A 57,671-nucleotide genomic window follows, 5' to 3' on the forward strand; every position below is an offset into this window, starting at 1 on the left:
GTGGCATTGCGGTGACGTCGGCGTGTCCGCCGCGCAGCCCCCGTGTTTAGCGGAGCGGCGGACACATGACGGTGCTCAGGCGGCCAAGGCCCTCAGGCTCTCCAGCTGGGAACCGCCCTACTCTCACCTTTTGGGCGGTTTCCTAAATTGATTTGATCTCGATCACGGAGATCTGCCGACCGATACCAGGTGACGAGCGCGCAGATGCCTACGAATTGTCCACAGCTAATTGGTTGGGCAGTGAAACTGTGGAGGGGCCCGCAGCCAGAGGTTAACGTCATTTTGAATTTCTGTACGAAAGTTGACGTCTAACGCATTAAAATCTATAAATGTATAGCCATTATAAAAATATCGAGGAACTTCAAAAACTACAGCGCCTTCAAAATAAAGTCGCAATTCTGGCATCATTCTGACATCAGAAGACAATAAGCATCTTGTCCTAAGTCGCTGCTGTCAAAATAAGTCACAATCCGTGCAGCATTCCTACAAACGGTCAATGATTCTATCGACGGGTGTCTGTATGTGATTTGGCGCTAATATACGCCGTCTGTAGGTAGACGCCGGGCGCTATCGAAATCAGAAAAAGGAATATTGGATGGCAACTCTGCATTATACGTCGGGTGGATCCGCCACCGAAATCGCAACTGCCGGCTTCAATCTGGCTGACGTTCAGTACGCTTCGCAAGTCGACGCGTTGCCGGACGGCATGAAGGGTCTGGTGTACCTCAACGAGCACGAGGGCGTAACTTCATCCTTCATCGAGAAAATGACCCCCTTCCTCGGCAATCCGAATGTGTTCGGATTCTATCTGGTTGACGAGCCCGATCCCACGGGCAGGTGGGGCACCTATGCAACCGCCGAGAACCTGAAGGCGGAATCCGACTGGATCCATGAGCATTTTCCAGGCGCCAAGACCTTCGTCACCATGATGAATATGGGATCCCCTACCAATCCGGATTTTACCAACACCTACAATCCGGCCAACACGCATATCGACTATTTTGGAATAGACCCCTATCCGGTGCGCACGGGAACGGACACGGTCGACTACGACATGATCGACCGAGCCGTGGCTGCAGCGGTGAAGTCGGGCATCCCGATCAGCAACATCGTTCCGGTCTTCCAGGCCTTTGGCGGCGGCAATTGGGAGACTTCCGATGGCGGCAGACAGGTCATGCCCACCACCGAACAGATGCAAACCATGATGGATCATTGGGCCAAGCTGGTTCCGTCACCCGCCTTCGACTATACCTACAAGTGGGGAACGCAGAACGGCGATACCGCGCTTGAAAGCTCCTCGGAACTGCAAGCCGTTTTCCGGGAACACAACACCACTACCGCTGCGGCCTCAGACACCACCAGCAGCGACAGCAGTGCTGCTGCGCCCGCGTCCGACGCCGCCACCAGCGATAGCAGCTCGACTGTGACTGCGCCTTCCCATGCCGCAACCGGCGATAGCAGCTCGACTGCGACCGCGCCTTCCCATGCCGCCACCGGCGATAGCACCAGCGATGGCAGCTCGACCGCGACGGCGCCTTCGCACCTCATCGCAAGCGATGGCAGTTCGACTGCGACCGCCGCCGGCGCCACCACGAGCGATGGCAGCTCGACTGCCGCCCCTTCCCATGCCGCCACCGGCGATAGCACCAGCGCCGCCACCGGCGATAGCACCAGCGATGGCAGCTCGACCGCGACGGCGCCTTCGCACCTCATCGCAAGCGATGGCAGTTCGACTGCGACCGCCGCCGCCAGCGCCACCACGAGCGATGGCAGCTCGACTGCGACCGCCCCTTCCCATGCCGCCACCGGCGATAGCACCAGCGATGGCAGTTCGACTGCGACCGCCGCCGGCGCCACCACGAGCGATGGCAGCTCGACTGCGACCGCCCCTTCCACCGGCGATAGCACCAGCGATGGCAGCTCGACCGCGACGGCGCCTTCGCACCCCATCGCAAGCGATGGCAGTTCGACTGTGACCGCCGCTTCCCCCTCCGACCGCGGCGGTTTTCACGCTCTGACCGATCTGTTCGGCAGCAACGACACCAGCCATGATACTGCCGGCGACAAGGGAGGCAGCAGCGTTGACCGGGTGCTGGCCGCGTTGAGCCCCGCGCTTTCGTCCGGCTCGGAGCTTGCCGCGACCAGCAGCCCATCCGAGAAAACGGCAACCAGCCTGACCGGCCACGGGTTCGCCCAACTGCTCCAGGGCAACGAAAATGCCGGCGCCGGTGTCCACAAGAGCGCCGTCGCCGACCTGACATCCGGTCACGGCAACGATGCCTTCGACTTCAGCAAGCTTCAGGACAAAGTCCAGCTCGACCACTCCGCGCTTGCCGACCTCAAGTCGGGAGGGCTTTCATTGCATACGTCCCCTGCTGTTACGGCCACAGATGACGGTTCCCACCACATCATCTTTGACAGCTCAACCGGGTCGCTCTCTCTCGACAGCGACGCGGTCGGCGGCGCAGCTCAAGCGCAGCTCGCTACCCATCTCCCGTTGCAGCATCACTCCTTGATCTGAAACCGGAGCGGCGGACCTTCAACTCGAGCGTGTCCGCCGCTCCGTCCGTGTTCAATTGCGCCACGGAAGCTTGACTGAGAAAAATGCGATATCGGCAGACAGCAGAGGGATCGAAGTTGGTCGCATTATCGCCAATGCGAATTCCGGATTCACCACACCCTACGAAGTCTCGGCAATTTTCAGCACTGTGTCGATCTCGGCCATCACCGTTGCCGGCAGCGGCCCTTTCTCCAGCGCACCGAGATTGTCCTCGACCTGCTCGGGCCGCGTGAAGCCGGGAACCGGCAGGGCGATTGCCGACTTGGCGAGTATCCAGCCGAGCGCGCCTTGCGCAAGCGTGCGTCCGCCCGAGGTGAGCAGGTCGCGGATTGCCGAGAGCCTTGACAGATAGTCCGGGTTGGCGGCGCCATCCCTGAAAAACACCATCCATTCGGCATTCCCGCCGCGCACATCGTTGGTGGGCAGCCGCATGGCCGGCGTGTATTTGCCGGTGAGCAGCCCCATTGCCAGCGGCAGCCGGCTGAACGAGACGAGGTTCTCGCGCGCCGCAACGGCCATCAGCTCGTTCGCCGGGGTAAACACATTGAAGTCGTTCTCTACGGCGACGAACCCCTCGCGCGGCGCGTAGACGGCAAGCCGTTCGCGGTGATCGGTGCTCCAGCCGAAGCCGCCGATCTTGCCCTCCTGGCGCAACAGGCCGAGCGTATCGAACACCTCGCCGGCGCGCTCGATCGGATACTCGTTGATATGTAGCAGCACGACGTCGATACAATCCCGCTGCAGGCGCTGCCGCGAATTGTCGATCGATGTCCGGATTGCCGCGGCAGAGGCATCCTCGGGTGCGATCTTGCGCGTTTCGGGATCGCCGAAATAACCGACCTTGGTGACGATGACGGCTTCGTCCTTACCCCTCAACGCCCGCCCGAGGATCAGTTCGGCATTGCCGGCGCCATAGGCGGCAGCCGTGTCGAACACCCGCGCGCCGATCTCATAAGCCATCGCCAGCGCGGCTTGCGACCTGATATCGTCGACCTCGCCATAGATTGTCGCCGTCTCACGCCAACGCGCGGGGCCACCCGCCGCCCAGGTGCCGATTCCGATGCGCGGTACCGAGCGGCCATCCCAAAGCATCATCATCTGCATGCCCGGCTCCTCAACGACGCAAGCTGGCGTGGCGGGCACGCTCGCGGATCTCTTCGCGAGAAATGCCGGCATCCGCCAGTGTGCTGTCCCGGGCCTGCCTCAAACTCGCAAGCGTCTGGCGATAGGCAATCCAGCGGGCGAAACGGTATCGAAGTTCATCCAACATGATCGTCTCCTTTGGTACGCAGAATGCCTGCGCGCCTGGGTTGGTCGGAAGCGCAAAACCTCTGCGCCAATCGCATGCGCGATCGAAAGGGTTCAGTTCGCTTCTTTGCCAGCCGAGGCGCTTGTCCCTGTCCCGCCAGGCAGGATTGTCCAACGCCTCCAATGCCTGCATACTTGCGCACGATGCCCGCTTTGCGCTACAGCCACGGTCGCAAGGAGTTTTTCATTTCTGCAAAATGGATATCGGCTGGGACGATCTGAGGTTGTTTCTCGACGTTGCGCGGCTGGGTGGCTTGAGCGCAGCGACGGGAACCACGCGCCTCAGCGCAGCCACCCTTGGACGACGCGTCACCGCGCTCGAAAAGCAGATCGGCGAACCTCTATTCGTGCGCCAGCAGACCGGCTACCGGCTGACCCCGGTCGGCGAGGAACTGCTGCGGCGCGCCGAAGACGTCGAGGCGGCAATGCAGTCGCTGACCCGCTGGCGCGAGGGAAACCTGCCCGACCGCATTGTCCGCGTCTCGGCCGGGCCATGGACCTCGGCCTTCGTTTCCGCCCATATCGGCGAGATCTGGACGGTCGATGACGGCATAAGGGTAGAGCTTGTCACCACTACCGACCGGGTCGACATCGGCCGCCGTGCCGCCGACATCGGCATCCGCAGCGAGCGCCCGACCGAGCAGTGGCTGGCCGGCCGTCAGAGCGGCAAGGTCGCCCACGCCATTTATTCCGGACGTCACCTGATCAATGGCATCGCCGCCGGATTGTTCGTCGGCGTCACCGGCGAAGGCGCAAACATTGCCTCGGCGCGCTGGCTGCAAGCCCATCACGGCGACCGCATCGCCGTACGCGGCAACAACACCCATTCGGTGCGCGAACTGGTGGCCGCCGGCGCCGGCCTTTCGGTCTTTCCGTGCTTCGTCGGTGACGGCGATCCGCGGCTGGTTCGCGTTGCTCAGCCTATCCCCGAACTTGAAACCGACCAATGGATCGTCACCCATCACGAGGAACGTCACTCCCCGCCGGTACGGAAAGTCGCCGACCGGATTGCCGCCTTGATGCGGGCGCACCAGCCGCTGTTTCGCGGCGAGACGCCGATCCGGTAAGCCTCAGGCAGATCGGCCGCCAGTGGATCAAGAATCAGATATTTTGGTGGGCCGGACGATGGTACCGCCGCCGTTGAGGACGCCGGAGTGCGGCGCGCTGCTCGTCGAGATCCTTGCCTTGGGCGAAGAGAGCGGTATAAACCGACCAGCACGGGGCCGCCTATCCGGTCACTCGTCCTCCTGCCGGCTCATAGCCGTATGCTTCGCCCTTACGCACCACGCGACCGATGCCCGGCCAGCCAAGGTGCGCGCCGGCGATCCACGTCCCCGCCTCGGCCGCGTCACTGAAAACCTTTAGGCGGGTTGCGCGCGCGGTCAGCTGATCGTCGTCATAGCCCCAACTGAACGCGGGATTGCCGAACTGCAAGGCCGGCACATGAACGATGTCCCCGAAGAATAGGAAACGGTCCTCGTCCGTGTCGAACGTGTAGCCGGTATGACCGGCAGCATGACCGGGCAAGGCGACCGCCCTCAATCGCTCAACCAGCTGGTCGCCATTCTGGACAGGCTTCAGCAGGGGCCGGAACTGCGCAAGGTGCGCGTAAGCGAAAAAGCTCTGCACAGCCGCCTCGGGAATTACGATCGCCTTCAAGTTTGGAAAGAGCACTCGGCCGTCGGGGGTCAAAAGTCCGTGCACATGATCCTGATGGGCGTGGGTGAGCGCCAAGACCGTGATCGAAGCCGGGTCGATCTTGGCTTCCGCCATGGCCTGCTCAAGACGCCCCACTGTCAGGGCCCAGCCCCCTCCTCCGCTGTCGATCAGAACGCCGTCAACGCCTGGACCTGCCAGCGCGAAGCAATTGACAGACAGGCAAAGCGCCCCTGCCTTCGCAGCTTGCGGCACCGGATTATCCTGCGGATCCCGCAGAAGGTCCGCCGGCATCTCGACGTAACCGTCCGAGAGCGACCAGACGCGCCACCTTCCCGACGTGCTGCCGAGCACGTTATTGGTTTGCGATGTCACGATCATATGGCCACCTGCCGCAAACGAAAATGGAGGATAGGTTCGATTGTCACTATTTGGCCCTCTGCATCCTCTGCGCAAAAACGTGGGGAAATCGATGAAGATCAATGCGGAAAGCACGGATTGGAAGATGATCGTTGACGGACCTGCTAGCTTCGCGGGCGATGCCAGCTCTCATTGCATTCCCATGTAGATTCCTCCCTTCGTAAGCTCGTCAATCATCTGATTTATGCGCTTTCGGCGTGTTTCCGGGTGACGGGCGCGCTCGATCCAATGCAAGTAATCATTGCGCTGATAGGGAGGCCGTTGCTCGAAAGCAGTCATCAGATTTGCGGCCTCGAGCTCTGCATGCAAACTGTCGGGCATCTTAGCCAACGGACGTTTCAGCAACTCACATCTCCGCCATTCGAATCCTGATGCTGGAATAGATCACAAGTCAGCCGTCGCGCCTGCGAGACCGCAGCCGGCCTGGCGACAGCCCTTTCAATCGGGTCACGACGCGATTCATATGGGCCTGGTGAGTGAAACCCGCGTGCTGAGCAATCTCGGCCAGCGGCAGATCGCTATTTTCCAAAAGCTCGACCGCGCAATCAACGCGGCGGCGTAAAATGAATTGATGTACCGGCAATTGCGTCGCCTCGCGAAAGGCGGCGGTGAAGGCGCGTCGTGGTATTCCCGCGATTCCGGCAAGATGGTCGATCGACACCCCCTTTTCCAGATCGCCGTCAATCGCAGCGAGGACCCGGTCGAACCGCTGCGAGGTTAGGACCGGAGACTTCTGCTGCCGCTGGCGTGCATGCCCGAGACGGAGCAGGTTCGCGAAAACCAGGCCCAGCGTCCATTCGCGGACGATCGGGTTGACTGGCGGGTCGCCTTCGAGGCGTCGGCACAACTCGGCCACCAGCGAATCGCGTATCGGTCGATCGGTCAGGATTACCAGGTCCTCGGGGGTCCCGCCTGCGGATACCAGGAGCCTTGACGCCAGCGCGGAGTCAACGGTGATCATCGTCAGCTCTCGCGGCTCCTCGATCTTGAACCGCGTGGCACGCTCGGGAAGACTGAGCAGCAGGTCGCCGGGGCGGGTGAAGACGCGCCGCAGCCCGCGGCCAAGATCGATCTCTGCATAGGATGAACCGCTGCGAATCACACGCAGCTGAACGACTCCGGCCGGCGCATGGCGATAGTCGCCGGCAGGAAAGAACAACCTCTTTGCACTTGGCGCGGTCACCATCGTGGTACCGGGCGTCCGGACGCAAGTTCCTCCAGGACTTCGATGATCGATCGCCGCATCCTCGATCCTTGATGCCTACACTTTTGCCCGTTTGACTGGTCCACCAGGCGCATCATTTGCCAGGGCAGTCAGTTCACCAATCCGGGGCACAAAGATGTTGTGCAGTGTCTGGGTCATAATGGTCATTTCACGCTGAACTTGCAGTTCCTGTGCGGCGGGAAACAATGTGTCCTGCAAGAAGAGCTCCAGGCCTGCCTTGTCGTCCCATATCTCGATGATGCGATAACCATCGTCTGTGGCATGCGCGATGTGCTGGTAGATGCCGCCAGCGGGCCGTTTCTCCACGCCGATCCGATCGAGGATGCGGCTATAATCTTCGGCCGTCAGGCCGGCAATATCAAGTGTCGTCACTACGGCCATGGTTCATCCTCGCTGCTGATAGTGGTTGTTTGAGGTGGAGTTCTTGGACGGACCCCGGATCCTATTGGGCCGATGTCGTTTGGCATCGCCCGCCCTGACGGCGAGTTTGTCTCCCGAACTTCACCGACAGGAGCGGTCTTTGGTCCTCAGCCACCGAGCGCCTCGATGACAAGACGGGCGGTCGCCGCTCCGGAGAAGTTCTGCTGGCCGGTGATCAAATTGCCGTCGCGCACGGCAAAATCGCGCCACAGCCCGGCCTGAATATAGTTCGCGCCGAGCGCACGCATCTCATCCTCGATCCGCCATAGCATCAGATGCGTACCGTGCGGCAGCGCGCCCATCTCCCAGACGGCATTGTCGGCGAAGTCCTCCTCGACATTGGCGAACCCCGTAACAGTGCGCCCTTTGGCCAGCAGCTCGCCGGTTGAGAGGCGCGCGTAACGCAGCAGCGCGACGCCATGACACAAGGCGGCCGCGACCTTGCCGGCCGCGAAGAAGTTGACGAACAGCCGCTGCAACTCAGTTGCGTCTTCGAAGGTGAACATCGGCGCCTGGCCGCCAGCGACGACGATCGCGTCGAACGCGTCGACCGACAGCTCTGCGATGGGCCGGGTCGTCTCCACCAGCGCCGCCAGTTTCGGCGTCGACAGGAAACCGAGCGAGATCAGATCCGTATCCGAATAGCCGGACGGATCGCGCGGGTCGCTCAACGCATCCGCCTCGCATTTGCCGCCCTCAGGCGAGAAGATCGCGACTTTATATCCGCGCGCGGTGAAGGCGAGCCAGGGATGAGTTAACTCGCTCCACCAAAACCCGACCGGCCAGCCTGTGGTGGTTGACACAGCCGGGTTTGAAAGGACCATCGCGACGCGTTTAGGATGCCGCGGGTCGAGTGGGTTGGAATCGCGCACGCTCATCGCGCCATCTCGACTGGTTCGCCAAGATTCGCCCAAATCGTCTTGTATTGGGTGTAGCTTTCCCACGCCTCGCGGCCCTGCTCGCGGCCATAGCCGCTCATCTTGAAGCCTCCGAACGGCGCATTAGGATGGTACTTGTGCCAGCAGTTCAGCCAGACTGTGCCTGCCTTGACCCGGTCGGCGAGCCGCAAGGCGCGGCCGAGATCGCTGGTCTGGATGCCCGAGGCGAGCCCGTAGCTCGTATCGTTGGCGATCCGGATCGCGTCCTCCTCGCTGTCGAATGGAATTACTGGCAAGACAGGGCCGAAAATCTCTTCGCGCGATATCCTTAGGTCGTTGGTCGCATCGGCGAAGATGGTCGGCTCGATGAAGAGGCCCTTGCCGTTCACCTGGCGGGTGCCGCCGCCCGCGGCCAGTCGCGCGGTGCGCTTGCCCTCTTCGACATAGCTCAAGACCTTGTCATACTCGCCTCGCGATGCGATCGGCCCGATCATCGTCGCAGGGTCCAGCGGATCGCCGAGCGTCGCCGACTCCGCCATGGCGCTCAGCTTCTCGACGACCTCGTCATAGCAGGCGTGTTCAACCAGCACGCGCGATCCGGCGACGCAGACTTCGCCCTTGTTCCAGAAGATGCCCCAGAAGGCTGCCTGCATCGCGGCATCGATATCGGCATCGGCGAAAACGATGTTGGGACTCTTGCCGCCGAGCTCCATGGTCAGGTGTTTCATCGTCCCGGCACCGTTGCGCATGATGCCCTGGCCGACGGTGGTCGACCCGGTAAAGGCGATCTTGTCGACGCGGGCATCGTTGACCAGCGCGTCGCCGATGGTGCCGCCCGGGCCGGTGACGAGATTGTAGACGCCTGGCGGCACGCCCGCGTCGAGGATACTTGCGCCAAGGCGAGGGCCGTCAGGGGCGTGTCGGTCGCAGGCTTGTGAACGACCGTGCTACCCGCCGCGAGTGCCGGCGCGATTTTCGAACAAGACAGCGCGAGGGGAAAATTGAACGGGGTGATCGCAGCGACCACGCCGAGCGGCTCGCGCCGCGTCAGGATCCTGATATTTGGTTCGTAGCTTGTACGATAGGCGCCGTCCATCGCGCTCATGGCGAGCCCGCCATGAAAGCGGAACAGTCCTGAGCAGTGCGGCATGATGATATCGCGGAAATCGCGATAGGGCATACCCATATCCATCGCCTCGCGCACCGCGAAATCCTCGGCCCGCTCGTCCATCAGATCGGCGATGCGAAACAGGATCTTGGCGCGCTCCTCATGATGCATCCGCGCCCAGGGTCCTTGCTCGAAAGCCCGCTGCGCGGCCGCGACGGCATCGCTCGTGTCGGTGACGTCCGCCTTCGCAATATCGGTGATAGCCGCCTCCGTGGTCGGATCAAAAGTCGTCGAAGTCTCGCCACTGACGGCATCGCGCCATTGGCCATCGATCAGCAGACGTCCTACTGGAATCGCGTTGCGCCGCGCGGGTAGATAATCAGTCATGAACCGGTTCCGTCCTGTCGAATGAGATTGAAGGAAATTGTCGGCCCCATCCCCCGCCGATAGGCGAGTTGGACCAATAGCAGCATCATCGGCTCGATCAGGCGCGAGGCCGTGAGATCGCCGACATCGACCGGCATTGTCGGTAGATCGGCGAGAAGCCGGCAAACCGCCGCCTTGGCATTAGCGTCATTGCCGGCGACATAGCTCGTCACCGGATCGCCGTTGAGACGCGGATCATCCCTGTCAAGCAATTCGGCAAACGTCGGAATGCACTTGACGACAAGCGCGCCCGGCGCGTGCCTCTGAACCTCCTCGCCTACAGAAGTCGCAGTGCCTAGCAGCATCGTGGAAAGGTCAGGCGCGACTGCATTGGTATTGTCCCAGACGACCTTGCCCGACAGATCGCCAAGCGCGTCCATCGCCAACTCGAGAGCCGGCCATGGCGTCGCCAGGGCAATTACGTCGGCCCATCTCGCTACTTCGTCAGGGGCACCGAAGCCAACACGGAGGGTTGCCGCGATTGCGCGCAACTTGCCTTCGTCACGACTGAAGCTGAGGCGAATTTCGTGCCCGGCGAGGCCAAGACGTTTCGCCAAGGCCTTCCCGAGCGAGCCTGGTCCGATGATCGCAACTTTCACAACTGCCTCCCGACACGCGATCGGGCTTCCCTAGCATCATTGCAGTCGCGCTTATTTCACGAATTGCCCTTGCACGATCGGGCGCACTTGTCACATGGGTCGGCGCCAATTGGCATCCGGATCGGCGTTCACGCCCTCCCCTGAATGTGTCCCTACTGGGGACATATGTGCGGGGCGACTATAGAGCAGGGTACCATTTTCTCAGCGCAGTTCCCCAGGGCACAAGGCTGCTCATATTGGTTGACGCTAGATTCTCTTTGCCTAATCCGTCGGCGTTGCGATGACTTTTGTGGCATCAGCATAACGCGATTGCCTGCAAATCCGGGGAAAGGCCGCCTCAGGACGGCTTTCCGGACTGGCACGCCCCTTGCTTCGTTGTTCACGTGCAGAGCGTCTAGGGTTCCGGCCGTGTCGATCACGGTGCTGGTCCAAGAGACGCGACCGCTTGAGATGCATTGAGGCATCCGGCGGAACACGGCGGGCCAAAATCCCGGGAGAACCCTGCACGGGTTTGCTGGCGCGAACCTCTCCCGGATGCGCGCTCCGTGAACCCCCCAACAGACGTTCGGACGCAATCCGGATCGCAAACAGGGGTATGTAATGCTTCGCAAACTGGCCACAATCATCCTAGCCGCATCACTCAGCCTCCCCTTCATCTCAGCCGCGCAAGCAGCGCCCAAGAAAGACTTCAAGATTTGCTGGTCGATCTATGTCGGCTGGATGCCGTGGGGCTATCTTTCCGACAGCGGCATCATGAAGAAGTGGGCCGACAAATACGGCATCAATGTCGAGATCACCCGCATCAACGACTATGTCGAGAGCATCAACCAGTACACGGCCGGCGGCTTTGACGGCTGTTCGATGACCAACATGGATGCGCTTTCGATCCCGGCCGGCGGAGGTGTCGACACGACGGCCCTGATCGTCGGCGATTTCTCCAACGGCAACGACGCGGTCATCCTAAAGAACAAGGCCGCGCTCAAGGATATTGCCGGCCAGAAGGTCAATCTCGTCGAGCTTTCCGTCTCACATTACCTACTTGCGCGCGCACTGGAGACGGTGGGGTTGGCCGAAAAGGACATTACGGTGGTGAACACCTCCGATGCCGACATGGTCGCTGCCTACGGCACCAGCGATGTCACTTCCGTCGTCACCTGGAATCCGCTGGTCTCGGAAATCGCCGCCATGCCGGGCGCCCACAAGGTATTCGATTCGACTGAGATTCCCGGCGAGATCATCGACATGATGGTCGTCAACACCGCGACGCTGAAGGACAATCCGTCCTTGGGCAAGGCGCTTGTCGGTGCATGGTATGAAGCCATGGCGCTGATGACGTCGGGCACGCCCGAAGGCAAGGCGGCCAAGGAAGAGATGGCCAAGGCGTCGGGGACGGATCTTGCCGGTTTCGACGCTCAGCTTGCATCAACGGCGATGTTCTTCGAGCCGGCCAAGGCGGTCGCATTCACCAACGGCGCCGAACTGCCGAAGACCATGGATCTGGTGCGCAACTTCCTGTTCAGCCACGGCATTCTTGGTACCAACGCGCCGAGCGTCGACGTGATCGGCATGAGCTTCCCCGATGGCTCGACGCTGGGCGACGTCAACAACGTCAAGCTGCGCTTCGATCCGGCCTTTATGGCAGAGGCAGCGGGCGGAACGCTCTGACGCGGGAGCGCGACATGCTGGCCAGAGGAACCGGCATCATGCAGGCCGCAGGAGGCCCCGAAGTCGCGCGCCTGCAACTTAGCAGACCGAAAGCGCGGCTTCGTCTCATCAACGCGACGGTCTCGCGCGGCGGAGCGCTGCTGCTTGGGACGCTGCCGTTTGCCGCCGTGGCGATTGCCTATCTCTTCGCTTCGGCGCAAAGGCTGGCGGTCAATCCCAGCGACAAGCTGCTGCCCTCCCCTGCACAGATGTGGTCGGCCTTTTCAGACCTGGCGACAGTGCCGGACAAGCGCTCCGGCGACCTGATCCTGTGGGCCGACACCTATGCCAGCCTGATCAGGCTGTTCGCCGGCGTCGGCATGGCCACGCTGGTGGCGCTCAGCCTCGGCGTCGCCATAGGTTTCATCCCGCGCGTCAGGGCCTTTCTGCTGCCCTTGGTCACAGTTGTCTGCGTCATCCCGCCACTGGCGCTGCTGCCGATCCTGTTCATTGCGCTCGGCCTCGGCGAAACGGCCAAGATCACCTTGATCGCTCTCGGCGTCGCACCGGTCATGGTGCGCGATATCGCCAACCGGGTGATGGAATTGCCGCCGGAGCTCGTCGCCAAGGCACAGACGCTCGGCGGCAACAGCTGGACCATGGTGCTCAGGCTGGTGCTGCCACACGTCATGCCGCGCCTCATCACTTGCGTACGGCTGGCGCTTGGGCCGGCCTGGCTGTTCCTGATCGCGGCAGAAGCCATCGCCTCCACCGAGGGGCTCGGCTACCGCATCTTCCTCGTTCGTCGCTACCTATCGATGGACGTCATCCTGCCTTACGTCGCCTGGATCACGCTGCTTGCGGTGATGACCGACTGGCTGCTCGTGCGGCTCTCTCACGTCATCTCGCCCTGGGCTCATCCGGTGCGGAGCAGATGAGCCGGATCCTCGTCCATGGGCTGGAGAAGAGCTACGGCGACGCTCGCGTGTTGGAACGGGTCAATGTCTCCGCCGAAGCGGGTGAATTCCTGTCGCTGGTTGGCGCCAGCGGTTGTGGAAAATCGACGTTCCTGCGCATCCTGCTTGGCCAGGAACAGCAAAGTGGCGGCGTGGTCGTCGTCGGCGACCAGCCGATCGTGCCGGAGCCGACGCCGCAGCGCGGCATCGTCTTCCAGCGCTATTCCGTGTTTCCGCATCTGACCGCGCTGCAGAACTTGCTGCTGGTCGAGGACTTCCGTTCTGGCGGACCCTTCGGCCGCGTCTTCGGCGCCAGACGCAAAAGCGCCAGGCAAGAAGCCGAAACCATGCTGGAACGGGTCGGGCTTGGCCATGCGCGCGACCTCTATCCGGCCACGCTTTCTGGCGGCATGCAGCAGCGGCTGGCGATCGCGCAGACCTTGCTCGGCCGGCCGCAGATCCTGCTTCTCGACGAGCCGTTCGGCGCACTCGATCCCGGTATTCGCATCGAGATGCATGAGCTGCTCACCGAGCTCTGGACCGAGCACGGCATGACCGTGGTCATGGTCACCCACGATATCGGCGAGGCATTCAAGCTCGGCACCCGCGTGCTGGTCTTCGACAAGGTGCGCCACGACCCCCAGTTCCCGTCCGCCTATGGCGCGACGATCACCTACGATCTGAAGCTCGACCGCAAGCACCGGGCTTCCGCACGAGACGTGGCCGAAGTGGCCACGATGGTCGGGACGACCCGACTGGATAGCGCAATCGCGACGACGGCGTCGTGAAGGAGGTTTCATGCACAGAGATAGTCCAGAACGCCGGCATCGTCGCGCCGGGCTCACCGACCACCAGCCACGCCAACGCTTCCACCATCCGAACTTCGAGATCCGCGACATGCAGGGCTGGAAGTCTATCGAGGCGGAAGGAAAGCTGCCCGAGGACGGCTGGCGCAAGGAACAGAAATGGGCACTCGACATGGGCCTGCCCGGATCGGATTCGATCATCGACAAGTCGATCCCGACATTCGCGCGAGGCGAGTTGCCGCACTTCGCCGGCATCAACACCTTCCTCAAGGCGCCCTATGTCGAGAACGTCCGCGATGTCGGCAGATATGACGCTGCCGTCATGGGCATTCCTTTCGACAGCGGCACCACTTACCGGCCCGGAACCCGCTTCGGGCCGCAAGGCATGCGCCGCATCTCGGCGCTTTACACCCCTTACAATTACGAGCTCGGTGTCGACCTGCGCGAGCAGATGACGCTTTGCGACGCCGGCGACGTCTTCACCATCCCCGCCAATCTCGAAAAGAGCTTCGACCAGATCACCAAGGGCGTCAGCCATGTCGCCTCGTCCGGCGCGCTGCCGATCATGCTCGGCGGCGACCATTCGATCGGGTTTCCGTGCGTGCGCGGTATCGCCGACGTGACCTCCAAGCGAATCGGCATCATCCATTTCGACCGCCACATCGACATCCAGGAAAAGGATCTCGACGAACGTATGCACACGACGCCCTGGTATTGGGCGACCAACCTGCCGAACGTCTCGGCCACCAATCTGGTGCAGCTCGGTATCGGCGGCTGGCAGGTGCCCCGTTACGGCGTGGCCGAGGCGAGAAAGCGCGGAACCAACGTGCTGACGATCTCCGATATCGAACAGATGGGGCTGGAGAAGGCGGCGGAGATCGCGCTCGAGCTCGCATGGAAGGACACCGACGCCGTATACATCTCCTTCGATGTCGACAGCATCGATTGCGGTTTCGTGCCGGGTACGGGCTGGCCGGAGCCCGGTGGCTTCCTGCCGCGCGAGGCACTGAAGCTGCTCGGGCTAGTGTCGGCGCCCGGCATCTGCGGACTGGAAGTGGTCGAGGTGTCGCCGCCCTACGACACGTCAGACATCACGGCGCTGTTTGGCGTGCGGGTTGTCGTCGAGGCGCTAGGCTCGATGGTCGCGCACGGCAATCTCGGCAAACACAAATCCATCATCGACAAGCCGACGAGCTTTTGACCATGCACGATGATCATCACCACCACAGCCATGATCATGGCGACGGTCACCATCACGGGCCGAACGGTCATCATCACCATCCCCACCCCGTCGGCCACAACGGGCCGGCCGGCAAGCCGTTGCAATGGCAGACACCGCATCTACCGCACGACCATGCGCCCGAACCCGCCGACGCGCGGGCGACCGATCTCGATCTCGTCGAGATCGCGTTTCTCGAAGGGTTTTCGCGGGCGCCCGACCCGTCCAGTTTCCTGCGCCTCGCCGGGATTCCGTTCGTCGGCGAGACCGCCGACGGCGTGCGGCTGCATCTTCTGCGCGTCGAGACGCAGGACATGGTCGATGTCGGCGCCGTCATGCCGCTGATTGGCGGCGCCGGCGTCACCTATCACCCGCTGCCCGCGAAACTGACGTCGCGCCGGCGCCGCCTGGCCTTCGTCTACCATAACGGCCAGGCACAAACGCCCCTTGACTTCGGCGAGGCGCGACTGCTGGCCGACAGGTCCGGCGCCGCACAATTCACCATGCCAGGGGCCGGACAATGAGCACCGGCCTTGAACCGATCGCACCCCTATCAAACAGGTCCAGAACCATGAACAGAACGCTTTCATTCTTCGGTAGACTCGCCCTGGCAGCCGCCACAACCCTCATCCCCTCATTGGCCTTCGCCCATAGCGGCGGTTTTCATGCCCACGGGTTTGTAGACGGCCTTCAGCACCCGCTGACCGGTATGGACCACCTGCTTGCCATGATGGCTGTAGGCATCATTGCCGCTCGCGCCGGCGGCAAGAGGATCATCATCGTGCCATCGTGCTTTGTCTCGGCGATGCTCGCTGGCGCCCTGCTCGGTATCGCCGGCATCGGCCTGCCCTCACTGGAAACCGGCATAACGCTGTCGCTGGTGGTCTTCGGCGCGATGATGGCGCTTGCCAAGCCGCTTCCGCTCGCTGTGGCCGCCTCGCTGACTGCTCTCTTCGCCCTCTTCCACGGCAATGCCCATGGCCTCGAAATTCCCGAGACGGCCAGCGGCATCGCTTATGCGGTCGGCTTCGTGGTCGCAACTTCGGCTCTTCACGCGACCGGCGCGTTAGCCGCCCTGACACTTCGGCGCTGGCCGCGAGCCATCCGCACGGCAGGCGTCGGCACGTCGTTGGTCGGCGTGGCGCTGGCGGCACAGATCATCTGAACCGCAGCCCATTCATCTGCGATGAACAGGAGGCGAAGGCGTGATCAACCGGCTAACCGTTGGGCAGCGCATTCGAAACGTGCTGTACCAGATCCTGAAGACCCGGTCTGAGCGACCCTGATCTCATCCGGAGATTGAGGCTAGCAGCTTGCCGTAAGCCGCGCGCGCGTACGGAGCCGTCCGCCGTGGGTCGCGACTAACTTCCTAGCTGCAGCCGGACCGTCTTGCCTGACGTAGCCGGCCTGTTCCCAGCTACGCCAAATGATCGCCGTCGTGAACTCCGTGCCGGCGAGCGTGACTTGGTCGTCGCCGCTGCTGGCGGCCTCCCGGGCGAGGTCATGAAGAACTGGCGTGTCAAAGCGCCGAACACATTCGATCGCGAATTCGGCTTCTCACGCATGGGCTACGAGATCGCCGCAGGGTGGGGTGCGGCGATGGCCGATGTAGCATCCAGACAGTAATTCGAGGTCGATTGCGTAGGGGACTATGCGCGGCTTTCTATTCCGAACACCGTGCCGGCGTCGTTCAAGCACTTGATAAACGATCCTGACACTCCACCGGCGGTTGGCAACACATCTGCGGCCTCCACAGGCCCACCATAAGTCAATAAAATCAAACGCTATGGACGGCGGTTCGCCAGCCTTGACTTGGCTAACCAAGTGCAACAATGCCTCTAAATCATTGAAAGACAACGATAATGGTGGGCCCGGAGGATGTGCTAGAAACGTCAATTTGATTGGGTTTTTCGTGGGCCAAAATCAGAAGTATTCCCGTATCGTTCCGTATGGTTCCGCGATGCTCTCACCATCGAATTGGCCGTGCCCTGCTTATATTAGTCCAACAGCAGCCCAACTTCGAAGGTCCGGCATAGCCTCCGCGTGTGTCGGCTGAGCGCACATCTTAGATCACGCGCGTCCTCCGGCGCGGCTCGGCCCTGCAACGGCGAATCTAGGACGATCCGCGCTGCTGTAACGTCGCACGCCCATAGGAATCGAGGACACGGGTGATGCTGCCAATCAGCAGGTCATACGCGACGGGCCCGATCCGACCTGCCGCAACCTCGGCATCGAGTTGCCCCAGATACTGGCTGATCAAAGGGCGGGGAATGTCCCTGTCGCCCAGAAAATCCAGCAGCGTCTGTGCCGCGTGCTGTGCGTCGGGCGTCGGCCAGTAGTAACGGATGCGGTCGCTGAAGGAGAAGTGCCGCTGCACGCGCTGCTCGTCCGGCGTACCCGGATAGTATTTCTGCCAATTGTCCGGCGAGGCAAGCATGACGCGCTCCATCGCCGCCGGTAGGCTTTCACGAGACGGGTCTGGCGCAAGCACGTCGGTGATGTGGCTCAGCCCGTACAACGCCTCGCGCAGCGCGAAGGTGAGCCAGGGTCCAACCTTGAGGATGGCGAAGCCGTCGCGCACCAGAGCCCCAAGGGCCTCGTTTGGCTGGTAGTCGGTCGAATGCGCCTCGAAGACGAATTGCGGCATGCGCCCGAGCACGGCGACCAGCTGCGTCGCCTTCCGCGGCGCGTAGGCGATGATCTCGGCATTACCGAATTCGACGCCCGGCTGGACGACGACGCCGACCGCACGCGCAAAGGCAGCATCGAGGCCGGCGCGCGAAAATGCCTGTCGGTGGATCTCGACGGTGCGCAGGGCGTCATCGGGTTCGGTGACATGCATATGATCGAGCGCTTCGAGCGCGCCGCCCGGCACCGGAACTTCGGTGCCGATGATGTAGACCGGTTTCTCGCCGCCAATGCGTTCGACCGCCGCCTCGGCGACGGCCGCAAGCGCGGCGGCGCGTGCAGCGATGGCCTCGTCGGCAAGCGCGGCTGGATCGTCGGCGCAAGCCATGCTGGTGTCGAGATGCAGCTTGGTGAAGCCGGCGCCGGCGTAGGCGTCGATCATCGCCTTCGCCTTCGTCATCGCCTCGGCGGAAGGAAGATGCTTCCACGGATTGGGACCGAGATGGTCGCCGCCGAGGATCAGGCGATCGAGCGGAAAGCCGGCCCTTTGCGCATGGCCCTCGACGAAGCTGCGGAAGCCGGCGGGCGTCATGCCGGTGTAGCCGCCCTCGTGATTGACCTGGTTGCAGGTCGCCTCGATCAGCACATCGGAACCGCGCGACGCGCCGTGGCGGAGCGCGGCCTCGATCACCAGCGGATGCGCCGAACAGATCGAGGCGATGCCGCCTTTCTCACCCGCGGCGCGCTTCACCGCGATGCTGGCAAATCTCTGCATCGCGGCCCTCACGGCCGGCCCCTCCCGGCGGTGGTTGCGAAAGCCTCAACCTCGGCCAGCGGAAAGATACCTTCCATTGGCCCCTTGCGAGTAACGGCTAGCGCGCCACACGCATTGGCGATCATGAGCGCCTGGGCGGGTGCCGCACCACGAAGCCAGAATGAGACGAAGGCAGCGCCGAAACAGTCACCGGCGCCGGTCGGATCGACCTCGTTGATGGCAAAGCCCGGCAAGGCCACCGTGCCGTGACGGTCGTGGAAGGCGGCGCCGTCGGCGCCCTTCTTGAGGACGACGCAGGAAACGCCGCGCTGCAGGAGATCGTCGACCGCGCCCTTTTCGTCGCCGGCCGACGAAAACAGGAACAGTTCGTTGCCGCTCGGCAGGAAGACATCGGTTTGCTTGAGCACTTGGTCGAGCGCTTCGCGCATGCCGGAGGCCTGCATGATCTCGCGGCGAATGTTGGGGTCGAAGGACACCGTCCCGCCCTTGGCCTTCACCGTTTGGATCGCCGACAACGCGACATCGGTGGCGCGGTCGGAGAACAGTGACGAGCCCATGATATGGACATGGTCGGCGCCGGCCAGCATGCTTGTCGCAGCGGCATCGATCCCGACCAGGCCGGCGGCGCTGTTGCGGATGTTGAAGACAAAGTGCCGGCTGCCATCCGCCCGGTAGGTGACGAAGGCGGTGCCCGTCGCGTGGCCCTTGTGAACCGCGATCGCCGACACGTCAGCTCCCAGGGTCCGCAGCCGCTCGATGTTCAACTGGCCGAAATCGTCCTCGCCGACCGCGCCGATCAGGCCGGCGGGTTGGCCGAGCGCTGCGGCCTGGCCGATGAAGATGGCGGGCGCGCCGGACGGATAAGGCCCCAGCAGCGGGCCCGGTTCGAGAAAGCTCTGGCCGATACGCTCGGCCATGATCTCGACGAGGATCTCGCCGGCTGAGACCAGCTTCTTCATCGCGGAATTCCTCCCGGCGTCTCGCTCCAGTCCGACTGCGGACTTCAGTCGCGCACAATTGTGCCTGGCGGCAACCGACATCCAGAGTCAATACGGCTTGCACTTTTTGCGCCAATTAATAAATTTACGCGTGGAATAATTTTGTTATACGCGTTAAAACAGCTACAGTTTTCTGTAAAATTTTGCCTTGCGGTTGCACGCCGGCGCACCGTAAGTAGGTGCCGGACAGCACAAGGAACGAGGTTTCCGGAAGGCGGGGAATCGCTGGCGATGAAGCACAAGACGATGGAGGATTTCGCCCGCTCCTGTGGCGTCTCCAGGCCGACCTTGTCGAAATATTTCGACGATCCGACCAGCGTCAAGCCGGCGACGCGAAAGCGCATCGAGGAAGCGCTGCGCTCGTCCGACTACCAGCCCAATTTGTTCGCGCGCAACCTCAACCGCAAGCGTACCCGCAGCATCGGCATCATGGTGCCGACGGTGGCCGATCCCTTCTATTCGGAGATGGTCAGCCGCATAGAACTCAGGCTGCGCGACGAGGGCTACTGGCCGATCGTGATCTCCTCGCACGGCTCGCGCGAACTCGAAGTGGAGGCAACGCGAACGATCCTGTCGCTGAAAGTCTCCGGCGCGCTGATCGCACCGCTCGGCGTGCGCTCGGACCACCGCACGCTGGAAAAGCTGACGAAGGCGATCCCGGTCGTCTATTTCGACACCTATCTCGAAGGCGGGACGCCGTTCGTCGGCAACAACAACGCACAGAGCGTCTCGACCATCGTCGATTATCTTTGCCGGTCCGGCGGCGCCCCGGTCTATTTCGACATCCCGCATGTCAACCACAACTCGCCGGAACGGCTGGAGAGCTATGTCGCCTCGATGAAGCGGCTCGGGCATGAGCCGGTCGTCATCGGCAACACCGAGGACTACACTTGGGATTTCGAACGGATCGGCTACGAGCAGACGGAAACGATGCTCGACAATGGCGGCCTGGCGGGAAAGACCATCCTGTGCAACAACGACCGCTTGGCCTTTGGCGTGATGGCCGCCGCCTATGCGCGCGGACTCAAGGTCGGCCGCAAGGGCGATTGCGACCTGCGGGTAGCCGCCCATGACGATCATCCACTCAGCCGCTACACCTGCCCCGGTCTCACCACCATGGCGCAGGACTTCGCCTCGATGGCCGGGCGCAGCGTCGAGATGCTGCTGGCGGTGCTTGAGGAGGACTACACGGCGGTCGCACCCAAAGTCAGTCTCGATGCGACGCTGGTGATGCGTCAGTCGGCCTGATCTTTCTCAAAAGCCGAATCGAAGCCGCGCCATGCGGCGACCGCAGCGCCAACAGCCTGTCGCGCTGCCGTGCCATGGCGGCCCATGGAAACAAAACCATGGATCTGGCCTGGCCAACGCCGCAGCACGACCGGCACACCGTCATCTTGCAGACGCCCGGCGTAGGCCTCGCCTTCATCAGCGAGGATGTCGTGACCGGCGATGGCGACGAAGGCTGGCGCCGCGCCGGCGAGGCTTTCCGCCCTGAGTGGCGAGGCGCGCCAGTCGTCGATGTCGGCGGCATAGCGGACATAGTGATCGCGAAACCAGGCCATGGTCGAGGCGGTCAGGCCAAAACCTTCGGCGAAGCGGCGATAGCTGTCCGCCGTCTGCGCGGCATCAGTGTTGGGATAGAACAGCAGCTGCGCGGTCAACGGAATAGGATCGCCCCGCGCGAGAAGACTAAGCACCGTGGCGAGATTGCCGCCGGCGCTGTCGCCGGCAACGGCAATGCGCCGAGCGTCGATGCCGAGATCGCCAGGTGCCTCTTGTATGAAGGAGAGCACGGCGCGGCAATCCTCGACCGCGGCCGGGAATTTGTGCTCCGGCGCCAGCCGGTAGGCGGGCGAAACGACGACGCAAGCCGCCATATTGGCGAACCAGCGGCAGATCTCGTCATGGGAATCGAGATTGCCGATCACCCAGCCGCCGCCATGCAGGTAAAGCAGCGCCGGGGCAGTTGCATCAGGCGCGTCCTGCCCGCGATAGATCCTGAGCGTCAGCGAACCGCCGGGTCCAAGGATGGCGCGCTCAGTGACCGAAGCCACCGGCTCGCGCTCACCCTGCTGGTCCGGAAGGCCTTCTTCGTAGGCACGGCGTGCCTGTTGCGGTGTACCGGTCTCGAATGGCAAGGCGTCGGCCTGCCGGCCGAGCTCGAGCACATGCCGGGCTTCCGGGTCGAGTGGGGACAGGGACGGCGCTGAAGGCGATGTCATCATGGATCTCCCTCCCGGTCAGGCAATCAGACCTGCCGCCTCGTCCTCGCCGAGCAGCGGCGGCTGGTCGACGGTCCCATTGACGGCAATTGAGCCGCGGCTTTCGCCCGAGGCCAGGATCGCCTCCATGATCTCCAGAACATGCAGCGCCAGATCGCCGGAGGCGCGGGGCTTGCGCCCATCGGCCAGCGCCCGCGCAAGATCGGCGACGCCTAGCATGCGGTAGTTGGCGCGGTCGGGTGCGACATAGGGCCAGTTGCGCGCACCGTAGAGTTCGGCCTCGCTGGCGAAATCGGCCCAGTCGTCGCCGCGCGCCGAGAGCGAAACTGTGCCGCCGAATGTGTCGGGATCGGGCAATCGCAGCGAGCCTTCAGTGCCGTGCAGTTCGATCGGATGGTTGGAGTGCTTGAACACGTCCCAGGACGCGCCGAAGGTGATGGTGGCGCCAGAGCGGAACTCCAGCAGGGACAGGATGGTGGTCGGCGTGCCGACCTTGAAGCTGGTGTTCTTGTAAGGACCTTCGGCTGATATCAGCCGTTCCTCCTGGCCGCGCGTCGCCATCGCCATGACGCGCTCGACCGGGCCGAGCAGGTTGACCAGCATCGTCAGGTAGTAAGGGCCCATGTCGAAGACCGGGCCGCCGCCTGGCTGATAGTAGAATTGCGGATTGGGATGCCAGTGCTCCATGCCGCGCCCCATCATGAAGGCGGTGCCGGTCACAGCGCGGCCGATCGCACCCTCATCCATCAGCCGGCGCGCCCGCCGTCCGGCAGCGCCGAGGAAGGTGTCGGGAGCCGAGCCGAGCTGCAACCCGCGCGCCCTCGCCTCTTCGACCAGCCGGCGGCCGTCGGCGGCCGATGTCGCCAAAGGCTTTTCGGTAAAGACGTGCTTTCCCGCCGAAAGCGCCGAAAGCGAAATGTCGAAATGCGCCGCCGGTATCGTCAAATTGAGAACAAGATCGATGTCCGGGTCGGCCAGCAGCGCGTCGACGCCGAGTGCGCGGATGCCATACTCCCTGGCGCGCAGCGCAGCCATATCGGCCGAAATGTCGGCGCAGGCGCTGAGCTCTACCCCGCCGAAGAGAGCCGCATTGCGCAAATAGGTCATCGAGATGTTGCCGCATCCGATGACGCCGACGCCGAGCTTTGTCTTTGATTTTCTGTGCATTTCAGATCGTACCTCTAACGCGGTCATGGTCTGGCTACGGCAAGGTTCATAGTCGAAAGCCGCTATATAACATTTTAAATCTTGACGCGCGTAAAATTTTTATAGAGCATGTGAGAACGCTGGCGCAGCATTGGAGGCCGCCAGCCTTGAGGAGGAGAACATGACTGACATGAAAAACGGCCAACGGCCGATGCGAATCCCGTGGGTCATGCGCGCACTGGATCTTTCCGTCGCGGTAGGAACCGAGACGGGTTCAGGCATAGATCACCTTGGCCCTGATCCTATCAAGCTGGCTGCGTATTGGACCGGGCAGGCCATCGTCGGTGATCACCACATCGACGGCCGACAGCGAAAATGCCTTGGAGGTCCCGCTGACGCCCCATTTGCTCGAATCGGCGAGGAGGACAACGCGCCGGGCCATGCGAACGAGGTTTCGCTTCGTTCGCGCCATGTCTTCGTTCACGTCGACCACATCCAGTGACGAGTCTATCGCATGCGCTCCAACAAAGACCTGATGCGCTACCAAGCCGCCGAGAGCCGTATCGGCATCGGTGATCAGTGTGCTCACCGTGTCGGGATAGACCCGGCCGCCGATCATATGAACGTCGAGCCCGGGACGATGCATAAGGTGCTGCACGATATTCATGGCCGTGGCCGCGACCACGACATTGCTGAGCGGCGGTAACTGCATGGCAAGCTGCATCAATGTCGAGCCGCCGTCGAAGATGACCGATTGGTTGTCCTCGAAGAGGTCTACCGCCGCCCGGGCGATGCGCTTCTTTGCGTCGAGGTTCGCTTGCATCCGCCGGGCGAACGCGGCCGTAGTCGAATCGGTGGTACGGGTCACCGCCCCTCCACGGGTCTTGGTCAGTAGTCCCTTTCGGTCCAGTATCTCGAGGTCGGAGCGCACCGTGACTTCCGACACGCCAAACCCGTCTGACAGGTCCTTCGTGCGAACCTGTCCGCTGCGTTGCACCTCACCCAGGATCGATTGGCGTCTCTGCTCCGACAACATTGCCCTGCCCTTGCCTCCCTGCGCCAAGCAACCGCTCTGGCCTCGGCTCACCTTAGCAAAAATACGCAAATTCGAAAGCTTTCGAAAGATTGTTTTTCTTATTTCTTTCGGAAACACTGGGTCCAGGATTTTGAAATCAAACGATTGGGGAATTTTGCACTCATGAGCCTAGGAACCAAGGTGCGTCTTGCGCGCCTCTTCTCGCATCCATCGGGGAACCTTTTTGGCGGCGCCGTTGACCACTTCGTCGGCTATGGTGACGTGCGCAAAGGCGGCCTTGCCGACCTGCCGGGTGCGCTTGCCCGCGTCATGGCGGGCAGACCCGACTACGTCAGCATCCAGCCTGGCACCGCGCGCCATCTGTGGCCGCAATATGCGGGCAAGGCTTCCCTGGTGATTCAGGCGGGCTGCTTCACTCCGGACGATCGCATCAGCGAGTTGATCGCAACGCCCGAGGATGCGGTGCGCGCCGGGGCCGATGCGTTGGCCGTGGCCATTCCGGTGCGCGGCGCGACCGAGGGCAAATACATACGCTGGCTCACCGATTCGGTAAATGCGGCGGCGCGCTACGGCATGCCTGTGGTGGCGCATATCTACCCACGCGATTTCACCGACGGAGCAAAAATCGTCTTCACCCCCGACGAGATCGCCTATGCGGCGCGCATCGGCTACGAGTCCGGCGTCGACGTGATCAAGATCGGCTACACGGGCGATTTCGAGTCGTTCCGAGAGACCGTCCGGACCTGCCCGGTGCCGGTTGTGATCGCGGGTGGTCCGAAAACCGATACGCTGCTCGGCGCGCTTAAGCAGACGGCGGACGCCATCCGTGCCGGCGCACGCGGTGCCGTGGTAGGCCGCAATCTTTGGGGGCATGGCGATCCGGAGAAGGCTGCGCTTGCCTTTCGGGGCGTCATCCATGACGGCCTTTCGGCGCAAGACGCCCTGGCAAAGGCGGGTGCCTGAACGATGCCCACCGTCCCTTCAATCCTCGGCTTCGGCGCTATTGCGATCGACGACATCGTCTATGTCGATCAGCCGTTGTCGGCGGGCAAGGGGAAGGTTCTGCATAGTGCCCGGTCTTTCGGGGGAAATGTCGCGACGGCGCTAGCCGCCGTCGCACGGCTCGGCGGAAGCGCCGGGTTCGTCGGATGGCTGGGCAGCGCCGCTGACGACGCCGTGCTGCGCGATCTCGTTGCGAGCGGTGTTGAAACCGAATTCGCGCCGCGCCACCCGGACGCGCGCCCGGTGCGCTCGCACATTACCGTCGGCTCGGACGGGGAACGGTTCATCGCGTATGACGACGACGCGATGCTGGGCACCGCGTCGGACTTCCCGGACGAGGTCCTCAGCCGCGCGACTGTCCTGATCGTCGATAGCTACGCGATCCGGTCGCTGGATGTCGTGGCTCGCGCTCGCGATCTCGGCCTTGCCATCCTCGGCGATATCGAATGGAGCTGCGGCCCAGCCACGGAGCGGCTGATCGCGCTCTGCGACCATCTCATTCTTCCCCTCGGCTTTGCACGGACTGCCACAGGGCGCCGATCGCCCGCCGAGATGCTCGATGCATTGTGGTCGCCGTCGCGGTCCGCCGTGGTTCTGACCGATGGCGGCAGGGGCGTGTACTATCGCGGGCGTGAAGAGACAGGTCTCTGGCATCTGCCCCCGCACCGGGTTGTGGTCGTCGACTCGACCGGCGCGGGTGACTGCTTTCATGGCGCCTACGCGCATGCGTTGATGCGCGGAGCCGACACCGCAGGCCGGGTGGCATTCGCGGCCGCGGCGGCGGCCCTCTCGATAACGGGGCGTGGCGGGCGCGAGGCGCTTCCGACCGACGACCAGGTCACGCAACTCCTGGCATCGACGAACGCGCCGCCAGCAGTCGAACTGAAAAATGCGTACGTCGATACTGGAACATAGCCTGAAACTATCCGAGGAGACATTTCGCAGGTGAACATAAGCCGAGGAAAATTATAAGAATCATTGGCTTATACTTGTGGAGGGAGGAAGATGGCAGAAGTCATTCTAGAGAATATCTGCAAAACTTACGGGAACAATTTTCGCGCAATCGACCAATTGAACCTATCGGTCGAGGACGGCGAGTTCTTGATTCTCGTCGGGCCGTCCGGCTGCGGCAAATCCACCGCGTTGCGAATGATCGCGGGATTGGAGGACATCACCAGCGGCAGCCTTCGGATCGGCGGAGTCGACGTCGTCGACATGCCGCCCAAGGACCGCGACATCGCGATGGTCTTCCAGAGCTACGCGCTCTACCCGCATATGACGGTGTTCGAAAACATCGCCTTTTCGATGCGGCTGGCAGGCAAGCCGAAGGCCGAGCGCAAGAAGCGCGTGGACGAGATCGCCAAAACCCTTCAGCTGACGTCTTTGCTGGACAGCAAACCCGCGAACCTGTCAGGCGGACAGCGCCAACGGGTTGCCATGGGCCGCGCCATGGTACGCGAGCCGGCCGCCTTTCTCATGGACGAACCCCTTTCCAACCTCGATGCGAAACTGCGTGTTCAAATGCGCGCCGAAATCACCAGCCTGCAAAAGCAGCTCGGCGTAACGACCATATACGTGACCCACGACCAAATCGAAGCGATGACGATGGGCGACAGGGTCGCGGTGTTGAAGGGCGGCGTGCTGCAGCAGGTCGACACACCCAAGAGACTGTATGAGTCGCCGGTGAATGCCTTCGTCGCCGGCTTCATCGGTTCTCCGTCGATGAACCTTTTCGAAGCGAACCTAAAGGGCGGCGAGCTCGGTTTTCGCGACTTCGCCATCCGATTGCAGGATGCAGCGTTCGTCGGCAGGCCCGCTCTGAGGTCCTATGAGGGGCGCAAGATCGTGTTCGGCATACGGCCCGAGGATCTTTATGACAGCAGCCTGGAATCCGGCCGCAATTATCAGACGATACCCGCAAAGGTGACTTCGATCGAAGAGCTCGGCTCTGAACATATCGTCCACCTGAACATCGACGCGGTCCGGGTGGACTCCGGCGATCCGGACGCAGCGGAGGATTTTGGCCTGGCATCGAACGCGGTGGCGAGATTCGAACCGGCCAGCGCCATCCACTCCGACTCGGAAATCCGGTTGGCCGTGGATGATGCCAAGTTCCATTTCTTCGATCCCGAGACGCATCTGGCGATCTGAATATCTGCAGCAGACCGTAGGCGAGAGGGAGGCGCCTGCGAAAGATACTCGCAAGAAGGCTTCTGAATAAATCAGACGATCGTCCGCATTGTGCGGTCGATCTTGTAGAAGGAGGAGAAAATGATGTTTCGGATACAACCCGCGATGCTGAAAATAGCCGCGGCCGCATGGTTGCTTGGCGCAACCAGCGCCATGGCGGACACGACGCTGGAATTCACCCAATGGTGGGAGCCTGAATTGCCGGCTGGCTCGCTCAGGGCAATCATGGATGACTTCGAAGCCGCAAACCCCGGAATCAAGGTGACATTGGTCAGCGGCCCCTACGCGACCACGCGAGACCAGATCTCGGTTGGTGCCGCAACTGGAACGCTCAGCGACGTCGTCGGTCTCGACGGCGCCTGGGTGAACAATCTGAACGCGCAGAACGCACTCGCCGACATGAATCCGATGATGGATGCGAGTGGTTTCGACAAGAGCCAGGTCGCGGACATCATCAAGGTGGACGGCAAGGCGGTGATGTTTCCCGTGGCTTCCTTCGTCTATCCGGTCTTCGTGAATTTGGACCTCGCCGCCCAGGCAGGCGTGACCAAGCTGCCATCGACCCGTGCGGAGTTTCTCGAAGCCGCCAAGAAGATGACCCACGCCGACAAGAACCAGTATGGCTGGGTGTTGCCCCTGTCGCTGCAAACGCCATCCGGGGTCCAGAACGACATGATGTCTTGGGTTTGGGCTTCGGGTCAGTCGATGATGGCGAACGGCAAGCCCGCTCTCGAGGGCAAGCCGGTGGTGGATATGCTCACCTTCGTCAAATCACTGAACGACGCCGGCACCATCTCGCCCGGCATCGCCACCAAGACCGAGCAGGAAAAGGTCGAGGAATTCGTCAACGACCGCGTCGGGATGATGATCGACTCGCTCGCGCATGTGAACCTCATCCGCAAACGCAACCCCAAGCTGAACTTCGACCTCATCCCGGTCCCGGTCGTAGAAAACTATACCGGCAAGCGAGGCCTTCCCTATGCCTCCTGGGGCATCGGCATCTCTGCTGCCTCGAAACATCAGGAGGAAGCCTGGAAACTCGTCCAATATCTGATGAGTGAAAAGGTGAACGCCAAGCTCGTGTCGCTTGCAAACGCCTTCCCGGGCAACGTCAAAGCCAAACCCGATTTCGTGACCTCGGACAAAGCTTTCGGCAAGGCTTTCGAAATCTTCAAGACCGGTTATCTCGCCAATGAGTTCACGGGCCTGCCGGTGGCTGAAGACCTGATGACCCAGTTCGACGTTCAAGCCCAGAAGATGCTCGCCGGCGAGCAGTCTCCGGAACAAGCTGCAGCCACCGCTCAGAAGGGCTGGATGGCGAAATTCTGATCGGCCTGTTCCCGTTTGCTATGTTCGACCGGGTGGCCTGACTCGGGCAGGCCACCCGGCAACAACGGATCGGCAATTTGAGATGGACCTGTTTCCGAAGCTTACCTTCTCGCTGAAGGCGTATCCCAAGGTTGGCACATGACCCGGCAAAAGCGCTCCCATCACAAGCTGAAACGAGCGGTCGCACCCTACCTCTATCTGTCGCCCTCGCTGCTCATAATCGGGCTTCTGATGCTGCTGCCGATGGTGACGGTGATTGCCTACTCGTTCCAGAACAGCGCGGTGCTGCGTCGTGACCCGTCCTTTGCCGGACTGAAACACTACCAGGCGATCTTCGACGACCCCGTGTTCTGGGCTTCGCTGTGGCACACGCTCTACTTCACATGCATGAGTGTCATTTTCCACATGACCATCGGCATGGCCTTCGCGCTCATGCTGAACAGCGAGCGCATCAATCCGACGCTGCGCAATATTCTACGCGTGCTCTACATACTGCCCTGGCTGTTCACCGCAGTGATTATCGCCGTGATCTGGCGCCTCCTGCTTGAGCCGAACGGCGTCGTGAATAGCATTCTCATGCAAATCGGCATCATCGGTTCTAAGGTCGAATGGTTTTCCTCGCCCGAGACCGCGCTGCACGCCGTCACCTTCGCCAACATCTGGGCGGGCTATCCGCTTTTCATGGTCAGCCTCCTCGCAGGCCTGCAGGGCATTCCCAAGGATTTCTACGAGGCCGCCGATATCGACGGGGCGAAGGCCTACCAGAAACTGATCTTCATCACGATCCCGCAGCTGATGCCGATCATCATCAGCATCTCGCTGCTGGATTTCATCTGGACCATGCAGGTCTTTCCATTGATCTGGATAACGACGGGCGGCGGTCCGATTTACTCGACCGAGGTCCTCAGCACCTACACGTACAAGCTGGCGTTTTCGAGCTACAATCTGTCGCAGGCGTCTGCGAGCGCCGTGGTCATCCTGCTGATCTCCCTCGGCCTGACGCTGTTCTACATCCGCTATCAAAAGGCTCGGTAGTCACCATGAGGAAAAGGCACACGCCGAAAGACCGGCTGATCACCGTCGCGCTGCATGTCGCGCTTGCCGCAGGGCTCTTTTTCGCGGCCTTCCCGATCTACTGGATGCTGAGCAGCTCGTTCAAGTCGAATACCGAAATCTTTGCCCTGCCACCAACCGTCCTGCCGAAGGCCTTCACGCTGGAAGCGTATGCGGCCATCCTTGGCGACCCGGTAAAGCTGCGCTTCTTCTTCAACAGCTACTTCGTGGCCGGGGCGGTGACCGTGCTGACGGTGCTGATCGCCTTGCTGGCGGCCTATGGGTTCAGCCGTTTCAATTTCCGCGGCAAGGGCAGCCTCAACACACTCATCATCAGCACGCAGACGATCCCGCCGATCACGCTTTTGATCCCCTTCTTCGGGCTTGTCGTCTCGTATGGCATCTTCGACACCTACGTCGCACTGATCCTGACTTACCTGGTGTTTACGCTGCCCTACGCGATCCTGCTGATGACGGGATATCTGAACACCTTGCCCCGCGATCTCGATGAAGCGGTGGCTGTCGACGGCGGCAGCAGCTGGACCGCACTCTGGCGGGTGATCGTCCCGATTTCACTGCCTGGTATCGTGGCGACGTCGGTCTACACCTTCCTGTTGTGCTGGAACGAATTTCTCTTTGCGCTGACGCTGACGAAGTCAACGTCCATGCGCACCGTCCCGATCGGTATCCAGCTGTTGATGGGGCAGCACGCCTTCGAATGGAACCAGATGATGGCAATGAGCGTGCTCGGCTCGCTACCGCTCTTGCTCATCTACCTCGTTGCCCAGAGGTTCTTCCTCGCCGGTATGACCGCCGGCTCGGTCAAGTAGGATGTCCCTCCCACGGAGAACTGATGGAGTAGGCCGCGCATCGAAATCGATGGATTGGACCTTCTCTGCTGGCAGCCGATATCGCCGCGGACACGGGCGTCGTCACAGCGCCGCTGATCGTGCTGATGCTGTTCTTCCAGCGCCACATCATCGAAGGGCCTTCGCAGGTGAAATCAAGGAATGAAAGGATGAACGTGAAAGACCTCAAAGTCGGCTGCCAGACCTTCACCTGGGAAATGCTCGGAGACCGTTTTGCCGGCGGCCCCGACGACCTGCTCAAAGCGATCGCCGATGGCGGCTATGCCGGCATCGAGATCACCGACACGATGATCGGCCGCTATGTCGGCAAGCCGGCGGAGTTCGCGACGGCGCTGAAGACATCCGGCCTCACGCTCGTCTCCTTCGCCTTCGGTTCGAATAGCGGCTTCACACTCAAGGAGAAGATCGGCGCCGATCTTGAGACCGCCAGGCGCTGGATCGATTTCGCCGCCGCCTTTCCGGGCGCGCTGGTCTCCATGGGCTCGGCCACCGTCGTGTCGGACGGTCCGCGCGACGACAAGTTCGCCATTGCGGCCGAGGTCTACAACAAGGCTGGTGAACTCGGCCGCAAGGCCGGTGTCCAGGTCGCGGTGCATCCGAGCTCGCACCACAACACGCTGCTCTACGACCGCGCCGATTACGACCGTATCTTCGGGCTGCTCGATGCCTCGCTGGTCGGCTGGGTGCCGGACACGGGCCATATTTTGCGCGGCCACAAGGACATGGCCGACACGCTCACCACCTATCGCGATCGCATCCGCTACGTGCACCTGAAGGATGTCGATGCGAGCGGCACCTGGGCGATGCTCGGCAAGGGCGTCTGCGACACGGCGAAAGTGATAGAGATCACTAGCGCGGCGCCCAACTTCAACGGCTGGCTGGTGCTGGAGGAGGAATCCGAAACCGCCGCCGCCGATCCGGCCGGAGCGGTCAAGACCAACCGCCAGACCATGCGCGGCTACGGAGCCTGAGAAAATGATCCGCAAGAAAGACCGTCGTCTTCGTGTCGGTGTGCTCGGCTGCGGGCCGATCGCTCAATTCGCGCATCTGGAATCCTGCGTGAAGGCGAGCAATGCCGATCTCTACGCGATCTGCGACGCAGCACCCGATCTGCTCGCACGTATGGGCGCGAGCTACGAGCCGCAGAAGATGTATGGCGACTATGACGCGATGCTCGCCGACCCTGCGCTGGAAGCGGTGATCGTCGCCACCTCGGACGCCTATCACGTGCCGATGTCGATCAAGGCGCTGGAATCCGGCAAGCACGTGCTATGCGAAAAGCCGATCGGCGTCTCGGTCGAGGAAGGTGAAGAGCTGGCCGATGCGGTCAGGCGTTCCGGCAAGGTGCTGCAGGTCGGGCATATGAAGCGCTTCGATCCGGCGCTCGAGGCAGCGCGCGATTTCGTGCGCGAAGAGATGGGCGAGATCCTGGCGCTGAAGGCCTGGTACTGTGACTCAACCCATCGCTACACCAACACCGACGCGGTGCAGCCGCTGCCCGTCACCAGCAAGCTGGCGCGCAAGCCGGCCGGCAACCCGAAGGCGGATCCCAGACAGTATTTCATGCTGGCGCATGGCTCGCACCTCGTCGATACGGCGCGCTTCCTGTGCGGCGAGATCACTGCCGTGCGCGCCCGCCTCAACGAGAAATTCGGCGCCTATTGCTGGTTCGTCGAGACCGAGTTCGCCAATGGCGCGCTCGGCCATCTCGACCTCACCGTCGCCGTGCGCATGGACTGGCACGAGGGTTTTCAGCTCTATGGCGAGAACGGCTCGGTGATCGCGAAGACCTTCAATCCCTGGTACTTCCGGGCGAGTGAAGTCGACATTTTTCACGAGAAGGACGCCACCTCGCGAAAGCCGCTCGGCGCTGACGGCCATTTCTTCCGCCGCCAGCTCGAAAGCCTCGCTGAGACGGTGCTCGACGGCAAGCCTATGCGCGGCGCCAATGTCGACGACGGGCTCGCCTCGATCCGCGCGATGGTGGCGATCGCGCGCTCGGTCGAGAGCGGCGAACGCGTCGAGATCGCCAGCGTGACGGGAGCGGTCTGATGCAGATCGGGGTGTTCGCCAAGACCTTCCCGGGCAGCGAGCCGGCCGGCGTGCTGGCGTCGGTCCATGACGCGGGTTTTGCGGTCACCCAATTCAATCTCGCATGCGCCGGCCTGCCGTCGATGCCGGATGATGTTCCCGCAGCGGCGATCCAGGCAATCGATGCCGCAATCGACAGCTCCGGCGTCGGTCTCGTGGCGCTGTCCGGCACCTACAACATGGCGCATCCGGACAAGCAGGTACGCGACGATGGCTTGCGTCGGCTGGCGGTGGTGATCGAAGCCGCCGCAAGGCTTTCCACGCCGCTCGTCACGCTCTGCACCGGAACGCGCAATCGTGACGACCAATGGGCGCACCATCCTGACAATGCCGATCCCTCGGCATGGACCGACATGGCGGTCGAGATGGAAAAGGCGCTCGAACTCGCCGAGCGTCACGGTGTCGATCTTGGGATCGAGCCCGAACAGGCCAACATCGTCACCTCCGCCCCTGACGCGATGCGGCTCATCGCCGAGATGGGTTCGAAGCGGCTGCGCATCGTGCTCGATCCGGCAAACCTGTTCGAACAGGCGGATGCCGCGCAGGCGCGCGCCATGGTTGCGGCTGCAGTCGAGCGCACGGCAAGCCATGTCGTCATGGCCCATGCCAAGGACCGTTTCGCCGACGGCCGCTTTGCCACCGCCGGGCAAGGCGTCGTCGACTTCGCCGACTTCATCGCCCGGCTGAAGGCGACAGGTTTCGACGGGCCGTTGGTGACGCATGGGCTTTCGGCCGAGGAAGCGCCCGGCGTCGCCCGTTTCCTCAAGGGGCTGCTGTGATGGCGCGCCCGACGATCCTGCTCCGCGAAGGCGCCGCGCTTCGGGTTTCCGATACGGGCGACGGGCTGGCGGTCGTCTTTCAGCACGGGCTGGGTGGCGGCGAGGCGCAGGTTGCGCAGACCTTCCCCACAGGCTTTCGTCGCATCACGCTCGAATGCCGCGGCCATGGCGGCTCCGGCCTTGGCGAGCGCCGGCCATTTTCGTTCGAGATGTTCGCCGACGATGTGCTCGCGGCCGCCGACCAGGCCGGCCTCGACCGCTTCGTTGCCGGCGGCGTCTCGATGGGTGCCGCGATCGCGCTCCGCCTCGCCTGCCGCCATCCCGACCGCGTCGCCGCGCTGGTGCTGGTGCGGCCGGCGTGGACGTTCACGGCAGCACCGGTGAACATGCAGCCTATAACCGAGGTCGCCGAACTCATCCTCGACCGTGGCGCCGAGAGCGCGCGGAGTATCTTCGCGCAATCCGAGACGGCGACGCGGCTTTGCCGCGAGGCGCCCGACAACCTGTCCTCGCTGTTCGGCTATTTCGACCGGCCGGACGCCCACGCCTTTGCGCAGGTGCTCGCCAACATCGCCGCCGACGGGCCCGGGATTTCCGAGCGCGACGCCGCCGCCCTGCGCATCCCGACGCTGGCCATTGGCAACGCCAGCGACGCGGTCCACCCGCTGTCGGCCGCCTATACGCTCGCCGCAGTCATCCCCAATGCGATCTTCGCCGAGATCACCCCCAAGGCGCTCGACAGCGCCAGGCATTTCACCGAATTACACGCCGAGATCTCGGCCTTCCTTCACGCCCACTCGAACGTCCGGAGCCTCATTCCGTCATGACCAGCAAATCTCTCTCAGGCCCCGCCGCGATAGCCGCTCTGCCGCGCAACCGGCTGCTCGGCGAATTCTCGCTGTGGTCGGCCGATCTCGCCAATATGGAGCGCGACCTGAAGCGCATCGAGGCCCATGCCGATCTGCATCACGTCGACGTCGCCGACGCCCGCTTCACCCCCGGCTTGCTGTTCTTCCCGGATCTGGTGGCGCGCATCGCCAAGCTGACGGCGAAGCCGATCCATGTGCATCTGATGGTCGAGGCCGAAATCGTCGAGGCGCAGACGCGGCAGTTCATCGAGGCCGGCGCCGACCTCATCACCATCCATGCCGAGAATGGCGAGGCGGGCTTGCGCGCCGTCAAGCTGGCGCATGAGCTCGGCGCCGAGGCCGGCGTCGTGCTCAGGCTGGAGACGCCGGTCGCGGCAATCGTGCCTTTCCTGCCCGAGGTCGCGTTCGTCACGCTTCTCGGCACCTTGATCGGCGTCAAGGGCCAGAGCCTGTCCGAGCAGGCCTACCCGCGTCTCATCGAGGCGCGCGCGCTGATCAGGAAAGCCGGCCGCGAGGCCGACATCGTGCTCGCCGCCGATGGCGGCATCCGCCATGGGACGGTGCCGCTGCTGCGCGCCGCCGGCGCCGACACCGTGGTGCTGGGCTCGCTCGCCTTCGGTGACCCTGACCTTGCGCAACGCATCGCCTGGCTGCACGGGCTGAAAGCAGCCGCCTGATGAGCACGCTTGCGCTTGCCTTCGATCTCGGCGGCACGGAGCTGCGCGGCGCGCTGGTCGAGCGCGGTGGCGACGTCGTCGCCCGCGTCTCGGCGCCGACGCTTGCCGTCGCAGGATCGGAGGCGGTGATCGGCCAAATCATCACGCTGGCGGACATGTTGCTCAAGGAGCATCCACAAGCGAAAGTCACCGGTATCGGCATGTGTGCGCCCGGCCCGCTCGACCCCAAGGCGGGCATCGTCATCGGGCCGCCGACACTGGCCGGCTGGCACAATGTGCCGCTGATCGACATCCTCAGCCGGCAGTTCGGCCTGCCGGTGCGGCTGGAGAACGACGCCAATGCGGCGGCCCTCGGCGAATGGCGCTTCGGCGCCGGCCGCGGCACCGGATCGCTGGTATTCGTGACCGTGTCGACCGGCATTGGCGGCGGCGTCATCGCCGACGGCCACATCTATCACGGCAGGCGCGGGCTGGCGGCCGAGATCGGCCACATGACCATCACCGGCGAAGGCGACCGCTGCTTCTGCGGCGCCCTCGGCTGCTTCGAGGCGGTCGCCTCCGGTACGGCGCTCGGACGCCGGGCGACACGGCTGACCGCGCCGGGCGACGGCTCGCTGCTTCGGCGGCTGTCCAACAATGGCGACGTCTCGGCGCGACACGTCGTCGAGGCCGCGCGGACGGGTGATGCGGCGGCTCGCCATCTGGTCGAGGCGGAAGCCAAGTGGCTCGGCATCGGCTTCACCAACCTCCTGCATCTCTATTCGCCCGACTTGATCGTGATGGGCGGCGGCCTTTCCAACGGCTTCGACCTCCTGGCGCCGACGATCCGGGCGACCGTCGAGGAGCGCGCCATGCAAGCCTATCGCGACGTGCCGATCGTGCTGGCCGAGCTCGGCGAGCGGGCGGGCCTGGTCGGTGCGGCGAGCCTGATCCTGTGGGAGGGCGAACCCGGCACGGCGCTGGCGATGGTGCAGGACGACGAGCCGAAAACCGGGGCCAGGGAGGTAAGCCAAGGCTGAGCTCAAGCTTCGCAGTGCGCGCAGATCCTATGGAGCCGCCAAGATCATCAAGGGCATCGACCTCGACGTCGAGGACCGCCAATTCATCGTCTTCGTAGACCCGTCCGATTGAGGGAAGTCCACGCTCCCGCGCATGATCGCCGGGCTGGAAAGGATCAGCGCAGGCGACCTCATGATCGACGGTGCGCGCCAACGACATCGACCCGTCCGCGCGTGGGTGTTCCAGCCCTATGCGGCCTATCCGCATATGAGCGTGGCCGAAAATAGGGGGCTTCGCACTGAAGATCGCTGGGATGCCGCCGCAGGAGCGGGAGCGCAAGGTGAAGGAGGCGGCCGACGTATCCGGAATGGTGGCCCCTGGCCGCAGCCTGCGCTCTGCGGAGGATCGACAACGCGCGGATCGGTAGCCGTTTGCGAGAATGTCCATCTCAAGAGTCTTAAGGCGTAATCTGTAGTGCAAAGGTGTCAAATGCCCACTCCCAACAATCCTCCGGCCGCGGTCAGACGCGCCCTGCGCAGGCTGGGAGCGAATATCCACATGCCCGGCGGCGGCTCCCAATGGCGCTGGTGGCGAGCGCGCCTTTACCTCGCGCTCGACCCTGCAACGGGTCGAGGCGGGCGACACGAATGTCAGCGCCGGCATATATGCCGCCGCAATCACAGCTTCCTTTGGCTCGGAAAGACGGCGCGCGAGCGACGGATGAATCGGCCGAGTTGACAAAACCATCGTGCAGCGTCACCTCATTGCTCTCTAACAATGCTTCCGGGGGGCGGCTTTGCTTTTCTTTCGATCTCTCTGCCGTGCCGTGCCCTTGACCGTGGCCTTTTTTGCAGCACTACCGACGATGCCGGCACTGGCATGGGCCCCGGATACTGTCATGACCTTCCAGGTGATCCGGAACTCGGACCCCGCATGTGAACCAACCTGCCCTGCGTGGATCTACGCTGCAGGTTCGATTGAAACCTCGTCCCCATCGGCTTTGCGCAAGCTGCTGAAGAGCCTCGGCGCAGTTCACCTTCCCATCGTCTTGGCATCGAATGGTGGTGACCGTCAGTCCGCCCAGGAACTCGGCAGGATCGCCAGAAAGAACAAGCTGACAATCGCTATTGGGACTTCACCCGTAGTTTGCAAAGACAAAGCCTCGGTCTGTCGCAGGATGCCAGAGATTGACGGCCAAGGTCGATTCGAAGAAGCCAACTGCCTGTCTGCCTGCCCCTTGTTCCTTGCTGGTGGCGTCAAAAGGCTCAACAGCGACCGCAACTTTATCGCGGTCCACAAGGGACAAGCCGTCCTGTACTCAAATGGCGACAGGACCTTCACTCAAATAAAATCCGCCAAGAGGGTTGCCAAGGTTCTAGCCAATGCTCACCTGGAGAAGAAGCAATATCTCCGGGAAATGGGCGTAGCCGTCGCGCTGGAGGATGAGGCTTTCAAGCATGGCGGCGACGACTTTTATGAAGTCCCGATCGATCGGCAGCGCAGTTGGGGCTTGATCACCGGCTCAGTCGAAGAGTTGGATTTCACCGATCCCCAATTCTGCAAAAGACAGCCGCTCCCCGAGAATTGCGTCCCAAAACAAAATGGCCTGCCACGACGTAAGTCATGAAAATGGGTGGCTTATTTCCGCGCAGCCACTCGACCGGAAGAGATCAGCCGCGTATCTCAGTCAAGCAAGCCGCCGTTACGAGGCGAACCGGCTCTTAAGCCGTTTCTCGCGGAGACGGGTGCCAGCCCGCCAGGTGCGGGCGGTTCGTCGTCCGTCGTCTGCTGGGCGATCCGTACCAGATCGCTGAGCGCCGAACGGATCTGCGGCCAGGGAAACTCGGAGCATTGCACCCAGGCCTCACCCTCGCGCAACACGGCATCGAGCTTGCCCGCCACGCCGGCGACAGTCGTGGCAGGCGTCGTTGAGAGCGCTTGCATCAGATCCTGCGCCCGGTTGGCAGCCTCGCGCTCAGCTCGAAGGGTCGCAGCATAGCCGCCCTCCTCCGCAGCCGTGTCCCAGCGTGCCTTATGCGCCGCGAGGTCAGCTTCGGCCTTTTCCCGGAGATCCGCTGTGTCCGGGCGCTTGCCGAGCACTTCATTGAGCGCCTCGATCGAGTGGACCGTCACATCCTCACCCCCGGGCAGGCACACGGTTGCGCAAGGAAAGCCGACGTTCGAGACAAGCCTCGTCTCCAGGCGCTGCTGCTTGCGGCAAAGCCGCTCGGTCAGCTTGTGGGTTTTCTCCCATTCCCGCCAAAGCGCCAGCGCTGGGTCAGAAGGCGCATTCGTCCTTCCGGCGTCGCCTGCGGATGCGTTACCTTCGAGTTGCCACGCGGTGGTAGCCGCGATGGTTCCGGCAAGCACTTGTCGGCGAGTGACGAAAGGCAGAGTCGTGGTATTCTCGGAATCACCCATGATCCGAGCTCCTCAGAAGCTTCGGTTGTGGTCAGCTGGATGGGATGTGCGGACGTCCTGTCCAGCTATTTTTTGCACGCTAGAGCAGTGTTGGGGCTAAAGTGCACCAACGCCTGCCGCGGCCATTTCCGTCCCGCGGCGCTGGTTGATACGCACGCTACGAGATCAGGCATTGATAGAAAAAATATCAATTGGGCACGCCGAATGTCAATAGAAAATCTATCAAAACTGCGGCAGACGGTTAGTACGCGCCAAATCAAAGCGGCGCGCGCGTTGCTTGGGTGGTCCCAGGCGGACCTGGCACGCCACTCTTCGGTGTCTGAGCCAACCATAGCTCGTCTGGAGGCCGAAGACGGCCCACTCGGGGGGCGCCCTGGAACCGCAGCGAAAATTCTCAAGGCATTGACCGATGCCGGAACAGAATTCATGCTCGAGAACGGTAGCGGACCTGGAGTGAGACTTATCAAAGCTCGCCAAAGCCCTGAGTGACCCGCGTTCGCTCCTATCGTCCACATGCGGTCAGACACGGCTCATCGCACGAGGCCTGAACTAGCGCTCTCACTCGTTGAGGAAGTCACAGTTCATTTGCTGCGTTGTCCAGACCCATCTCACATCCCGATCCCAACGCCGCGCTTTCTGCCGAAGCTCCAGTCGATGCCGCCGCTGCTTTGCATGACGCCGGCGATGTGTTGGCCGATGCGCTTGTCGAGCATCGGCTGCCATGGAACGAGCCGGAAGCCGAGACCATCGTCCAGCATGGCAAAGCGCCCGCTGGCCAGACGGACCGAGCCAAGGAGCGTGCCGCCGATATGGTTGCCGGGCTGTATGGGCACGAAGGTGAGGCCGCGCGCAGCGGCCATTTCCTTGCCGACGCGCGCGACCTCCTGGCGCTCCAGCGTGGCTGCAAGGTCGCGCGAGAAGGTGATCGTCCGGGTAGTCGCATCGCGTTCGGCATGACCCATCCCGACAAGCTGGGCGGCCCGTCTGTCGAGAGCGTTGTCGACATCGAGACCAAAGCCTGACCGGACCAGCGGCACAGGGTTCTTGGCCGTAAGCTCCCGATCGAGCCAGGTGGCGCCGTCACTGCCGATCTGCGCGTCGAGGTCAAGCGTCGAGAGCAGGCGGACGGAGAAGTCCTTTCCGCGGCTGCGGGCATCGTAGGCGATGCCGCGCTCGGGCAAGTTTTCCGGAATGCGCCAGTGGTCTTCGTCGATGCGTTCGACATGGCCCGCCCGGCGCAGCGCTTCAAGACGGCGGACATGGAAACGGACGAAGGCGTCCGGGTCCTTGCCCTGCTCCAAAAATGTCTCGCGGATTGCCTCCAGGTGTCTGCTCGGGCGATAGATGCCATCCTCGCCCGCCACGACACTGATGTTGCGGTCGGCCGCACGCGGCCCCTCCTTCGGCAGGATCGGTTCGAGTGCCACGATATGGCCGCGCTGAATGTCTTCCAGCTTTGCCGCATCCGCGGTCTCGACATAATGGGTGCGTCCGTCGACGCCATCGATGACGAGCGACAGCTTATCGCTCATCTCGTCGCCGGCAAGGCCCTTGGCGAGCACACGGCCGACGACCGGTTCGGTGATGGTCTGCCGGTGCATGACATATTGAGCCGCGCCCCGCTCATCAGCGAGGCCGTGCTCCTCGAGTGCCCGGTGCATGGTCTTGATGATGTCGTTGCGCTCGCCAAGTGCCCGCAGCGTGCTTTCGGCTCGGTCAGAGATCACCCATCGGCCGGGCTCGATCTCGTTGGCCAGGCCGAAGTGTTGCAGTGTCTTCGCCCTATCGATCAGCAGATAGCGGTTGCTGGAAATGGTGTAGCTGTCGCTGGCATTGGGACGGAGGTCGACAAGATCGTGCTCCTGCTGTTCGGCGATCAGCATGCGGTCGAGTCTTGTCAGCCGTTCTGCGTCCACCTCGTTGGCCAGCTTGCGGGCGACTTCGATCTCGCTTTGCAGCCCGAGTTCCCGTTCCACCAGCTCGGTTGCCCGATGGCGGATGCCATGGGCGATGTAGTCGCCGGCGATGTTCAGGATCTTGCCGTCGCCGGTGATGCCGCGCACCAGGATGTGGGTGTGTGGATGGCCGGTATTGTGGTGGTCGACGGCGATCCAGTCGAGGCGCGTGCTGAGGTCGGTCTCCATCTGTCGCATGAGATCGCGGGTGAAGGAGCGCAGGTCTTCCATCTCCGCGGCATCCTCCGGCGCGACGATGAAGCGGAACTGATGCCGGTCGCCCCGCCCGCGCTCGACGAAGGCCTTGCCATCGGCCTCGTCGTCGAAGGCCGAGTATACCTTCCCCTTCTCGCCGTCCCTGGTGACGCCGTCGCGCTGGAGATAGCGCAGATGCGCATCGACGGCCTTGCTCGTCGTCACAAACTTTTGGCCGCGCCCGCTCGCCTTCCCTCGCCCCGGCAGCTTGACGACGCGCGCCTTCACCACGACGCGGCGGGAACGAAAGCGGACGCCATTGCCGTCCTGCCGCCAGCCGCCGGCGTCCTTTGGCAAATCTGCCGCCATCTTGCCGCCGCGGCCGCGGGCATTGAAGCGACCGCTCCCCTTCCCGGCGCTGCTGCTTCTCCCAATGCTATAAGGATTGCCGCCCTGCTTGCGGATGGCGATCTCGACCTGGCGCACGAAGGGCAGCGTCCGCGAATTGACCGGCGCGCCGCCATGCCGCATCCGACCGGTGCGAACCTGGAATCTGTCGCTATCACGATCTGCCATGACGACAGCATCGGGAGTCGCATTTGGTGCTTCAAGATGGGCGGAGCTCAGAGCGTGCTACGGCGCGCAAAGACCTGCTGTGGCGTAAAACGGCGGATCGCACATCGCTGCGGCACGGCATCTTTGCTTTTTAGATCAACAGCATAGCTGATGGACCGTCAGCCACGCACCTCGCGTCGTGCCCCTTGGCGTCCGCATACGCCCAGAAAAACAATGTGCAGACAGACACTTACGAGCGAAGCGAGGGCGAGCGCCAGCTCGCTTTATCTTGCCATCTTAATCGGTTGCCATCTTAATCGGTTGCCATCTTAATCGGTTGTGTTTGGCGATACTTTGTAACCATCGTCGTTCCTCCTTCCGGATACGATAATACACGACTATATTCTCTGCGCTACGATCCAGCGTTCTGGCGTCGAGTTCCGATGCGCCGTACAATCTTCCGCGCTCTGCGACGAGGTTAATCGGCTGCATTGGTGCAGCGCTCGAGCCGTCGTGGCGCACTTTTCCATCGGTCTGACGGAGCATCGTCACAGGCAATCGAGCGCGGTCCAGCCGTCTTGCGATCGGCGCGGCCGCAGGCAGGATAACGTGCGTTCCGTCGTTCCTGGTCTGCATCGGTCCTCATCCGCCGGGGCGGCTCTCCTTGTTCAGATGGCGTCCGTCAGCGTGCCGTCGCCATGCGTTTCATTTGCCGCCGAGCCGCTCATCGATGCGCTCCCAGGAGCTTGCGGTCCTTGACATGGGCGCGCCGCGCGGCGTCGCCCTCACCCGCGGCCGCATCACCGACGTAGAACCTACCGTCGCTCCACATGGCGTGTATGATCACCGCCAGCTTGCGCGCCACCGCGACGCAGGCCTTGCGGTGGCAGGAGCGTTTGGCGATCTCTCGGCCCCAGCTCTTGACCTTGTCCTTGCCCTTGAAGCGCGTCATCAGTCCCGACGCCGCCTCGTAGAGCGCGCGCCGCACGTCCGCGTCGCCGGCCTTCGAGCTGCGGCCCTGAACGTCGATCGAGGTGCCCGACTGCCAGCGCCGCGAGGTCAGACCGAAGTAGGCGGCGACGTCGCGCGAGCGACGGAAGCGCGTGGGATCGTCGATCGAGAGCGCCGTCACCGGGCCGACGTCGGGAATGGCCATGAAGCGCCGGCATGGTTCGCTGCGCGCCACCATTTTGACGACAAGATCGTGCAGGCGGCAATACTGTTTCCACAGCGCTGCGCGCGCCGGCAGCATGGCGTCCATCAGCTCGGCCGACAGCGGATCGTCCGCCACCGCCTGCTCGAAAGCCCCTCGTCCGACCCTGCCCCAGGCGAATGCCAAACGCCTTCAGCGGATGAGGATGGCGTTCTCCAGGTCGACGAACTTGGTCTTCAGATTGCGGGTACCCGGCCGATCCTTTGGCTGGAGTTCGCCGATTGGAGGGACTCAGATAAGATGGGTCAGGAAAAGAGGCCGCCCCGAACATGGTTTCTGCAGAGCTTGTCGAAGCACGCGAGTTTGCAACCCGGCTGCGCGAAAATCTGCCGGCTCGTATCGACGCTGCCGCTTTAGGGGTCTGGTCCAAAGCGCCATTCCAATTGCTGTGCGCACGCGAAGCGCTGATCTGGCGGAGCGAAGAGCTGGCGCGCAATGCGTGCGATGCTCTTGAACGAGAGGATCTAAGCGTTGCCGCTCTCTTGACCCGGGCGCTTACCGAGAATGCAGCCTTGGTGTGGAAATTATGGGAGATTCTCGAAGCGCGATATAGCCATTCACCGCAAGAGCTGAACGATCTGCTTATACGGCTGCTCGTGGGCTCACGTAAGTGGCCGGATGGGCCACAGGCCATGCAGATCCTGAGCTGTATCGACCGCATGGACAAAGCGGTACCCGGGGTGCGTGCCGGCTATGAAAGCCTGAGTGAAATCGCACATCCGAATTGGTCCGGCGTCGCCGGACTATATTCTAAGCCCGACCCTCCACGGTATTTGACAGATTTCGGACGCGGATTGAGGGACACAAAGGGAACCGTCGACATGATCGCCAATGCGCTGCTCGGCTCGCTCGGCCTGTTCGAACTTGCGTACAATCGCATATCCGAAGCTATGCCGGAATTCCTGGCGGAACTTGAACCCATTTGATCGAATGAACGCTCCCAGGTCGCAGGCATGGATCACGAGCAAGCGCAGAAGTCCTACGGCACCGATCGAGCGCAACTCGTCTACGGAAGGCGCCCCGACGGGACATTCGCTCATATTGGCGAGGTCGCGCGCGGGCTAGCTTGCGGCTGCGTCTGCCCGGCCTGCAGTGGGCAACTGGTGGCCCGGCTGAAGGAGGATCACCGGGTGGCGCATTTCGCCCACCACGATGTTGAGGCCTGCGGAGGCGGTCCTGAGACGGTTTTGCATTTGCTGGCAAAGGAAGCGTTTCGCATCAATCCGAGGCTGATCCTGCCAGAGCGGCTTGGGCTCGACAACAAACGCCTGGTGATGAAGCCCAGCATAGAGGTCGAAACCGAATTTCTTCGGCTCGAGTACAACGATTCCAAGACCATCATTCCCGACCTCTATGTTCGCGCACTTGGCTATGACCTGTTCGTCGAGGTCGCCGTCACCCATTTCGCGGACAGCGCCAAAATCCAGCGCCTCAAGGAACACAAGATCCCCGCCGTCGAGATCGATCTGTCCAAGCTTCCGCGTGACTCTCTAAGGGATGCCATCAACGAGGCGGTGCTGAAAACCGCAACGCGTCGGTGGCTTTATCATCCAGGCATCGAAGCTGCGCGGGCCAAGCAAGAGGCAAATGAGCTCAAATGGCAGCAGGAACGGGGTAGGCGCGAGGCTGCCGACACGGCCAGATACCGAAGCCGGGTCGAGCAAACTGCAGCAGCATACACACAGGCATTGGCGAACCCGGTCGGCCGAGACTTCGTCGTCCCACGCGAGGTCGAGCTTCAAGCGATCGGTCTTGCAAAGTTTGTCGGACGCGACGTCCCAGGCTTCGCATGTTTTTCCGAACCGCCGGCGGTATGGCAAGCCATCATCCTAGCCGAGGTCTTTCATGATCGCTGCCTCGGCAACGCCCAGTGCAAAGCCGTGCCGATCGTCAACCATTTGGAAAAGCGCCGGCTGATCCAGAAAGCCTTTCTGCGTGTTTCCAGTGAGGTGGCGGATGAGGTCACCGCGATCGACGCCCGCTTTGCTCCGGCTTGGAAGGCGGTCGACAATTATCTGAAGTATCTACTCGGCGAGGGTGTCCTTGTCCCGCAAGGCTTCGGCGTCATACTCGCCCCGGCGTTCGCCAAACCATGGAACGCGAGGACCCTGGCTGCAAACCAAAGAACCGCTTTGATTCAGGAGACGGTGCAGCGCGTAGGGTGGATACTTGGCGAGCTTCCTGAAGACGAACTAGCCGGAACAACGGTCGACCAGTGGCTGCAATCGATCCACAAGGAATCCGGTTTGACCTATGACAAGGCACTGCGCTCGGAGGTCGAGGGTCCCAAGATCATCGGCGAAATCGCAACCATTGTGCAGATGCTGGAAGGAAACGGTCCTCTTTTCTATGGGAGCGCAGGGCTGCCTATCGGCAACGCGATTTCCCGCCGCAAAGCCAAGATGGAAGAACAGGCCGAAGTACGCCGCCAACGGCAGCTTTTGCAGGCAAGTCGCCTTCGTCACTCGCGGCGTGATCGTTTATGCGTCGATGCGGAAACGGAATTGAACGGCGAGGATCGAAGCGCGTTTCTGCACACCAAACGAGCGGACATGAACGATATGACGCCCGTGGAACTGGCGGAAGACAGCGAGTCTGGATTGACCCGCGCGCGGGAGGCTCTGTCGGTCTTCGTTAGGCAGCGCCGTAGGGAAGCCGAGGCTGCGTCCGAGAAAGCGGAATATCAGGACAAGATCCGTGAGCTGGCAGAAGCGCGACTTTCCCCCGCGGACGCGACGGCGTTTCTGAAGGCACGTGAAGGCGATATCGGGGCCCCGCTGCAATACGTGAAAGACGAAAGGACGTTTCAGAAGGCCTGCGCGAGACTGACGCAATGGGAGAACGAGTTCGGAAGCCCGTTCTGAGATTCGGGCGCGGTGCGCCAGCTGTTTAGACAAACAGACATCAATCTTACCAACTATCGCGCAGCCAACTGGCTCGCTGCGGTGCAGAAGCACCGGGCTATTTGTCCTGGTCAAGAACACAAGGAACTGCCAACCTGAGACTTTTCAAATATCTACCAGAGCAGTATGCCAGCAGCGTCCTTGATGGGAACCTCCTGTTTCGGAACCTGCCGTACTTCATGAAAGTCGAAGGCGACCCGCGCGTCGATGCCTACGAGGGCATGCATGTTGACGCGCCGAACAGCGATGTAACCCTCACTAACGTAACGACCGGGCAGAAGATTGTTGGCCGCTTCGCCTACCACAACGAGCTGAAACGGCCGGAACTCATTTTCTGCTTTTGCCTCTCTATGGCCTATGACGCCGGTTTGCGAAAATTCGGGGGAGCCTGCATAGAAATTACCGATGAGAAGGCATTGCACGACCGCATCGCTGGCGCATTAGTGCGCCGGAGCCGTCTTACCCGGCTCGATCGACCATTGTTGCGAGCGGATCGAATTACCTACTACCGAACTGATGCCGCCGTGGCCGAAGGGGTCGATATCAAGAACCCGACACACCTTCCTTTTTTGAAGCGGTATACCTACACTGCGGAGCAGGAATACAGGTATGTCTTTGCCAGGCGGGGAGGTTACGAACTCAATCAGGTCATCGTGAACAGGCTTCATCAGCGCAACGCCGACATCGCTAAGTTAAAGGCTGACGAGATTACGCTTCGCATAGGCTCCATCCGAGATATTGCAGAAGCGAGAGCCGTCTGAGCCATCATTTGCATAGGCTTTATTCCGTCACGTACAGCAAAAAAAGCCAGTGCCAGAGGAGCCTGTGAATTATGTCGAGCATCGCTGACAAAGCGTGGGCATCGTATGATGCCTGCTTAAAGCCTTCGCTGCCGGCGCCGCATGGCTCGTCGGCAATTCGGCGCAGACAGCACCGTGCAACTTGTGGATCTCGAGTGCAGCCACTGCAGCGCTACGCATTCCTCAACCCTTGATCATGTCGACTCGGGCCTGCATTTTCATGCTAAATGTTCGGCTTCCTTGACCGCCGCCATGGCAGGGAGTTGCTCGCCTCGACTGGCTCGAAGAGTCTGATGGGCGTCATCTCGGAATATCGAACGCTGAATGGACCGAAATTCCGCATGATCCGGCGCCATTCGTCAGTTAGCTCGGACGGCGTAAAGATCAGATTCGGCTCAAATTTGCCGTGTGTGTCAACTCGAAAACCGTCACGGCCGTATTCGGCAAGCTTGTATTGGTTGCCGATAAGATGAATGGCTTTGATCTTGTCCGCCAACGACTTGTTCATGAACAGAGCAATCATGCTGTCGTCCATGTCAGAAAGACGGAGGTAGGGACCGAAGCGAAAGCTTCCGCCTCCATACCCAAACTCAGCACGCAAAAAGCGCACATTCTCCAACCCAACTGACGTGAAAGTGCCGACGCTGGTGCTCCCTCCGTCATCGACACTCTCATCCGAGTCGGCAACGTCCTCTTCCGGCTCATCTTCCGATGTCGGAATACGCCGCTCCCACTTGGCACCCATCATTCCGTGCAAGATTCCCGCGGGCATGGCCTCAACGTCGGCCACAGATCTTGCGCTCGCTCTATCAGCGCGATCCGATGTTCCAAACGTCACCATAAACAACCCGTCTCGCGGTTCGGCGAGACTCATGGTCACGAAAAACCGGAAGTGGCCGATTTCATTGCCATTATATTCGCGGTCCAGTTCCAAGAGGACGAGGAACTGCTCAAGGGGAGCATTCATCTCATGCAGAAATTGCATTCGGTTCAGCGATCGCTTTATTTCGCTAAATCCATCAACAATCACACTTTGGATATCGTCGCCCCATCGCGCGAAGAATGTCGCCTGTTCCGCTTCTGACATCGGAATACCTAGCGACTGAAATCGGATCGCCATTCCATCTGCGCCGTCAAGAACCAGCCGAATTCTTTCCCGGTCGAAGATTTCGCAATGGGCCAACCCGCCTTTCGTAGCTTTCTGAACCATGACATTCTTTTCGGCAGCTGTAAGATTCACGTTTGTGAAAAAAACAAACGCCTTGATTTCAGGATCGGCTGTGGTCGCACTCGCCAAATCTACCGCAAATTTCTTCTGAGCTTTTTTCTTGTGGTCCGTTGAATCGTTGGCTTGATTGACAAACCCAATAGCACCAAAGGTCTTCTGTTCCCCACTCAAGATAGCTTCAATATCTCGACCGCCATCAGGTCCACCCCGAGGGTGACATGGCCGAACATTCGTGAATCGCTTGTCCAAGGCTAGGACAGCGGTGCACATCCGTTCCCTTTGCAACTGGTTTGTATCCAGATAGCTTTTCAATCGTTCATCAGTTCCGAACGTCATGGAACCGGTCTCTTTGATAACAAGGAAGAGCGAGATTCACGTTTTTCCCTTCTAAACTGTTGCTCGTCAGCGAGTCCGCTCGACCAGTTTGATCGACTCAAACTATTGGCAAGAATCTCGCTTCGAGGCTATCCCAGTCTTGCGAAACTGCGACGGTCCATTCCTGAGGACTGCAGGGATGCAAGGGGACGCGATTAGAACGATGAGTACCTTTACTGACGCACCGCATATTGCGCGAATCGCTAAAGCTCTTTGGGCGCGGGAGCCGGTGGGGTCGGCAGCTTTGTTGGTCGGCGCTGGTTTCAGCCGCAACGCTACGCCGGTGCGGGCCTCAGGGGGCACGATGCCGGGCTGGAACGACATCTATGAAACAATGGTAAACCAGCTTTACCCAGCCCCCTCCGGGAATGCGACAGGCGACATTCATGACGCTGAGGTCGGTCACCGCGAATGGTTGTTGCGGCAGAGCGGCGCGACCAGCGCGTATCTACGAGTCGCAGAAGAATTCGAGGCACAGTTCGGACGTAACGCGCTCGACGAATTGATATTGGCTAATGTCCCCGACCCTCAGTTCGAGCCGGGCAAACTGCACAAGATGCTCGTCCAGCTCCCTTGGGCGGATATTATGACGACCAACTGGGACACGCTGCTGGACCGTGCGGCTGAAAGGGCGGAGGAGCGCGTCTATAACGTTTTGCGCACAGTCGAGGAGATCCCGGAGGCACGGGCACCGAGAGTAATCAAGCTGCACGGTAGTTTCCCCTCCCATCGCCCGTTCATCTTCACGGAAGAGGATTTCAGGACCTATCCGGCGCGTTTTGGGGCCTTCGTCAATCTGGCGCAGCAGCTCGCGATGGAGAATACTTTGGTGCTGCTGGGGTTCTCAGGAGACGATCCGAACTTCCTGTTCTGGTCTGGCTGGGTCCGCGATCGCCTAGGGCCGAAGGCGCCGCTGATCTATCTGGTCGGAGCGCTTGGATTAAGCGCACCGAAGCGCAAGATGCTTGAAAGTCGCCGCATCCAGCCAATCGATCTCGCGAAGCTTGAGATGTTCGAGACCTGGCCGCAGAGCCAGCGGATGGAGAATGCCCACCAATGGTTCCTTGAGTCCTTGCGGGCGGCCGAGCCGTACCGCGCGCAACGCTGGCCGCGGCCGGCAGCAGGTTTCGTACCGCCTCTTGTGCATGTGACTCCGGTTCCTGATTCAAGATCACCAATGCCGGATCGGGAGTCGACCGACACGAGTGCGCCCGTCCAAATGGTTCGTGAGTTAGTCACACAGTGGCGGCAGAACCGGACCGTTTATCCCGGTTGGGTGGTGCCGCCCTTTGGCACGAGCCAGTTGCTCTGGCAACGCCTATGGGAGCGTTTGGGCGTAATCGTCCACGGACTGCGTGCGCTCGGCGAGGAGGAGCGGCTCGAGGCATTGTTTGAACTCAACTGGCAACAGGAGGCGGCGCTGGTACCGCTGGTCCTGACTGTCGATGATGTAATTCTCGAACTTTTGGACGCTTCGATCGGCCGCTACGAACAATTACTTCCCGAGCAGGCACGACAATTCCGCGCCCTTGCGCTCGCTATCCTGCGCCACGCCCGCGAGGAGAACGACGCCGGCCTTTACACGCGCTGGGCGGATTGGCTCAAGCCCAGACTTGCTGAGGACAAAGAGGGGCTTGAACGGCTGAGTTATGATAGCTGCCTGCGCCTGCGCGCAGATTTTGATATCGATGGGCTGGAAACGGCGCTTAAGAAGTGGAACGTGCAGGGCGATAGCTTCTGGCTGCTGCGCAAAGCCGCACTGCTCGCAGATCTGGGGCGGGACGAGGAAGCATCGCAACTGTCGGCGCAGGCGCTCAACGCGATCCGCGAGCAAACTCAGCGGGGCGCCAAGGACATCGCGTCCTGGTCGCGTGAGAGCTTCGCCCTGTTGTTCCGCAGCTCCGTCTTGTACGGCACGATCGGCGATTGGCACGAGAACAAGCCCGCGCGCGACCGATTCGACATGCGCCAGGAGGAACTCCAAGCGCGTGGCTGCCCGGGTCGCAGCGACTTCTTCAACTTCATGGAGCGCCTCGCTCAGCCGCCGCCGCCGCTCAAGCAGGAGCGCGAAAGCACGCGACGATTTGATCTGGGCTCGATATATCGAACGTTCAATTTTGGACCACTAGATCCACGCGTTGACCGGCTTCTTGCCTATCAGGCTCTCCGTTTCCAGGAAGAGGGAGGCTTGCCGCTTCGCATTGGACATGCAGCGGTCGCCAGGCAGGTCGTGTTCGAAGCTGCGTTCTGGCTGATGGATGTGGCACCAACAAGGGCGATCGATGCTTTTCTTCGAGCCTCAGCTGGATTGACGAGCAAGGAGTTCGACACGCTTTTCTCCCGTTCGACGATCGCCAGGATCAACGCGGGCGAGGCGGACCGTCTAGTCGATCGCGTTCTCCGCCTGATCGATGCGGCAAAGGTGCGTGTCGATGCGGGAAACATGGAGCCGCGCTTTTGGATGGAACGGCTCAAATCCGCTCTCGAAATCGCTTCGCGCGTGGTCCTGCGCACGCCGCATCGTGCTCCAAAGTTGCTGGAGATCGGACTTGCCCTGCATGCTGATCCCCGATTTTCCCAGAGCATCGATCTGGGCGATCAGCTAGGCCAGATGGTGAGCCGCTGCTTTGAGGCTGCAGAGATCCCCGCGCACGACCCGATGCTGCTGGCAATCTTCGAACATCCGATCACCAAGAACCTAGGCAATTTCGCCCATGGCGTTCGCGATCCGGAGGAGAATCTCCCGAGCGACGTCAAAATGGGGAGACCCGATCCGAAATGGCGGAAAATCGTCTCAGATACACTCGCGGCGTTGCATCAGGCTGATACACGGCTCGCGGCATCGTCGCGAGCGGCATGGCTGTTCAATGCCGAGCTTCTCAACGATAAAGACTTACAGGTGTTTGGCGAAGCATTGTGGGATCCAGCTTACGTCGAAGACGGCCTGCCCAGCGGGACTGTCTTCTTCTCCGGCGCCTTCCTCTCATTTCCAAAGCCGGCCAGCGCGGATGCGCACGGAGCCTTGTGCGCCAGGTTTATTTCCGACGCTCCGCTCACGGATGCAGATCTCAAGAGCGGTGCGCTGGCAAACCTGCTCAGAGGGAAACAGTTCTTGATCGACGAGGCTCAACTCGTTGCGCTAATCGAGCGTCTTCACGTTTACATTGCAAATCACGCTGCCGTATCGGCAAGACCAGACCTGTTCAGCAGTAGTGATCGCAACTTAGCACAGGAATGCGGGCGGATCGTAGCGAACCTGGCGATGCGCGCGAGATCAAGCCCCGCTGCGACCGAGAAATTGCAGTCTCTGGCGATACTCGATCGATATCCGCTTCGTCTGGAACCAGCCTACCCCTCGCTTCTCGATCTGGGGATTGTGGCGGTGGATGCTGCCATAGAGGGGCTGCGGGCGTTGACTGGAAGTGGCGATGAGACCGATGCGCTGGTTCTCTCGGCCCTGCTGGATCAAATGTATTGGTCGAAAAGCTGTGAGCCTGACTTTGAAGCGGTGTTCTGGCGCGAGATCGCGCACGTGCTGGCGGTGCGAACGCCGGCACCGTTAAATTGCGCGATCCGTTTCTTGGCATCCTCGATGCGCAAGGACCAGGCGCGGATACCTGCCGAAATTGATGAGGCGTTGAGTATCGGGCTTAGACTGATCCTCGACGAAACCGAGATGACAGGCCCGGCAGAGCATCTGCGCTATGATCCGTTCCTCGCGAGATATTTAAGCGCCGCGCTAGTCAGTGCGATGGACCGCAGCAACCGCGGCGACCCGGCCATGCGCGCCGCCTGGTCCGAGGCGATTGAAAGCGACCCATTGCCGGATACGCGCCGCGGCTGGGCAAACGCTTTTCGTGAACATAAGGCTGGCGGCGATGCGAACGAGGACTGATGCGGAGAAGGCAAGCGTTGGCTTCGTCGATCAGCATCACCAGCCAGCGAGCATTGCCGCCCGTCTTAACCACCTCTTGACAGAGAACACGGGTTGTTTCCGGCAACTAGTATTTTGTTGTCACATACGTACCAAACGTGCCGTAGCATTCATAACCTGTCCGATTGTTCTTGTGCTTGTTCAAAGTCGCATCGTAGCTCTTCTTGTTGAACGTCTTTGCGCAGACGGAGCACCTGAAGACGTAGGTTGGGCCATTTGCCGCGGCGAAACTCGAGCTTCGGGTCGATCTAAGAGCGGGCAAACGCCGAATAACTGGCGAGCGGCGCACCTCGAAAGTTGCTCCTGAGCCTGAACTCGCGGTCCGTGGAATGCTTTGAAGGCCAGATGGCGTAAGTTCAATTGGGTAGCGCGGTGAGAAGGGCGTCTGGGTGGCTTTGACCCCAAGAATGCTTTCGACCAGATAACTGCGCGGCTGCCCGTTGTCTGCGCGCACCGCCATGAGCAGCACGTCTCCTGCTTGCGAGCGTCGGAGGGAGTAAGCTTCGATCGCGCGCGTGGAGCGGTTGCCCTGCTTGTCCTGGTAATCGATTTCCACAAGGAGCCGGTTCGCCGCAGCGAAGCGGATCATCTCAATGTAGGTTTGGCCTCGAACGCCAGCTGGCAAACTGATGATCCGTTCACGGATGAGCGTGTCACCAGTGCCTATAGGCATCGCCGCGAGTGGTTGCGTGACGGCGCCTTCGAGCCAGGCGAAAATTTCTGGGAGCGACTCCCAGAAGATCGCGACCGGCAGGAGCGCCGGGAGCTGGTGCTCCAGCATGTGGATCCAGCCCGATTCAAGATCCGTGCGGTGCGGCTCGAGGTCAGCTATGCGCGGAATATCGATGCCCTTGAATTCACATTTGGCGCGTAGGACTTCCATAAAGCGCTGCGGGTCAGGGCGTGCCTCGGAATTTCGGTAGAGGTGCACGACATCATAGAGGTCGCGTGGGCGTGTCCGCTCTGCGAGCGCCCGGAATTTTTCGGCGAAGGCCTCGACGTAGTCATAGGCCAAGACCTCAATACCGTCTTCTGGAACGTCGCTGTAAGGGTGGAATATCTGCGCGCGGACAGGCGGTAGAACGACACGTTCGTCAGCAGTCAGGTCGAGTTTGATGCGCGGAAGCGCGTGGGTTGATGAGACAGGCCCCTTATAGCTGATCTTACCCTGACACGAGATTTGTCCACGGGGATTCTGATAGATCTCGAACTCTTGCTTGTCGGCTGGAATCTCGATGCCGGTTTGTTCGTAGATCCATTCACCGATTTCAGAAAACGTGCTCTTCAAAAAGTCGGCGTCGAGTTGGTCGGGCTTAATAAGCGTAAAATCGAGGTCTTCGGAAAAGCGATAGGTCTCGAAGAAACATTTCTTCAGGCACGTGCCGCCCTTGAACACCCAATTCTCCACGAGATCCTCGTGTTGGTAGATACCGGGGAGCATCCATCCGAGGACGTAGTCCTTCTCAACGACATGTGGCGTGAGGGATGTCTGCTGGGCGATGGCGAGGATTTCGCGCTTTTCGATCATGTCGTTCCCTCGCGAGCCCAGCTCGGGGGAACGCGCAGTCGCCACTTTGTCACAACGTGCGGCCCATCCTGGGCGGGGTCGAGCTTGGCGTGGCCGCCGCTGAGATGGTGTTCGCAAAGGCGCGCCAGCGCCGCTCCTTTGGGGGAGCGTTCCGCAAGAAAGCCCAGGCGCTTGAAAACGGCGCCATTGGCGAAACGCACCGCGTACTCGATGAGCTTCTCGTCGTCGCGGTCGACACGGCGTAGGTAGGCAGCGAGGCAATCGGCCAGGTGCTGGATTCCGCCGCCGATCGCTGGGTCGTCCAGCATATCGATGATCGTACGGTGCACGTCCGATACGGGCACACGCGTCTGATGGCGCCAGACGCTCTTCGTGCCAAAGAGCTTCCGCTCATCGATGTGCTTCAACGAAAAAAGCGTGCCGTGTCTCTCCTGGCGCTTCTGCCGCACAGCCTGTGCGGTCATCACGAGAATGTCCTTGAAGATTTGTTCGGTGAGGTCCCAGTGCTCGGCCGCGGTGCGACCCCCGATATAGGCTGGCGCGAAGAGCGCGGGGACGAGCACCCATGGATCATCAAGGACGCGATCCGACCCCATCGTATCAATTGACGCTGCAACATAGGCGCCGCGGCCCACCCGGCTCAGCCATCCCTGCTCGACCCAGCGCGACAATCGCTGGGCGGCGGCGGTGCGGTCGAGTTGGAGCGCAGCCACTACATCATCGACGTGAATGACGTCGCCCGCCGCGGACAGCACACGGACAAGTTGGGAACGACCTTGGGGAAGACGGGGAGGACTTTTCGTCATTTGCGTTAATTAGCAAAAAATGCGAATTTTTGCAACTAAAGCGATGAAATTCGGTCGTTTCTGTATCTCTCCAATTTCGCGATAAGTGCGAAGTAGAGCGAACAGATCAATAGGCAGGAGACGGGGCCTTTAAAACGCAAAAATCGCCCCGGCTAGAGCGGGACGGTTATTGATTTATGATAGAATTGGTTGCGGGGACGCGCTTGAGGTAGGTCGCGACTGACCTCCTCATCGAGTCGCCCGCGGGAGACGCAACCCTAAGCCGCTTCGGGGCGGGCGACGAAAATCTGATACAGAGACACGTTTGTGAATAGGCACCACATTCTCGGCTTTGACGGATTGACGTAGTTGGCCCATGCTCGCATCAGCTGCGGCGCTTCTCGATGGCAACCGGCCTGCGATACCCAGAGAGAAGTAAGCTTCGGCCTGTCGTTGGTAGTGGCGTTAGAAGGTAAGAAAAGCGCCCGCCGGCGCCTTTGCCATCAACGGCGATGATGGAATTTCTTATCCCTATCGGCTCGGCAGTGGTGAGCGGTCCTTGTTCCGCTTGTCTGCGACGTAGCTCTGCCCATTCTCCATCTTCATTATGTCGAAGAGGCCAGTCGCCGCGAAGAGTGCCGGAAAGTTCTTGACTCCATAGTTTCGTGGATCGATGGGCGCCTGTCGTTTCGCTGCGCTTCCTGCCGATGACATAGCTGCCCATCCATCGTCTTGCGCCGTGGCTTCCACAGCGCCACGCAGGATCGTCACGAGGGTCGTATCTTGCGACAGAGATTTGCCCGTTCGCTTGTCGGCGGACTTTTCGGCGGGCGTCTTAGATTTGGCCGCCGATTCCGCTTTGGTCTTTGGTTTCTCGCCGGGAGCCTCAGGAGTTGTCGGTTGCTCAGCATCGTCCAGGCTATCGAGGTAGAGGAAAGTCGTGCAGGCATTGATGAAGGGAGTGGGCGTTTTGCGTTCCCCAAATCCGTAGACTTCGTGTCCATTGGCCTTCAACTGCATCACTAGTGGTGTGAAATCGGCGTCGCTGGAAGCCAAACAGAAAGCGTCAAGCTTTTGCGTGTAGAGAAGCTCCATTGCATCGATCACAAGCGCAATATCGGTGGCGTTTTTGCCGGTCGAATAGGTGAACTGTTGAATGGGCCGAATTGCAAAATTGTGCAGCTTGTCTTTCCAGTTCCTGAGATTGGCGCTTGCCCAATCGCCATAGGCGCGGCGGATATTGGCCGTGCCGTATTTTGAAAGTTCCGCCAGTATCGCTGCGATCTTGCCGTGAGACACATTGTCCGCATCGATGAGCAAGGCGATTCGCCGATCAGATGTGGTTCGCGACCTGTCCTCATTCTCCATTCGATTGTTCGCCCTCCTGCGCATCTTCATTGATAGCATCTATGTGCGATGTGCGCACGATTGTGGTTCAAGCAGCGCCCTCGGGTGCACGGCAGGGGCAGTTGGCCTATCGAGCCCGTGGGGGCCACTGCCACCTAATTTCGATCGATCTTCGGCGACGTTACGGGCTATGCAGAGCGTCGGCGATAGCAGAAGAGTGCTTCTTCGATAGTGGGTCTCGCGATGTAGCGGTCTAGCGACTTGAACCCCCGAAATCTGCACCGGAACATTCTGCCGCATCTTACCCTGCCGATTTGCACGTCGCTACTCGCCTTTCCCGAACGAGCCGGCGAGGTAGCTTCCGCACCACGCAACATCCCGTATCTAGGGCAATACGATCTCTTCATTACCGGATGGTGCGGGATGTGGATTTGTTGTGCCGACTGCAATATGGCCCCGTTTATCGGGACCGAGGCTTGTCGAAGCAGCCAGCCGCCTGGATTTGATATCGTTGTGCTGTTTCGATACCGACGTTCTCGAGGCCGCGTCTATGAAGAGTGACGCGCTTTCGTACCCACCCCGCGGCCTCTCTCGTCAGGAAGCAGCGCGCTATGTCGGTGTCGGATCGACACTATTCGACGACATGGTTGCTGACGGCCGCATGCCGAGGCCTAAGCACGTCAACAGTCGCGCCATCTGGGATCGTGTGGCGCTCGATATCGCTTTCTCCGCCCTGCCAGACAAAGACAATGGTCTCCAACAACTACTGGAGCGGAGCAAACGAGAGCCGATAAGGAGATAAGCAACTACGCCACATTGCGTATACGCTGCAGGCGTAGTACGGTCATCGCCTGAGCGAAAGAGATGACGTGAACGACAATGAAAAGCTCGCGCGAGAAGTGAAAGGCTGGCGGGCGAAGGGAGGATTCACCGCCGAGAGTGCAGCCAAGGTCTTGGGAATACCGAAACGCACTTTTGAAGGCATAGAGCAAGGTCGAGGCTTCCCTTACCCGGTACTCCTGCGCGTTGCCATGGAAAGCAAGACCCTTTCGCTTCAGGCAATGTTGGAGGATTGCCCGCCTATGGAGCAACGGCAGCGGAAAACTCAAAGGGAGATTTAATGGCCAGGCCATTCAAAGATGTCCGCTACCCCGGCGTTTCGTCGCGCATCAAAAACGGAAAGCTCATCTATCGCTATCGCGGCAAAGGAATGCCCGAAATTCGGCTTCCTGGCGGACCAGGCGATCCTGAGTTCGAAGCCGCCTATGAACAGGCAACGCAAGGCCAACGTCAAAACGCTGTCATCATTGACTTGCCCGGTCGGGCGTTGCCAAAAACATTTGGTCATGCGGCACGCCGACTTGAAGCGACGATGGAATGGCTGGACTTCGACGAAGCGACGCAGCAGAAGAATGCTCGGCTTATTGAGCGCTTCCTTCAGATGCAGGTCGATCCTGCCTATCCACTGACCTGGCGCAACACGCCGGTGGAACATCTCGATGCCGACCACCTGCGTGTGATTATCGAAAGCGTCTTTGCCACCAACCGGACGGTTGCCAAGCACCTGCTGGTGGCAATCAAGAAGCTTCTGTGGGTGGCGATCGACGTTGAGAAATGGATCAAACCGCAGGACGATCCCTCGCTGTCGATCCGCGTCCGTATTCCAAAATCGACTGCCAATCCCGCCTGGCCGATCGCCATTCGTGAAAAGTTCGAGGCGCACCATCCAATCGGCTCAGCGCCGCGCACCTGCTATGCGCTCGGTTTCTGGCTCGGTAGCCGACGCGGCGATATCGCCTCACTGGAATGGGACGATTTGGTCCTCCAGGAGATCGAATTGTTCGATGGCTCCTTGGAAACAATCGAAGCCTTCAACTTCCGACAGCAGAAAAACCGCAACCGTCATGGCGGGCGCGAGATGTTCATCCCTGTCGTGGACAAGCTGGCGCAAGCTCTAGTGCCATTAGATCGCTCTAAGGGTGGCACGGTATTGAAGAATGCCTATGGGCGTCCGTTCTCCGAAAAGAGCCTCACCGGCATGATGGCACATTGGAACAAGCAGGCCGGCATCCCGGAGGGCTACACCCTGCACGGGCTGCGACGTACCTTCGGCACGTATCTCGCCGAATGCAACATCCAAGCGCGCGCTATCATGGAGGCGATGGGGCATTCTTCAATGACGGTAACAGACGAGTATGTCCGAGAGGCCAATAAGAGACGGATGGCTGTCGATATCGCCCGCGCCATTAACGAGCGGGAAGCCAAACGCGACGCCATGAAGCAACGGATACCCCTGCGCGTCATCAAATGAGTGAATCAACCCGACCAAGTGGAGGGTGGCATATCGCCGCCCTTTTTTCGGCCCATAATGGGCCCAAAACGTTTTGGGCCGAGGCGTATTTTCCTCAATAAAATCAATGTTTATGGTGGGCCCGGAGGGTGTTCAGAAAGCGATAAAAATCAATTTCTTAGAGATCAGTGGGACTTCAGAGTATTCAAATCTTTTCCAATGTTTTTCGATGTTGTTGTCCCACTCAGAAGTGC

50 protein-coding genes, 3 pseudogenes and 1 riboswitch are annotated in these 57,671 nt (G+C 61.3%); of the genes and pseudogenes, 32 read left to right on the forward strand and 21 right to left on the reverse strand.

Annotated elements, in window-relative coordinates; all coding sequences use genetic code 11:
* The first annotated feature begins 694 nt into the window (after positions 1–694).
* Positions 695–2,521, forward strand: a complete 1,827-nt coding sequence (locus NKI08_RS26720) for a calcium-binding protein (RefSeq protein ID WP_352773553.1) — start codon at positions 695–697, stop codon at positions 2,519–2,521.
* Positions 2,522–2,680: 159 nt separating this feature from the next.
* On the opposite strand, the gene NKI08_RS26725 is transcribed toward NKI08_RS26720, so the two are convergent.
* Both NKI08_RS26725 and NKI08_RS26730 read right to left on the reverse strand, forming a co-directional pair.
* Positions 2,681–3,664: an aldo/keto reductase gene (locus NKI08_RS26725; RefSeq protein WP_352773556.1), complete on the reverse strand. Its 984-nt coding sequence runs from the start codon at positions 3,662–3,664 to the stop codon at positions 2,681–2,683.
* 10 nt (positions 3,665–3,674) lie between these two features.
* Positions 3,675–3,983 carry a YjiS-like domain-containing protein gene (locus NKI08_RS26730; RefSeq protein ID WP_352773559.1) on the reverse strand — a complete coding sequence of 103 codons (309 nt, stop codon included), beginning with the start codon at positions 3,981–3,983 and terminating at the stop codon, positions 3,675–3,677.
* 82 nt (positions 3,984–4,065) lie between these two features.
* On the opposite strand from NKI08_RS26730, the gene NKI08_RS26735 reads away from it, so the two are divergent.
* Positions 4,066–4,935, forward strand: coding sequence for a LysR family transcriptional regulator (locus NKI08_RS26735; RefSeq protein WP_352501394.1), 870 nt, complete (start codon positions 4,066–4,068; stop codon positions 4,933–4,935).
* A gap of 160 nt (positions 4,936–5,095) precedes the next feature.
* Here NKI08_RS26735 and NKI08_RS26740 read toward each other — a convergent pair whose 3' ends face one another.
* From NKI08_RS26740 to NKI08_RS26770, 7 genes and pseudogenes are all read right to left on the reverse strand, one after another.
* Entirely contained in the window at positions 5,096–6,007 is a 912-nt protein-coding gene (locus NKI08_RS26740; RefSeq protein ID WP_352773562.1) for an MBL fold metallo-hydrolase, read from the reverse strand.
* A 66-nt stretch (positions 6,008–6,073) separates the two neighbouring features.
* A complete protein-coding gene (locus NKI08_RS26745; RefSeq protein WP_352773565.1) occupies positions 6,074–6,289 on the reverse strand; it encodes a YdeI/OmpD-associated family protein in 216 nt (71 codons plus the stop codon).
* Positions 6,290–6,335: 46 nt separating this feature from the next.
* Positions 6,336–7,103 (reverse strand): helix-turn-helix domain-containing protein, encoded by a 768-nt coding sequence (locus NKI08_RS26750; protein ID WP_352773568.1) that lies wholly within the window; start codon positions 7,101–7,103, stop codon positions 6,336–6,338.
* 102 nt (positions 7,104–7,205) lie between these two features.
* A complete protein-coding gene (locus NKI08_RS26755) occupies positions 7,206–7,550 on the reverse strand; it encodes a hypothetical protein (protein ID WP_023679472.1) in 345 nt (114 codons plus the stop codon).
* A 146-nt stretch (positions 7,551–7,696) separates the two neighbouring features.
* The gene (locus NKI08_RS26760; protein ID WP_352773571.1) at positions 7,697–8,467 is read right to left on the reverse strand and encodes a type 1 glutamine amidotransferase domain-containing protein; all 771 of its coding nucleotides are present in this window, start codon (positions 8,465–8,467) and stop codon (positions 7,697–7,699) included.
* Positions 8,464–9,962: pseudogene (locus tag NKI08_RS26765) on the reverse strand (aldehyde dehydrogenase family protein). The gene NKI08_RS26760 and the pseudogene NKI08_RS26765 overlap by 4 nt, the downstream one beginning before the upstream one ends.
* Positions 9,959–10,600: an NADPH-dependent F420 reductase gene (locus tag NKI08_RS26770; RefSeq protein ID WP_352474465.1), complete on the reverse strand. Its 642-nt coding sequence runs from the start codon at positions 10,598–10,600 to the stop codon at positions 9,959–9,961. The pseudogene NKI08_RS26765 and the gene NKI08_RS26770 overlap by 4 nt, the downstream one beginning before the upstream one ends.
* 383 nt (positions 10,601–10,983) lie before the next feature.
* Positions 10,984–11,099, forward strand: a riboswitch (guanidine-I (ykkC/yxkD leader).
* Between the two features lie 101 nt (positions 11,100–11,200).
* Between NKI08_RS26770 and NKI08_RS26775 the strand changes: the two genes are divergently transcribed.
* From NKI08_RS26775 to NKI08_RS26805, 7 genes are all read left to right on the forward strand, one after another.
* On the forward strand, positions 11,201–12,265 hold the full coding sequence (locus NKI08_RS26775) for a putative urea ABC transporter substrate-binding protein (protein WP_352769312.1): 1,065 nt from the start codon (positions 11,201–11,203) through the stop codon (positions 12,263–12,265).
* Positions 12,266–12,303: 38 nt separating this feature from the next.
* The gene (locus NKI08_RS26780) at positions 12,304–13,182 is read left to right on the forward strand and encodes an ABC transporter permease (RefSeq protein ID WP_352773913.1); all 879 of its coding nucleotides are present in this window, start codon (positions 12,304–12,306) and stop codon (positions 13,180–13,182) included.
* A complete protein-coding gene (locus NKI08_RS26785) occupies positions 13,179–13,988 on the forward strand; it encodes an ATP-binding cassette domain-containing protein (protein WP_352773575.1) in 810 nt (269 codons plus the stop codon). Before NKI08_RS26780 ends, NKI08_RS26785 begins: the two co-directional genes overlap by 4 nt.
* 10 nt (positions 13,989–13,998) lie before the next feature.
* The gene (locus tag NKI08_RS26790; protein ID WP_023679464.1) at positions 13,999–15,207 is read left to right on the forward strand and encodes an agmatinase family protein; all 1,209 of its coding nucleotides are present in this window, start codon (positions 13,999–14,001) and stop codon (positions 15,205–15,207) included.
* A 2-nt stretch (positions 15,208–15,209) separates the two neighbouring features.
* A complete protein-coding gene (locus NKI08_RS26795; protein WP_352773579.1) occupies positions 15,210–15,749 on the forward strand; it encodes a hypothetical protein in 540 nt (179 codons plus the stop codon).
* A gap of 47 nt (positions 15,750–15,796) precedes the next feature.
* Positions 15,797–16,390 carry a HupE/UreJ family protein gene (locus tag NKI08_RS26800; protein WP_352773582.1) on the forward strand — a complete coding sequence of 198 codons (594 nt, stop codon included), beginning with the start codon at positions 15,797–15,799 and terminating at the stop codon, positions 16,388–16,390.
* 338 nt (positions 16,391–16,728) lie between these two features.
* Entirely contained in the window at positions 16,729–16,851 is a 123-nt protein-coding gene (locus NKI08_RS26805) for a hypothetical protein (protein WP_352449789.1), read from the forward strand.
* A 487-nt stretch (positions 16,852–17,338) separates the two neighbouring features.
* Here the strand turns inward: NKI08_RS26805 and NKI08_RS26810 are convergent, their stop codons facing one another.
* A complete protein-coding gene (locus NKI08_RS26810) occupies positions 17,339–18,628 on the reverse strand; it encodes a D-tagatose-bisphosphate aldolase, class II, non-catalytic subunit (RefSeq protein ID WP_352773584.1) in 1,290 nt (429 codons plus the stop codon).
* An 8-nt stretch (positions 18,629–18,636) separates the two neighbouring features.
* Complete coding sequence (locus NKI08_RS26815; protein WP_352773587.1) at positions 18,637–19,587, reverse strand: sugar kinase; 951 nt, start codon at positions 19,585–19,587, stop codon at positions 18,637–18,639.
* Positions 19,588–19,851: 264 nt separating this feature from the next.
* Between NKI08_RS26815 and NKI08_RS26820 the strand changes: the two genes are divergently transcribed.
* Positions 19,852–20,874 (forward strand): LacI family DNA-binding transcriptional regulator, encoded by a 1,023-nt coding sequence (locus NKI08_RS26820; RefSeq protein WP_352773914.1) that lies wholly within the window; start codon positions 19,852–19,854, stop codon positions 20,872–20,874.
* Here the strand turns inward: NKI08_RS26820 and NKI08_RS26825 are convergent.
* The 3 genes from NKI08_RS26825 to NKI08_RS26835 all read right to left on the reverse strand — a co-directional run bounded on the left by NKI08_RS26825 (position 20,862) and on the right by NKI08_RS26835 (position 24,030).
* Positions 20,862–21,848, reverse strand: coding sequence for an alpha/beta hydrolase (locus NKI08_RS26825; RefSeq protein WP_352616379.1), 987 nt, complete (start codon positions 21,846–21,848; stop codon positions 20,862–20,864). The genes NKI08_RS26820 and NKI08_RS26825 overlap by 13 nt on opposite strands.
* Positions 21,849–21,866: 18 nt before the next feature.
* On the reverse strand, positions 21,867–23,015 hold the full coding sequence (locus NKI08_RS26830) for a Gfo/Idh/MocA family protein (protein WP_352542653.1): 1,149 nt from the start codon (positions 23,013–23,015) through the stop codon (positions 21,867–21,869).
* Between the two features lie 253 nt (positions 23,016–23,268).
* Positions 23,269–24,030 carry a DeoR/GlpR family DNA-binding transcription regulator gene (locus NKI08_RS26835; RefSeq protein ID WP_352501408.1) on the reverse strand — a complete coding sequence of 254 codons (762 nt, stop codon included), beginning with the start codon at positions 24,028–24,030 and terminating at the stop codon, positions 23,269–23,271.
* Between the two features lie 162 nt (positions 24,031–24,192).
* On the opposite strand from NKI08_RS26835, the gene NKI08_RS26840 reads away from it, so the two are divergent.
* The 14 genes and pseudogenes from NKI08_RS26840 to NKI08_RS26905 all read left to right on the forward strand — a co-directional run bounded on the left by NKI08_RS26840 (position 24,193) and on the right by NKI08_RS26905 (position 37,515).
* Positions 24,193–24,993: a beta/alpha barrel domain-containing protein gene (locus NKI08_RS26840; RefSeq protein WP_352773916.1), complete on the forward strand. Its 801-nt coding sequence runs from the start codon at positions 24,193–24,195 to the stop codon at positions 24,991–24,993.
* Positions 24,994–24,996: 3 nt separating this feature from the next.
* Positions 24,997–25,947 (forward strand): PfkB family carbohydrate kinase, encoded by a 951-nt coding sequence (locus NKI08_RS26845; RefSeq protein ID WP_352773591.1) that lies wholly within the window; start codon positions 24,997–24,999, stop codon positions 25,945–25,947.
* 90 nt (positions 25,948–26,037) lie between these two features.
* A complete protein-coding gene (locus NKI08_RS26850) occupies positions 26,038–27,183 on the forward strand; it encodes an ABC transporter ATP-binding protein (protein WP_352773594.1) in 1,146 nt (381 codons plus the stop codon).
* 120 nt (positions 27,184–27,303) lie between these two features.
* Entirely contained in the window at positions 27,304–28,551 is a 1,248-nt protein-coding gene (locus tag NKI08_RS26855; RefSeq protein WP_352773597.1) for an ABC transporter substrate-binding protein, read from the forward strand.
* A gap of 138 nt (positions 28,552–28,689) precedes the next feature.
* On the forward strand, positions 28,690–29,586 hold the full coding sequence (locus NKI08_RS26860; RefSeq protein WP_352501412.1) for a carbohydrate ABC transporter permease: 897 nt from the start codon (positions 28,690–28,692) through the stop codon (positions 29,584–29,586).
* A 5-nt stretch (positions 29,587–29,591) separates the two neighbouring features.
* Positions 29,592–30,434: a carbohydrate ABC transporter permease gene (locus NKI08_RS26865; RefSeq protein WP_192254565.1), complete on the forward strand. Its 843-nt coding sequence runs from the start codon at positions 29,592–29,594 to the stop codon at positions 30,432–30,434.
* 188 nt (positions 30,435–30,622) lie between these two features.
* Positions 30,623–31,444, forward strand: a complete 822-nt coding sequence (locus tag NKI08_RS26870; protein WP_352773601.1) for a sugar phosphate isomerase/epimerase family protein — start codon at positions 30,623–30,625, stop codon at positions 31,442–31,444.
* Between the two features lie 4 nt (positions 31,445–31,448).
* Positions 31,449–32,525, forward strand: coding sequence for a Gfo/Idh/MocA family protein (locus NKI08_RS26875; RefSeq protein WP_352773604.1), 1,077 nt, complete (start codon positions 31,449–31,451; stop codon positions 32,523–32,525).
* Positions 32,525–33,343: a sugar phosphate isomerase/epimerase family protein gene (locus NKI08_RS26880; protein WP_352773607.1), complete on the forward strand. Its 819-nt coding sequence runs from the start codon at positions 32,525–32,527 to the stop codon at positions 33,341–33,343. Before NKI08_RS26875 ends, NKI08_RS26880 begins: the two co-directional genes overlap by 1 nt.
* Complete coding sequence (locus NKI08_RS26885; protein WP_352773610.1) at positions 33,343–34,170, forward strand: alpha/beta fold hydrolase; 828 nt, start codon at positions 33,343–33,345, stop codon at positions 34,168–34,170. The genes NKI08_RS26880 and NKI08_RS26885 overlap by 1 nt, the downstream gene beginning before the upstream one ends.
* Entirely contained in the window at positions 34,167–34,889 is a 723-nt protein-coding gene (locus tag NKI08_RS26890) for a ribulose-phosphate 3-epimerase (protein ID WP_352773613.1), read from the forward strand. Before NKI08_RS26885 ends, NKI08_RS26890 begins: the two co-directional genes overlap by 4 nt.
* A complete protein-coding gene (locus tag NKI08_RS26895; protein ID WP_352773616.1) occupies positions 34,889–35,908 on the forward strand; it encodes an ROK family protein in 1,020 nt (339 codons plus the stop codon). Before NKI08_RS26890 ends, NKI08_RS26895 begins: the two co-directional genes overlap by 1 nt.
* A 469-nt stretch (positions 35,909–36,377) precedes the next feature.
* Positions 36,378–36,573, forward strand: a pseudogene (locus NKI08_RS26900) (hypothetical protein); the annotation flags it as partial.
* A gap of 213 nt (positions 36,574–36,786) precedes the next feature.
* A complete protein-coding gene (locus NKI08_RS26905; RefSeq protein ID WP_352773618.1) occupies positions 36,787–37,515 on the forward strand; it encodes a hypothetical protein in 729 nt (242 codons plus the stop codon).
* 56 nt (positions 37,516–37,571) lie between these two features.
* Here the strand turns inward: NKI08_RS26905 and NKI08_RS26910 are convergent, their stop codons facing one another.
* On the reverse strand, positions 37,572–38,309 hold the full coding sequence (locus tag NKI08_RS26910; RefSeq protein WP_352773621.1) for a hypothetical protein: 738 nt from the start codon (positions 38,307–38,309) through the stop codon (positions 37,572–37,574).
* Positions 38,310–38,513: 204 nt separating this feature from the next.
* On the opposite strand from NKI08_RS26910, the gene NKI08_RS26915 reads away from it, so the two are divergent.
* Positions 38,514–38,798 carry a helix-turn-helix transcriptional regulator gene (locus NKI08_RS26915; RefSeq protein WP_352587499.1) on the forward strand — a complete coding sequence of 95 codons (285 nt, stop codon included), beginning with the start codon at positions 38,514–38,516 and terminating at the stop codon, positions 38,796–38,798.
* A 119-nt stretch (positions 38,799–38,917) separates the two neighbouring features.
* On the opposite strand, the gene NKI08_RS26920 is transcribed toward NKI08_RS26915, so the two are convergent.
* Positions 38,918–41,035, reverse strand: a complete 2,118-nt coding sequence (locus NKI08_RS26920) for a DUF3363 domain-containing protein (protein WP_352773623.1) — start codon at positions 41,033–41,035, stop codon at positions 38,918–38,920.
* 703 nt (positions 41,036–41,738) lie between these two features.
* Positions 41,739–42,407 (reverse strand): annotated as a pseudogene (locus tag NKI08_RS26925) (transposase); the annotation flags it as partial.
* Positions 42,408–42,496: 89 nt separating this feature from the next.
* On the opposite strand from NKI08_RS26925, the gene NKI08_RS26930 reads away from it, so the two are divergent.
* From NKI08_RS26930 to NKI08_RS26940, 3 genes are all read left to right on the forward strand, one after another.
* Positions 42,497–43,153: a hypothetical protein gene (locus NKI08_RS26930; RefSeq protein WP_352773625.1), complete on the forward strand. Its 657-nt coding sequence runs from the start codon at positions 42,497–42,499 to the stop codon at positions 43,151–43,153.
* A gap of 27 nt (positions 43,154–43,180) precedes the next feature.
* Positions 43,181–45,091: a competence protein CoiA family protein gene (locus tag NKI08_RS26935; RefSeq protein ID WP_352773627.1), complete on the forward strand. Its 1,911-nt coding sequence runs from the start codon at positions 43,181–43,183 to the stop codon at positions 45,089–45,091.
* A gap of 218 nt (positions 45,092–45,309) precedes the next feature.
* Positions 45,310–45,891, forward strand: coding sequence for a hypothetical protein (locus NKI08_RS26940; protein WP_352773629.1), 582 nt, complete (start codon positions 45,310–45,312; stop codon positions 45,889–45,891).
* 262 nt (positions 45,892–46,153) lie between these two features.
* Here the strand turns inward: NKI08_RS26940 and NKI08_RS26945 are convergent, their stop codons facing one another.
* A complete protein-coding gene (locus tag NKI08_RS26945) occupies positions 46,154–47,494 on the reverse strand; it encodes a hypothetical protein (RefSeq protein WP_352773632.1) in 1,341 nt (446 codons plus the stop codon).
* A gap of 202 nt (positions 47,495–47,696) precedes the next feature.
* Between NKI08_RS26945 and NKI08_RS26950 the strand changes: the two genes are divergently transcribed.
* Complete coding sequence (locus tag NKI08_RS26950) at positions 47,697–51,428, forward strand: SIR2 family NAD-dependent protein deacylase (protein WP_352773634.1); 3,732 nt, start codon at positions 47,697–47,699, stop codon at positions 51,426–51,428.
* 106 nt (positions 51,429–51,534) lie between these two features.
* On the opposite strand, the gene NKI08_RS26955 is transcribed toward NKI08_RS26950, so the two are convergent.
* The 3 genes from NKI08_RS26955 to NKI08_RS26965 form a co-directional block, all read right to left on the reverse strand.
* Positions 51,535–52,995, reverse strand: coding sequence for a nucleotidyl transferase AbiEii/AbiGii toxin family protein (locus NKI08_RS26955; protein WP_352773637.1), 1,461 nt, complete (start codon positions 52,993–52,995; stop codon positions 51,535–51,537).
* Positions 52,992–53,801 carry a type IV toxin-antitoxin system AbiEi family antitoxin domain-containing protein gene (locus NKI08_RS26960; RefSeq protein ID WP_352773640.1) on the reverse strand — a complete coding sequence of 270 codons (810 nt, stop codon included), beginning with the start codon at positions 53,799–53,801 and terminating at the stop codon, positions 52,992–52,994. Before NKI08_RS26960 ends, NKI08_RS26955 begins: the two co-directional genes overlap by 4 nt.
* Before the next feature lie 510 nt (positions 53,802–54,311).
* Positions 54,312–55,100 (reverse strand): NYN domain-containing protein, encoded by a 789-nt coding sequence (locus NKI08_RS26965; protein WP_352773643.1) that lies wholly within the window; start codon positions 55,098–55,100, stop codon positions 54,312–54,314.
* A gap of 577 nt (positions 55,101–55,677) precedes the next feature.
* Between NKI08_RS26965 and NKI08_RS26970 the strand changes: the two genes are divergently transcribed.
* The 3 genes from NKI08_RS26970 to NKI08_RS26980 all read left to right on the forward strand — a co-directional run bounded on the left by NKI08_RS26970 (position 55,678) and on the right by NKI08_RS26980 (position 57,438).
* Entirely contained in the window at positions 55,678–55,929 is a 252-nt protein-coding gene (locus NKI08_RS26970; RefSeq protein ID WP_352594772.1) for a hypothetical protein, read from the forward strand.
* Positions 55,930–55,996: 67 nt separating this feature from the next.
* Positions 55,997–56,248 (forward strand): helix-turn-helix domain-containing protein, encoded by a 252-nt coding sequence (locus NKI08_RS26975; RefSeq protein ID WP_352773646.1) that lies wholly within the window; start codon positions 55,997–55,999, stop codon positions 56,246–56,248.
* Positions 56,248–57,438: a tyrosine-type recombinase/integrase gene (locus tag NKI08_RS26980; RefSeq protein WP_352594768.1), complete on the forward strand. Its 1,191-nt coding sequence runs from the start codon at positions 56,248–56,250 to the stop codon at positions 57,436–57,438. Before NKI08_RS26975 ends, NKI08_RS26980 begins: the two co-directional genes overlap by 1 nt.
* Positions 57,439–57,671 lie beyond the last annotated feature (233 nt).

The organism is Mesorhizobium sp. M0768, assembly GCF_040320195.1.
Taxonomy (GTDB): Bacteria; Pseudomonadota; Alphaproteobacteria; order Rhizobiales; family Rhizobiaceae; genus Mesorhizobium.

Coding starts and splice junctions, on each gene's coding strand:
- NKI08_RS26725 (WP_352773556.1), bottom strand. CDS start 3,664: ATGCAGATGATGATGCTTTGGGATGGCCGCTCGGTACCGCGCATCGGA.
- NKI08_RS26735 (WP_352501394.1), top strand. CDS start 4,066: ATGGATATCGGCTGGGACGATCTGAGGTTGTTTCTCGACGTTGCGCGG.
- NKI08_RS26755 (WP_023679472.1), bottom strand. CDS start 7,550: ATGGCCGTAGTGACGACACTTGATATTGCCGGCCTGACGGCCGAAGAT.
- NKI08_RS26760 (WP_352773571.1), bottom strand. CDS start 8,467: ATGAGCGTGCGCGATTCCAACCCACTCGACCCGCGGCATCCTAAACGC.
- NKI08_RS26775 (WP_352769312.1), top strand. CDS start 11,201: ATGCTTCGCAAACTGGCCACAATCATCCTAGCCGCATCACTCAGCCTC.
- NKI08_RS26780 (WP_352773913.1), top strand. CDS start 12,304: ATGCAGGCCGCAGGAGGCCCCGAAGTCGCGCGCCTGCAACTTAGCAGA.
- NKI08_RS26785 (WP_352773575.1), top strand. CDS start 13,179: ATGAGCCGGATCCTCGTCCATGGGCTGGAGAAGAGCTACGGCGACGCT.
- NKI08_RS26790 (WP_023679464.1), top strand. CDS start 13,999: ATGCACAGAGATAGTCCAGAACGCCGGCATCGTCGCGCCGGGCTCACC.
- NKI08_RS26795 (WP_352773579.1), top strand. CDS start 15,210: ATGCACGATGATCATCACCACCACAGCCATGATCATGGCGACGGTCAC.
- NKI08_RS26800 (WP_352773582.1), top strand. CDS start 15,797: ATGAACAGAACGCTTTCATTCTTCGGTAGACTCGCCCTGGCAGCCGCC.
- NKI08_RS26805 (WP_352449789.1), top strand. CDS start 16,729: ATGAAGAACTGGCGTGTCAAAGCGCCGAACACATTCGATCGCGAATTC.
- NKI08_RS26810 (WP_352773584.1), bottom strand. CDS start 18,628: ATGCAGAGATTTGCCAGCATCGCGGTGAAGCGCGCCGCGGGTGAGAAA.
- NKI08_RS26815 (WP_352773587.1), bottom strand. CDS start 19,587: ATGAAGAAGCTGGTCTCAGCCGGCGAGATCCTCGTCGAGATCATGGCC.
- NKI08_RS26825 (WP_352616379.1), bottom strand. CDS start 21,848: ATGACATCGCCTTCAGCGCCGTCCCTGTCCCCACTCGACCCGGAAGCC.
- NKI08_RS26830 (WP_352542653.1), bottom strand. CDS start 23,015: ATGCACAGAAAATCAAAGACAAAGCTCGGCGTCGGCGTCATCGGATGC.
- NKI08_RS26835 (WP_352501408.1), bottom strand. CDS start 24,030: ATGTTGTCGGAGCAGAGACGCCAATCGATCCTGGGTGAGGTGCAACGC.
- NKI08_RS26840 (WP_352773916.1), top strand. CDS start 24,193: ATGAGCCTAGGAACCAAGGTGCGTCTTGCGCGCCTCTTCTCGCATCCA.
- NKI08_RS26845 (WP_352773591.1), top strand. CDS start 24,997: ATGCCCACCGTCCCTTCAATCCTCGGCTTCGGCGCTATTGCGATCGAC.
- NKI08_RS26850 (WP_352773594.1), top strand. CDS start 26,038: ATGGCAGAAGTCATTCTAGAGAATATCTGCAAAACTTACGGGAACAAT.
- NKI08_RS26855 (WP_352773597.1), top strand. CDS start 27,304: ATGATGTTTCGGATACAACCCGCGATGCTGAAAATAGCCGCGGCCGCA.
- NKI08_RS26860 (WP_352501412.1), top strand. CDS start 28,690: ATGACCCGGCAAAAGCGCTCCCATCACAAGCTGAAACGAGCGGTCGCA.
- NKI08_RS26865 (WP_192254565.1), top strand. CDS start 29,592: ATGAGGAAAAGGCACACGCCGAAAGACCGGCTGATCACCGTCGCGCTG.
- NKI08_RS26870 (WP_352773601.1), top strand. CDS start 30,623: ATGAACGTGAAAGACCTCAAAGTCGGCTGCCAGACCTTCACCTGGGAA.
- NKI08_RS26875 (WP_352773604.1), top strand. CDS start 31,449: ATGATCCGCAAGAAAGACCGTCGTCTTCGTGTCGGTGTGCTCGGCTGC.
- NKI08_RS26880 (WP_352773607.1), top strand. CDS start 32,525: ATGCAGATCGGGGTGTTCGCCAAGACCTTCCCGGGCAGCGAGCCGGCC.
- NKI08_RS26885 (WP_352773610.1), top strand. CDS start 33,343: ATGGCGCGCCCGACGATCCTGCTCCGCGAAGGCGCCGCGCTTCGGGTT.
- NKI08_RS26890 (WP_352773613.1), top strand. CDS start 34,167: ATGACCAGCAAATCTCTCTCAGGCCCCGCCGCGATAGCCGCTCTGCCG.
- NKI08_RS26895 (WP_352773616.1), top strand. CDS start 34,889: ATGAGCACGCTTGCGCTTGCCTTCGATCTCGGCGGCACGGAGCTGCGC.
- NKI08_RS26905 (WP_352773618.1), top strand. CDS start 36,787: ATGACCTTCCAGGTGATCCGGAACTCGGACCCCGCATGTGAACCAACC.
- NKI08_RS26910 (WP_352773621.1), bottom strand. CDS start 38,309: ATGGGTGATTCCGAGAATACCACGACTCTGCCTTTCGTCACTCGCCGA.
- NKI08_RS26915 (WP_352587499.1), top strand. CDS start 38,514: ATGTCAATAGAAAATCTATCAAAACTGCGGCAGACGGTTAGTACGCGC.
- NKI08_RS26920 (WP_352773623.1), bottom strand. CDS start 41,035: ATGGCAGATCGTGATAGCGACAGATTCCAGGTTCGCACCGGTCGGATG.
- NKI08_RS26930 (WP_352773625.1), top strand. CDS start 42,497: ATGGTTTCTGCAGAGCTTGTCGAAGCACGCGAGTTTGCAACCCGGCTG.
- NKI08_RS26935 (WP_352773627.1), top strand. CDS start 43,181: ATGGATCACGAGCAAGCGCAGAAGTCCTACGGCACCGATCGAGCGCAA.
- NKI08_RS26940 (WP_352773629.1), top strand. CDS start 45,310: ATGAAAGTCGAAGGCGACCCGCGCGTCGATGCCTACGAGGGCATGCAT.
- NKI08_RS26945 (WP_352773632.1), bottom strand. CDS start 47,494: ATGACGTTCGGAACTGATGAACGATTGAAAAGCTATCTGGATACAAAC.
- NKI08_RS26950 (WP_352773634.1), top strand. CDS start 47,697: ATGAGTACCTTTACTGACGCACCGCATATTGCGCGAATCGCTAAAGCT.
- NKI08_RS26955 (WP_352773637.1), bottom strand. CDS start 52,995: ATGATCGAAAAGCGCGAAATCCTCGCCATCGCCCAGCAGACATCCCTC.
- NKI08_RS26960 (WP_352773640.1), bottom strand. CDS start 53,801: ATGACGAAAAGTCCTCCCCGTCTTCCCCAAGGTCGTTCCCAACTTGTC.
- NKI08_RS26970 (WP_352594772.1), top strand. CDS start 55,678: ATGAAGAGTGACGCGCTTTCGTACCCACCCCGCGGCCTCTCTCGTCAG.
- NKI08_RS26980 (WP_352594768.1), top strand. CDS start 56,248: ATGGCCAGGCCATTCAAAGATGTCCGCTACCCCGGCGTTTCGTCGCGC.